Source organism: Mesorhizobium sp. C264A (genome assembly GCF_040324515.1).
Lineage (GTDB): Bacteria > Pseudomonadota > Alphaproteobacteria > Rhizobiales > Rhizobiaceae > Mesorhizobium.
The window spans coordinates 2,513,046-2,569,953 of the sequence record NZ_JAMYVY010000002.1 but is presented as its reverse complement, the minus strand read 5'-3'; the positions used below and the strand labels follow the sequence as shown (position 1 = coordinate 2,569,953).

The window sequence follows — 56,908 nt, the reverse complement described above, 5'->3', positions numbered from 1 at the left end:
TCGGACTTCACTGCATCGCCGATACCAGCGTTGCCACCGCCTGCAGCAGCGGTGTCGATTCCGGCCTGATAACGGCGCTGGCAAAGCGGTTCAGGCCGGAAGTCCACGGTTATGTCGTCGACCCGCAGCTCGGCAACAGCGAGGCCGAAGACGCCGAACGCACCGGCCGCCATGTCGGCGTGCCCTTGCGCCGGGTGCCGGTCGACAGGAACCGGTTTTTCGAACTTTGGCCAAGGGTAATCTGGCATCTTGAAAGCGATGGCTGGCACGCCAGCCATGTCGCACTGCTGGCGCTTGCCGAACGATGCCGGGCCGATGGCGTCAAGGTGCTGCTCACCGGCGAAGGCGCAGACGAATTGTTTGGCGGCTACCCCTTGCAGGCCTTGAGCATGAAGAAGTGGCGTTCCTGGTCGTGGCCCCGGCGCCTGGTCCATTCGAAGCGCTCGCTCGACCGGAGATTCGAGCAACAGCGTCATGCCCCCTACAAGGTCTCGGCTGGAAGCCACTCACAAATGGATCGCAGCATGGTCCTGCGTGCTTTGTCGCCGGAGCTGAATTTTCTGCAAACCGAGATCTTCGACCGCCTGGAGCCGGTTATGCCGCCCGCGGATCGCGCCTTTCTCGGTAGTTGCCTCTACGACCTCTATTCGCATCTGCAGGACATCCTGCACCGGCACGACCGGCTGAGCATGGCGGCGTCCGTGGAACTGCGGGTCCCGTTCCTGGAAAACCGCCTGATCGACTTCGCCATCCATTTGCCGAGGCGGCAGAAATACCGCGACAAAACAGGAAAATGGCTTTTGCGAAAGGTCGCTGAAAAGCATATTCCGCGCCAGAACGTCCAGGCGCGCAAGATCGGCTTCGAGATGTCGTCGCAATTTTCGGCCGGCACGGAGACTTTGCTACGCGGCGGTTTCCTGCGCGATGCCTTGAAATGGCCCGCCGCGAATTTGGAGGACATGGTCCAGTTGGCGCGGCGCGAGCAACCGTCCAGGCTGCGGCTTGTCGGCATGGAGCTTTTCCTGCGCCTTCACGCCGGCGGCGAGACGACAGGCACGCTGACCGAAGCCTTGCATACCGCTGCCCGGGACAGAAGCTGACTTCGCGCGCGGCCGACAGCCCCGCGCAGTGGACCAATGAGAACATCGCTCTGGGTAGCGGACCATTCCCGGCTGACGTATTTTCGCCTTGCTATCCTGTTGTTGGACCATGATCTTTTTCGAAGACGCGTTCGCCCTTTTGGATGTCGTGCTCTATTTCAAACGGATGCCATGATTGTCGTCCCCGCGGACGAAACCAGCACGTTAAGGTGGGACAGGTCTGATGATCGATGACGAGCCGGACAGCGAACGCGTTTCGGCGCTGGCGCCGTTCCGGCACGGCATCTTCCGCGCCGTCTGGTCGGCCAGCCTGGTGTCGAATTTCGGTGGCCTGATCCAGGGCGTCGGCGCCGCCTGGATGATGACCACCATCGCCACGTCGCCCTATCAGGTGGCGCTGGTCCAGGCCTCGGCCACTCTGCCGATCATGCTGTTTGCACTCGTCGCCGGCGCCATCGCCGACAGCTTCAACCGGCGCAAGGTGATGCTGATCGCCCAAATCTTCATGCTGGTCGTCTCTGCACTTCTAACGCTGTTCACCTGGAACGGCTGGATGACGCCGTGGACGCTGCTTGCCTTCACCTTCCTAATCGACAGCGGCACGGCGCTCAACAACCCGTCCTGGCAGGCATCGGTCGGCGACATGGTGCCGCGCAACAAGCTGCCGGCCGCGGTTGCACTCAATTCACTGGGCTTCAACCTGACACGCAGCGTCGGCCCGGCGATCGGCGGCATCATCGTTGCCGCCGCTGGTGCGGCTGCTGCGTTCGCCGCCAATGCGCTGAGCTATATAGGTCTCATCATCGTGCTCTTCCGCTGGAAGCCGGAGCTGCCGGTCTCGACGCTTCCGCGCGAGACGCTGGGCGCCGCCATGGGCGCCGGCCTGCGCTATGTCGCCATGTCGCCCAACATCGGCAAGGTGCTGGTCAGGGGCTCCGCCTTCGGCTTCAGCGCCGGCGCGGTTTTGGCGCTGCTGCCGCTGGTGGCGCGCGACGTCGTCAAGGGCGATGCCTTGACCTACGGCATCATGCTCGGCGCCTTCGGCATCGGCGCCGTCGGCGGCGCGCTGATAAGCGTGCGTCTCAGACAATTGCTGTCCAGCGAGACGATGGTGCGGATGGCCTTCGCCGGCTTTGCCGTCTGCGCCTTCAATGCCGCCATCAGCCTCAATGCCTGGCAGACTGCGGCGGGTTTGCTCATCGGCGGCGCCTGCTGGGTGATCGCGCTGTCGCATTTCAACGTCACGGTGCAGATGTCGACGCCGCGCTGGGTCGTCGGCCGGGTGCTGTCGGTCTACCAGACGGCGACCTTCGGCGGCATTGCGCTGGGCAGCTGGATCTGGGGCGTCGTTGCCGATGCGCATGGCGCCGAAACCGCGCTGATTGCGGCGGCCATCGCGATGCTTGTTGGCGGCGCCATCGGCCTGTTCCTGCCGCTGCCGCAGCAGACGACTCTCAACCTCGACCCGCTCAACCGCTTCAAGGAGCCGCATCTCGGCCTCGACCTGAAGCCGCGCAGCGGCCCCATCGCCATCATGATAGAGTACATTATCCGCGACGAAGATGTACCCGAATTCCTCGCCACCATGGCCGAGCGCGGGCGCATCCGCCGCCGCGACGGCGCCCGCAACTGGACGCTGGCTCGGGACCTAGAAAATCCCGCAGTCTGGATCGAACACTACCACACGCCGACCTGGCTGGAATACATCCGCCACAACCGGCGCGCCACCCATGCCGACGCCGTCGTCGGCGAGCGGGTGCGGGCGCTGCACAGCGGCGACGAACCGCCGCGCGTGCGCCGCCTGATCGAGCGCCCGACGACCGCCGGCACCGCGCTGGTCTCGCCGAAGGGGCCGATCGATCACTGAGCTCGCCATAGCCGTAGCGCCGGTCAGCCGGCGCTCTGGATCATGTAGAGCTTGCGCGTGGTCTCGCGTATCAGCCACTCGCCCTTCCAGCCCTGCGGCAGGACGAGGAGATCGCCCGGACCGAGTTCCCGCACCTCGCCATCGATGCGGCTCAGTTCCACGCGCCCCGAAATGATGTGGCAGATCTCCGACGAGTCCGAACGATCGGCGGTGAAGCGGCCGGGCGTGCATTCCCAGATGCCGACATCGACAGTCCCGTCAGGCGATTGAAAGAACGAGCGCACGGCCTCGACCTGATCGCCTTCAATCGAGCTTGGCTTAGGAGAGAACGCGCCGATCTCGGCCTTGGCGAGATCGTGGAAGGTCGAAAGATCGATCAAGTCTAGCTCCATGGATAAGAGCAATTCCAGGAAAGGGGTCTGCCCCGGAATTGCGTGAGAACAAATGGCTTTAGTGGCCGGTGATGCTGTCGGCCAACGCGGCCAGCTTCGAGGTGCGCGCAAGCCCTGCCGCCTCGCGGCCATCGGCAATGCGATAAAGCTGGTACATCGAATGCACGCCCAGCCAGCGGAAGGGCTCCGGTTCCCATGGCCTGACCTTGCGGTTGACCCAGGGCAGCTTCGTCAGCTCGGTGTTTGCCCCGAGAACAAGGTCAGCCAGCGTGCGCCCCGAAAGGTTGGAGCTGGACACGCCGAGGCCGACATAGCCGCCGGCCCAGCCGATGCGGGTCGCGGGATCGAGGCCGACCGTGGTGCACCAGTCGCGCGGCACGCCGAGCACGCCGCACCAGGCGTGATCGATGCGGCATCCCTTGGTCTGCGGCAAGAGCGTCGTCAGGATCGTGTGCAGCTGGTCGATCGTGGCCTGCTGCGTCTGGCCGTTGACGTCGGTGCGCGAGCCGTAGCGATAAGGCACGCCGCGTCCGCCCATCGTGATGCGTCCCTCACGCGTGCGCTGGGCATAGCAATAGGCATGCGCCGCATTGCCGAGCAGTTCGTGCCCTTCCCAACCGATGTCGCGCCACAGGTCGGGCGGCAGCGGCTCAGTCACGATCTGCGCGCTGTTGAGCGCCAGCCAGGTCCGCTCCTCGCCGGGGATGCCTGATGTAAAACCCTCGGTCGCGCGGATGATCGTCTCCGCCTGCACCGTACCGCGGTCTGTCGTCACGCTGCCCTTGGCGATGCTTGTCACCGTCGTCTTCTCATAGATCGGCACGCCCAGCCGCTCGACGGCATCGGCAAGCCCACGCACCAGCTTGGCCGGCTGCACCCGCGCCTGGCCATGGACGACGAAGCCGCCCATGACGTTACGGATGTTGATGCGCGTGCGCGTTGAGGCGGCGTCCAGCATCTCGACGCGGTTCGGGTCGACATCCCAGGAACGGATCGTCTCGCATTCTTCGCGCACGCGCTCCAACTGCGCTGCGTTGGTGGCCACCGTCAGATTGTCGACGCGGCGAATGTCGGCGTCGATGCCTTCCTCGGTCGCGACCCGGATCACTTCATCAACGCAGCCTGCCATCGCCGCCTGCATCGCCATCACGCCTTGGCGGCTCGATGTCTTGAGATATTTTTCGCGCGACCAGCTGAAGCCGCCCGACAGCCAGCCGCCATTGCGCCCCGAAGCGCCGAAGCCGGCAAATTCGCGCTCGACGATCACGACGCGCAGCGATGGCTTCGCCTTTTTCAGATAGTAGGCGGTCCACAGGCCGGTATAGCCGGCGCCGACAATGGCGACATCGGCCTCGATGTTTCCAGGCAAGGACGGGCGCGGAACGGGAACCGCCCCCAGATCCGCATACCAGAACGATATGTCGCCGTTGCGCTTGGCTTGCATGGAATGACTTTCAGATGAGATCAGGCCAGATGGGATCAGGCCAGATGGAATCAGGTGAGTGTGGTGTCGGCGCTTGCGTCGTCCGCCAGCAGCTTGGCGTCGCTGCCGTCGAAGCAGAGCTCGACCTTGTCGCCGAGGCCAAAACTCTCGCCGGTCAGCGGTGAGCGCACGATCGCGGCCGAGCCGTCGGCGAGCTTAACTTCGTATTTCGATTCCGAGCCGAGATAGATGGCTTCCGCGATCGTCCCCGACAGGCGGTTGGCGCCATTGGCAGCACTTTGGCCGGCTCTTCGGATCGCGAGCTTTTCGGGACGCAGCAGCATCACCGGGCTGGCTTCTCCCGACAGCTTACGCGGTACCGTCACCGTCTCGCCGGCGATGCTCAGCGCGGTGCTGTTGCCATCGCTGCGCGCCTCGCCGCGCAGCACGGTGGAATCGCCGATGAAGCGGCCGACGAACAGCGTTGCCGGCTCGTCATAGAGCTGGCGGCCGGTGCCGACCTGCTCGATGTGCCCGCGGTTGAACACGGCGACGCGGTCGGACAGCACCAGCGCCTCTTCCTGGTCGTGCGTGACATAGACGAAGGTGGTGCCGAGCTCGCGGTGGATGCGCTTGATCTCGAGCTGCAGCCATTCGCGCAGCTTCTTGTCGAGCGCGCCGAGCGGCTCGTCCATCAAGAGCAGCGGCGGGTCGAAGACGATGGCGCGTGCCAACGCCACGCGCTGCTGCTGGCCTCCCGACAATTCGCTGGGATAGCGATGCGCAAAATCGCCCATCTTGACCATGTCGAGCGCCCTTGCCACGCGTGTCTGCCGCGTCGCCTGGTCGACGCCGCGCAGCGTCAGCGGATAGGCGACGTTGCGGCCGACGCTCATATGCGGGAACAGCGCGTAGTGCTGGAAGACGACGCCGATGTTGCGCTTGTGCGCCGGCACGCCGACGACGCTCTTTTCCCCAACCAAAAGCTTGCCGCTGGTGACGTCGGTAAAACCGGCGATCACGTTGAGCGTCGTCGTCTTGCCCGAACCACTGGGGCCAAGCAGCGTCATGAACTCGCCGGGCTCGATGCGCAGCGACACGCCGTCCAGCGCCTTGAAGCCGCCATAGGCCTTGCTGATCGCTTCGAGATCGATCGAGGCGCCCTTGCTTGTCGGCTTCGGATTCATTGGCGTCCTTTCCGCTCGCGGCCAAGAAGGAGCATGCCGCCGGCGATCAGGATCGTGGTCGCGAAAAGCAGGATCGTGCCGACGGCCGCCACCGTCGGGTCGGCATCGCGCGTAATCGAGGCGAAGATCTGCACCGGCAATGTCTTGAGATAGGGGTTCGTGATGAACAGCGACACGACAATCTCGTCGAACGAGGTGGCGAAGGCGAACAGCAGGCCCGAGAGCACGCCCGGCGCGATCAGCGGCAGCGTCACCGTGCGAAACGTGGTCAGTGCGCCGGCGCCCAGGCTGGCTGCGGCTGTCTCCAGCCGGCGGTCGAACACTTCGAGACTGGCCGAGACCGCGATCAGCACGAAGGGCAGCGCAAGGATGGTGTGGGCCAGCACGAAGCCGAGCAGCGTCCCGACGAGCTGCGTGTCGAGATAGACGGCATAGATGCCGATCGCCAGCACCACGCCCGGCACCACCATCGGCGTCAGCATCAGCATACGCAAAAGGTTCGCCGGCCGCGCCTTCATGCGGTCGAGGCCGAAGGTGGCAAGCGTGCCGAGCACCGTCGCCAGCACCGCCACGATCGAGGCGACCTTCAGCGAATTCAGGAAGCTGTTCGACCAGTCCGGATTGGTGGCGAAATTCTGGTACCACTGCCAGGAAAAGCCTTGCGGCGGAAACGCCAGCGATTTGTTTTCGTTGAACGACATCGGCACCACGACCAGCGTCGGCGCCACCAGCCATATCGCCACCAGCAGGCAGACGAGCCCGAGAAGAACGCGGGTGAGCGGCTTCATCTCCATCAGCGCCGCCCCGCTTCCCGATGCCTGGACCGCATCACAAGTGCTGCCAGCGCCAGCAGCACGAAGGTGGTGACCAGCAGAACGACGCCCATGGCGCCGCCCCTGCCCCATTGCAGCAGGCTCAGCACCTGCGTCTGCACCAGCGTCGACAGCATGGTCGAGCGCGGGCCGCCGAGCAAAGCCGGCGTGATGTAGAAGCCGAGCGACAGGATGAAGACGATGACCGCGCCGGCATAGACGCCGGGCAGCGACAGCGGCAGATAGACGGTGAAGAACGCGCGCGACGGCCGCGCACCGAGGCTTTGCGCCGCACGCATCAGCCTGAGGTCGATGCCTTGCATCACGGAATAGAGCGGCAGGATCATGAACGGCAACAGCACCTGCGCCATGCCGATGACCACGCCGGTCTGGGTGCGGATCAGCTTGACCGCGCCGAACCCGACCGAGCGCAGCAACGAATTGATGACGCCCGAATCCTGCAGCAGGATCACCCATGACAGCGTTCGCACCACACCACTCACCCAGAACGGGATCAGCACGCAAAGCACAAGCACCAGCCGGACGCGCGGCCCGACCGCGGTCATCAGATAGGCATAGGGATAGGCCGCGATGACGCAGACCAGCGTCACCCAAGCCGAAATGACGAAAGTCCGCTGCAGCACTGTCAGGTTGACCGGCGCGCCGAAGAACCAGGCATAGTTCTGCAGCCCCCACTCAGGTTCCGACAGGCTGCGCAGCACGATGGTGAGCAGCGGATACCCGATCACCGCGACGAGCAGGATGAGCGCCGGCGCCGTGAGCGCGAACGGCCGCCATGCCCGACCCGACCGCGCATGGGCGGCGGGTTGGGCGATGGGTTCGGACGCGCTCACGGCCTGGCTCTCACTTGGCTGTTCAGTTGCCGGCCATCAGCGCCGACCACTTCTCCTGCGCCACCGGGAAGTTCTCGACCCAGAACTTGATGTTCTGCTTGTAACCCTGCTTCTGGCGCTCGGGCGTGTTGGTCAGGAAGGCGGCGACCGACGCATCGACCTTGGGCTGCGCGTCATTGTTGATCGGCGTATAGGAGGTCTGCTGCGCCAGGATCTCCTGCGCCCCCTTGCCGAGATAGGCATTGAGCAGCGCATAAGCCGCATCCGTATCCTTGACGCCGACCGGAATGGTCATCTGGTCCATCACCACCAGCCAGTCCTGCCAGGCCGGCGCATATTTGGCGCCGTTCTTCACCGCCGTCATGGCACGTCCGGTCCACATCATCAGCATGTCGGCTTCGCCAGATTCGGCAAGCTGCTGCGATTCAGCGCCGGTCTTCCAATAGATCGTGTCGGGACCGAGCTTGCGGATGACATCGATGGCCTTGTCGATGTCGGCCACCGTCATCGCCTTCGGGTCGCCGCCAGAGGCCTTCAACGCCTGCTCCAGCAGGCCGCCCGTCGGGTCGCCCGAACCGTCGAGCGCGCGCGTGCCGGGGAATTTTGCCGTGTCGAAGAAATCGGCCCAGTTCTTGGGCGGGTTATCCCCATACTTCTCCTTGTTGTACATCAGCACGACGCCGTAGTTCATGGCCGGCACCGAGCATTCGCCGACCTGGCCCTCGGGCACCTTGGAGACGTCGAGCTTGCTGAAATCAAGCTTCTGGAACAGCTTGCCGCAATAGACGTAAGGCGGCAGGTCGGCGGTGTCGACGACGTCCCAGGTGACGTTGCCGGATTCGACCTGCGCCTGCAGCTTGGCGATCTCTGTCGGCCCGTCATTGAGCAGCGTGGCGCCGGACTTTTCGACGAACTCCTTGAGCGCGGCGGCCTGGCCGTCCTGGTAGATGCCGCCATAAGAGACGAGCGTCAGCGTCTTGCCCTTGAGCGAGCCTTCCTTGACCTCACCCGCGACAGGCTTTTCCTGCGCGAACGCTGCGGTTGCCAGAACGCCGAGCGCCAGCACGGCGCCAAGGCCAAGATGTCTTGTTTTCAGCATGATTATTGTTCTCCCATTTGACCCGCATGGATTGAACCTACCTGGCTGCGAGCGGTTTCCAGGCCCTGTATTGATCGAGTTCGGCGCGCACCGAAGTCGGTGGCGCAATGATCCACATCACCTCGGCTCGGCCACTGCCGATGTTCTCTGAGCGATGTGCTGTCGATGTCGCGTATTCGATGCTGTCGCCCTCTTCCAGCACATGCCTGACATCGCCGAGCGAAACCTCGACGATGCCGCGCAGCACGACGAGCATCTCGTGCGCGTCGCCATGGGTGTAGAGCGCTGGGCCGGTCGAGCCGCCGATTTCGAACTCGCCGACATAGACTTCCATGTCGCTTAAAGGGGGACGCGAGAGCAGCATCTTGCGGCAGCCGTCGCTGGGCGGCAGGCTCGGCCGCTCGCTGCGCAGCAAGACCCCGCGCTGCCCGGCGGCACTATCCTCGAACAGCATCGCCACGCTTACACCCAGCGCCGAGGCCATCTGGTTGAGCGAGGCGGTGCTGGCGCCGGTCAGGCCGCGCTCGAGCTGGCTGATGAAGCTGGCGCTGGTCCCGGTCAGCTCGGCGAGTTCGCGCAGCGAAAGCCGCCGGCCGAGACGCAGGCTCTTCAGCCGCTGGCCCAGCATCTGATGGGCATGCGTCGCCGTCGAGGCGACGCCATTCTTGACCGGAGCCTGGTCGGTGCTCATCCCGTCTTTTTCTCCCACTGAACAATTTGTACAGTGACACTGTACACGTGGCAAGCGCCGAGTAGGGACATTTAAGATGCCGGCCGAGGCCTAGTCTTCGCCCGGTCGCGCCGCGCCTTGTCGAGTTCCTCCGCGTAGCGCCGCATCAGATGGCCCTCGGTCAAAAGCCCGACAACGGCCCGGTTGTCGAAATTCTCGACCACCGCCAGTTCCTCGGCGACGGCGCGCTGGATGGTTTCGGCGGTGGACCGGACGTTCATGGTCGGCACCAGCACCGCATGCCGGAATTTGGCCGGCGCCAGCACCGGCGTCTCACCATCGGACGGATCGCTGTGCAGTTCGGCGACGATCAGCACGCCGACATAATGCCGGCTGCTTGCGGCGCCATTCTGGCGCTGAGGCGCAGTCAGGCTTGCCGCCCCGCTTCAATTCCCCGCGAGCGTGTCGAGGTATATGAGCGATCGCTTACGCAATCGACGCAGCTGTGTTATTTTTGGCCGTCTCTATTTCCCTCAAGGAGGAGAAGATGAGTGCGCGGGGATTTTTTTCATTAGCTGTTGGCATGATTTTTTTGAGCTCGTCTGCGGCGAGCAATTCAAGCATGGATATGCCGGTTAGGTCTGTTGTGTCACACCCGATGTCTCTTTTTTGGCGGGAGGCAATCCGGAAAACCAAAGCCGGCCGGCAAAGGAATTTATCCAGACTGCACAACAAGATGTTTGCTGTCCCGGCGGCTACCCTTGGTATCGCAATTCGACGAACACCTGCTACGGCAGCTATGAAGACTGCCACGATACCGATGGCGGCGGATGGTCCTGCAGACAGGTCAACGCCTGCTAGATTTTCTTGGGCCCACGCCTTCTTGACTGTGCCCGGTCCTCAGATCGGCTTCGGCTCGCCGGCCTCATAGAGCATGAGGTTGCGCTCGCCTATGCCGAGCGATGCCCAGCTCGCCCGCCAATCGGCGATGTGAGGCGAGCGGAAATGCGCGTCGAGCGCGGCCCTGTCGCTCCACACCTCGGTTACATGGATGAGCCCGACGTCGAGCACGTCCTGCGCGTAGGAGTATTCGATGCAGCCGGGCTCCGCACGGCTGCCCAGTATCATGCGCCGCATGGCCGGCCTTGCCTCGTCGAGCAGTTGCGCAGGCAGGCGAATGGTGCCGATGATCACCAGCATGATCTCTCTCCTCAAGGCCTCTGTCGTCCTGGCAAGTAACCAGTCCTCCCACCCTCGCGCAAGCTTGACCGGTTAGGCTCGAAGGGCTGTCGCGTGCTCGGCAGGCTTGTGATTGGGGACGATATGGCCGTCAGCGAAAGCTTAGCGACAGGAACAGTGGCCAAGAACGGCCGCGATGTCTTCTTCGCCATCGGCATCGTCATCATCCTGGCCGTGCTGTTCCTCCCGATCCCGGCCTTCCTCATCGACATCGGCCTCGCCTTCTCGATCGCACTGTCGGTGCTGATCCTGATGGTGGCGCTGTGGATCCAGCGGCCGCTCGATTTCTCGTCCTTCCCGACCGTGCTGCTGATCGCCACCATGCTACGGCTATCGCTCAACATCGCCACCACGCGCATGATCCTGTCGCACGGCAATGAGGGCACGCACGCCGCCGGCTATGTCATCGCCGGCTTCTCCAAACTTGTGATGGCCAGCGATTTCGTCATCGGCCTGATCGTCTTCATGATCCTGATTGTGGTCAACTTCATCGTCATCACCAAAGGCGCCACCCGTATTGCCGAAGTCGGCGCCCGCTTCACCCTCGACGCGATCCCCGGCAAGCAGATGTCGATCGACGCCGACCTGTCCGCCGGCATGATCGACGACAAGACAGCGCAACTGCGCCGCCGCGAGCTGGAAGAGGAATCCTCCTTCTTCGGCTCGATGGACGGCGCCTCGAAATTCGTCCGCGGCGACGCCATTGCCGGCCTCATCATCACCGCCATCAACATCGTCGGCGGCATCGCCATCGGTTACATCAGGCACGGCATGGGCATGGGCGAAGCCGCCGATGTCTTCATCAAACTGTCGGTCGGCGACGGCCTCGTCACCCAGATCCCGGCGCTTATCGTTTCGCTCGCCGCCGGCCTGCTTGTGTCCAAGGGCGGCACGCGCGGCTCGACCAACCAGGCGGTGTTCGGCCAGCTCGGTGCGCATCCGCGCGCGCTCTATGTCGCGGCCTCGCTGCTCGTCCTGCTCGGCCTGATGCCCGGCCTGCCGTTCTTCCCGTTCTTCACGCTAGCCGCCGGCATGGCCGGCCTTGGCTACGTCATCCCGATGCGCGCCAACCGCGAGGCTGCCGCCGCCGAAGCGATCAAGGATCTGGAGAAGGCGAACAAGGTCGAGGAAGAGAAGAACTCGGTCAAGGCTTCGCTGACCACCGCCGAGATCGAGCTTCTGATCGGCAAACAGCTGTCGACGCGGCTGCTGGTGTCGCATCAGGAACTGGTGTTCCGCATGGCCAAGATGCGCAAGAAATTTGCCACGCAATATGGCTTCGTCGTGCCGGAAGTGCGCGTCGCCGACGATTTCGGCATCCCGCCGAAAAGCTACCAGATCAAGGTCCACGGCACCGTCGTCGCCGAATACCAGATGCGCGTCGGCGAGATCATGGTGCTGCTCGGCAACCGGGATTTGCCCGACGTTCCCGGCGAGGAAATCCGCGAGCCGGCCTTCGGCATGCGCGCCTTCTCGGTGCTCGAAACCTTCGCCGAGGATCTGAAGCGCGAGAACTACACCTTTGCCGACAACATGTCGGTGCTGCTCACCCATTTGTCCGAGGTGATCCGCAACAACCTGCCGCAGCTTCTGTCCTACAAGGACATGAAGGCGCTGCTCGAGCGCCAGGATCCGGAATACCGCAAGCTCGCCGACGAGATCTGCACCTCGCACATCTCCTATCCCGGCCTGCAGGCGGTGCTGAAATTGCTGCTGGCCGAACGCGTATCGATCCGCAACCTGCATTTGATCATCGAGGCCATCGCCGAGATCGCGCCGCATGTGCGCCGCACCGAGCAGATCGTCGAGCATGTCCGCATCCGCATGGCCCAACAGATCTGCGGCGATCTCTCCGAGGGCGGCATGCTCAAGGTGCTGCGCCTCGGCAACCGCTGGGACCTCGCCTTCCACCAGAGCCTCAAGCGCGACGCCAAGGGCGAGGTGCGCGAATTCGACATCGACCCGCGCCAGCTGGAGGAATTCGGCCAGGACGCGACCAAGGCGATCCGCAAGCATCTCGAGGCCGGCGAGCGTTTTGTCCTCGTCACCGCGCCCGATGCGCGGCCTTATGTGCGCATGATCATCGAGCGCCTGTTCACGACGCTTCCCGTTCTCTCCCATGTCGAAATCGCCAAGGGCGTCGAGATCAAGGTGCTCGGGACGATCTCGTGAACATACTGTCGCAAGGCGTCGTCATCGCCGCCTTCCTCGCCTTCTGTCGCATCGGCGCCTGCTTCATGCTGATGCCGGGCCTGTCCAGCGCCCGCGTGCCGATCCAGGTTCGGCTGTTCGCGTCGATCGCCGCAACCGGTGGCCTGCTCGCCTTCCTGTGGGACAAGATCTTTCCCTTCGTCGATGCGCGTCCGCAGGTGCTGGCGCCGATGATCATCTCCGAACTTTTGGTCGGCGGGCTGATCGGCGCGATGACCAGGCTTTACATGGAGGCGCTGCGCTTCATGGGTTCGGCCATCGCCATGCTGATCGGCTATGGCGGCACAGGCGGACCGGCGATCGAGGAGCCGGAACCGCAGGCGGCGCTCGCCGCCATCATCTCGTTTTCGGCGCTGCTGCTGCTCTTCGTTTTCGATTTCGACCACGAGATCATCCGCGCTCTGGTCGCCTCCTACACGGTGGCGCCGGTCAACGTCTTCTTCAATCCGCAGGCCGCCCTGGTCGATCTCACCGACACGGTGTCGGACGCCTTCTTCCTGGTCATCCGGCTCGGCAGCCCGTTCATCGCCTATGCCATCCTGGTCAATTTGACGATCGGCTTCGTCAACAAGCTGACGCCGCAAATCCCGGTCTACTTCATCTCGCTGCCTTTCGTCATCGCCGGCGGCATGATCATCTTCTATTTCGCCATCGGGACCATGCTGTCGCTGTTCGTCGACGGCTTTGTCGACCTGACGCTGGCGAGGTGAGATGAGCACGCGCAAGGAACGGCTGAAGAAACTGGTCAAGGTGCAGGAGCAGCTGAAGGCCCTGCACGAGACGCGCCATGCGGCCTTCCTGGCGGCAGCGGCAACCGCCGAAACCGAGGCCAAGGAACTAGTCCAGCATTTCGACGCCGACCAGTCGATGGCGGTGCTGTTCCCTGACCTCTACCATCGCCGCATCGCGAATGCGCTGGTCCGGCAGGAAGCGAGCTTGGAAAGCGCCAGGCAGGAGGTCACGCTCATCGCCACTGCGACGGCGCGCACCAACATGGTCGAGCGCGCCTACAAGGACGTGCGCCGACAGGACGAACGCGAACGCTCCGACCGCGACCGGCTCGATCTGATCGCGCAGAGGCGAGGGCAGGAATAATCGGAAGTTAGAGCCGGGTCACCTGCGGACGGCGTTCGGTTTCGTTCCGTGCGGCGGGCTGTGTTGGGTGTACGGCGCCGTGTTCGGCCTCTGCGCCTACGCCACCTACGATCTGACCATGGCGACGCCGGCAGCGCCCACCGCAAACGACCAGATCGCATCGACCCAGCCGGAGTTGCCGCTGCTGATAGCAATGCCTAGCATCCGGCGAAGGATTTCGAGCCGGCAAGCCTGCCACAAGCTTGCTGCGGCATGGTCGCTCAGGAAACCCGGCAAAGAGGCGGACTTTCTTGGCGATTTCTCCACCCAGCGACATCGTTCTCGATGTTGCCCGAGCCGTCGACCCGACGGATATCGAGGCTGCCCGTGCCGCGCTGGCCAAGCGGGCCAACGGCGTTGGCGGCGCCTTTTTGGTCGACATGGCGGCTTCGGTGGATACCGGCTCGATCTTGTCGCGTGCCACGGCCGACAAGGCCGCGGCAGGCGCCGATCCCGCGGGAAAATTCAAGAAGTTCGAGGCCATGGTCTTGCAGACCTTCATCCAGAACATGCTGCCCAAGGACACAGAGGGCGTCTACGGCAAGGGGCTGGCCGGCGACATGTGGAAATCGCAGCTTGCCGAGCGTGTCGCCGACGTCATGGCCGAGCGCGGAGGGATCGGCATTGCCAAATCGCTGCTCGCCGACCACTACAAGGACGGCAAGCGCACCGTGCCGATCGGCCCGGTGTCAACCGGGCCGCACAAGACCGAGATCGACCAGCAGGCGCGGCTGTCCACCTCGCTGGTCGAGGAATTGCAGCGCAAGGCCGCACGGTCGATGACCGGCGACGAGACGACCATCAAAACCGAAATCAAGATCTAGACCAGGATTTTCAATGGCCGATTTTTCAAAATACTCTTCCAACCTGCCGGCGCGTACGTCCGAAGCGCCGATCCCGTTTGCACGGCCGGGCAACCTTGCCGCCATCATCGGCCGCATCGAGGAAGCGGTCGAGGAAGAGACGGCCGGTTTGAAGAACGACACCAGCTATGACCTCAAGGCCTCCAACGCCCGCAAGAGCCGCTACCTCTATGAGCTGACCCGCGCCATGAAGGGCGCCAACGAGATCGAATTCCTGGAACAGCATCGCGACAGTCTGGCGCGGCTGCGCCAGAAGCTCGCGAAAAACGAGGCTGCAATCCTCGCCCACCTCAACGCGGTCAACGAAGTCGCCACGCTGTTGAAGAACGCCATTCAGCGCGCCGAAGCCGACGGCACCTATTCGGCCGGTGAATTCGGTTGGGCGAGCTGATGATCTCGGCAACAGGCGGGAACAACCGGTGATCAAATTCATCGCCGCCGCGATCTGGATCTGCGCCGCCACGCTTGGCGCGGTGTTCTATTCGTTCCAGGCGGCCGGTGAGCGCGGCGTCGGCGAGACGCCGAAACCGATGCTGGGTGGCCTCGACTACGTCAAGACCGACATCATCTCGGTGCCGCTGATCCGCGATTCCAAGATCGACGGCTATTTCCTCACCAAGCTCGTCTACACGGTCGAGCCGGCCGAGATAAAGAAGATGTCGATCCCGGCCGAAGCGCTGATGACCGATCAGGTCTATTCCTATCTCTACTCCAATCCTCAGATCGACTTCACCAAGAAGGAAACCATCGATCTCGATGCCTTCCGCAAGGCCATACGCGACACCGTCAACGCCCGCGTCGGCGCCGACCTGGTGCATGAAGTGCTGATAGACCAAGTCAACTTCCTGACCAAGGATGAAATCCGCGACAACGCCATGCGCCGCCGCAAGGATCCGGCCACGCCGACCGAACCGGCCCCGGCGGAATCGGCCCAGGCCGAGGCGGCGAAGCCCGCTGCTGAACACTAACCTTCGTCGCAGGGTGAATGTTCTCTGCCGCATTCCTTCCGACTGAAACGAGATGACGCATCGCGCGTTGACGTTTACGTCAACTCGAAGCTATATGCGCCAAGCGACCAGGATCGCGGCACGCGCGAGACAGCGACTTCGGCGGAGGCCGGTCACTGAAGCGCGGCAAAACGCAACGAGACCAGGAGAACAGTCATGAGCGTTCAGGACATTGCCGAGAAGATGAGGTCGCGCGTGGCGAGCGCCGGGTTCGAACATTCCGTGAAGTTCGATACCGGCAGTGACGGCGTCATCGTCATCGACGGTGCAACCGTCTCGACCACCGACGCGCCGACCGACTGCACCATAAAGCTGTCGCTCGACGATCTGGATTCGCTGATCGCCGGCGACCTCAACCCGACCATGGCGTTCATGTCCGGCAAGATAAAGGTCGAAGGCGATATGTCGGTCGCCATGGCGCTCAGCCAACTGATCGGCTGAGCCCTTCGCAAAAACAAAACGCCGCCCTCGCTGAAATGCAAACGACCGGCGGCGTTTGTTTTTGGACAATCAGGCGGCCAGCGACAGCCTCTGTGCCTTGAGCTTGCGACCTGCAGCCTTCAGCGTGCCATGCGCGCCGTCGAGCGCACCCTCGATCAGCTCCAACGCCAGCAAGCGGCGCCGCTCGTAAGGTCCAGGCATGGCGAGCGCGCCTGTCTTCTCCGCCGAAAAGCCGAAGCGGCCATAGTAAGGCGCATCGCCGACTAGCAGCATCGCGGCATGGCCGAGACGCGCGGCCTCGGCCAAAGCATGGCGCATCAGCGCCGAGCCGATGCCGGCGTTCTTCAGCGCCGGATCGACGGCGAGCGGCCCGAGCAGGAGCGCCGCCGGGCCGCCCTCGCCCAGCCTTACATCCCACAGCCGCACAGTGCCGATCACCGCGCCCGCCGCATCACGCGCCACGAAGGCGAGGCCTTCGGAAGGCCGGCGGCCACGCCGCAGCTTCTCCGACGATTTCTTGCGCCGCATCGGCCCCATGGCGCGATCGAGCAACGCTTCACGCGATGCAATGTCTGCCGCAGTTTCGGCGACGATGGGAATGGCGCCGGCAATCTCCCCCGTCGAGGGGGAGAATCCAATGCCATCAATGTAATTTACAATGTCCATTTCCGCGATCCTTCACGAGCGGAGCTTGTTCCACAGGCGAACCCGAGCGGACGCAAACGTCCACCTGAGGTGATCTGAAGGCCGAAGCCGTCAGATCACGTAGGATCGGAGAGGCTCGAAGCCGTTGAAGGCGACCGCCGAGTAGGTGGTCGTGTAGGCGCCGGTGCCTTCGATCAGCACATCGTCGCCGATGGTCAGCGACAGAGGCAGCGGATACGGCGTCTTCTCGTACATCACGTCGGCCGAATCGCAGGTCGGGCCGGCGAGCACGCAAGGTGCGGTCTCCGAACCGTCATGGCGGGTGACGATCGGATAGCGGATCGCCTCGTCCATCGTCTCGGCCAGACCGCCGAACTTGCCGATGTCGAGGAACACCCAGCGCACATTGTCGTTTTCGGCCTTCTTCGAGATCAGCACGACTTCCGACTTGATGACGCCGGCATTGCCGACCATGCCGCGACCCGGCTCGATGATGGTCTCAGGGATCGCATTGCCGAAATGCTTGCGCAGCGCCGAGAAGATCGCCTGGCCATAGGCCTGGGCCGCCGGCACGTCACGCAGATAGCGCGTCGGGAAACCGCCGCCCATATTGACCATCTTGAGGACGATGCCTTCGTCGGCGAGCGTGGCGAACACCTTCTTGGCGTCGGCCAGCGCACGGTCCCACGCCGTCAGGTCGGTCTGCTGCGAGCCGACATGGAACGACACGCCATAGGCGTCGAGGCCGAGCGTCCTGGCGTGGCGCAGCACATCGACGGCCATCGCCGGCACGCAGCCGAACTTGCGCGACAGCGGCCACTCGGCGCCTTCGCCATCGGTCAAAACGCGGCAAAACACGCGCGCGCCGGGAGCGACGCGGGCGATCTTGTCGACTTCCTCGACGCAGTCGACGGCAAACAGCCGAATGCCGAGCTGGTAGGCGCGTGCAATGTCACGCTCCTTCTTGATAGTGTTGCCGAAGGAGATACGGTCCGCCGGCGCACCGGCGTCCATCGCCATCTCGACCTCGGCAACGGAAGCGGTGTCGAAGGACGAGCCCATCGCAGCAAGCAGGCGCAGGATTTCCGGCGCCGGATTTGCTTTCACCGCATAGTAGATCCGGGAATCGGGCAGCGCCTTTTCGAAGGCGCGAAAATTGTCGCGCACGACATCGAGGTCGACGACGAGGCAGGGGCCGGACGGACGTCGGGTGGCGAGGAAGTCAAGGATGCGCTGGGTGGCCATGGGGTCTCTCCATATACGCCTTGCGGCGCGCAATAAGGCTGCGGACGCGGGGCTTTCGGCCTCGCGAACACGCGGTCAAACAAAGGCGGGACGGAAATCCATGGAACCAGCCGGTGGAGACCCCGGAACCATGAAACGCCATCTCGCGGCGGTGAACCTTGGCCTTGCCCGGCCTCGGTTCGCTTTGTCTGCCTTGGCTTGGATGGGAGACCCGTCCGCACTGCCGGCAATGAAGGTGTGCCTCTTCAGTAACCCCGGTCTTTGGACGACCGGCAGAACACCAGAAAGGCCCGCACCGTCGTTGCTTCAAGGTGTCCTCGGGCTGGCGGTTGGCCGCTAGACCGACTGGAGGGGTTAGCTCCAGTTACCTTACCGATTTCCCTCACCATTCGAGGATCGGCGGACACCCACAGGCACGTGCGACTTTGGGCAAGCGCGATATAAGATCGAAAGATTTCACAATCAATAAAAATCGTATCCCAGGTTGTAAAATTTCCGGCATCGAACAATGCTGGGCCTACTGTATACGGATATCGAACGATGCCAGGCACGCACGGCCCGCTCAACGCCTTTCTTGACCTGCGCCGCATGCCGGTCGCCAATGCGGAACTGGGGCCGCTGGCCGGGCTCAGGCTGGCGGTAAAGGACATTTGCGACGTCGCCGGCTACCGCACCGGTTGCGGCAATCCGGTGAAGTTCGACGAGGCGCATGCCGCGTCCAGCACGGCACCGGCCGTGCAGATGATTCTCGACGCCGGCGCGCGCTTCATCGGCAAGACGCAGACCGACGAGTTCGCTTTCTCGCTGATGGGCCAGAACGCGCATTTTCCGTTTCCGGTGAACCCGGCCGCTCCCGATCGCGTCACCGGCGGCTCGTCCTCCGGATCGGCGGCGGCGGTGGCCGGCAAGCTTGCCGATATCGCCACCGGCTCCGACACCGGCGGCTCGATCCGCGCCCCGGCGAGCTTTTGCGGGTTGATCGGGCTGCGCACCACGCATGGCCGCATTTCGCTCGAAGGCACGATGAAGCTGGCGCCGAGCTTCGACACATTCGGCTGGTTCGCCGACGACATCGAGACCTATGAGACGATCGGCAAGCTGTTGCTTGGCCGCGACCCGCATCAGCATCCGCTCAACCGGCCGCTTTCGATCCGCTGGCTGGACGCTTTCGTGGCCGGCCCCGCCGAGGCAGCCGAATATGCCAGGATGAGAGCGCTGGCCGCCAGTCTTGTCGGTGAGCCGGCGCCGGTAGAGTACAGCTTCGCCTCCTTCCCCGACGAGCTCTACTGGTGCTTTCGCCGCCTCCAGGCCGCCGAGGCCTGGCAGCAGCATGGCGCCTGGATCATTTCGGGCGAGCGCGATCTCGGGCCGGGCGTCGAGGAGCGCTTTGGTTTCGGCCGGACAATCGACGAAAAGACCGCGCGGGCCGAGGCGGTGCGCCGCTTGACGTTCCGCTCCGAGCTAGCCGCGCTGCTCGGCCAGGACGGGTTTCTTGTCCTGCCTACCGTTCCAGGCCCCGCACCTCTGGTCAAAAGCGAGCCGCAGCAGCTCCAGGCCTACCGCGAAAGGGCCTTGCATCTTTTGTGCCTTTCGGGTCTTTCAGGCTTTCCGCAAATCACCCTGCCGCTGGGCTCGGTTGACGGCGCCCCTTTCGGCCTCTCGCTGCTCGGTCCTCCCGGCAGCGACATTGCCCTGATACGGCTCGGCCGGCGAATTCTCGATGCGGCACGAAAGGCTTGATGATGGATACACTGACCCGCATGCGCGCCTTCATCGACGTCGTCGAGGCCGAAGGCTTTTCGGCGGCCGCGCGCAAGATCGGTCGCTCCAAGGCGCTGCTGTCGAAATATGTGCGCGAACTCGAGGACGAACTCGGCGCGCTGCTGCTCAACCGCACCACGCGGCAGTTCTCGTTGACCGAGGCCGGCCATACCTATTACAGCCGCGCTTCGGAAATCGTGCGCGAGGTCGACAGCCTGGCCGACGCCGTGCGCGAATCCTCCGGTGACGTGCGCGGCAGGATCAAGCTGTCGGCGGCGCGCACCTTTGCCGATGCACCGATCGGCCAGTCGCTGATCGACTTCGCCAAGCAGCATCCCGACATCGTGCTCGACATCCATCTCGACGACCGTTTTGTCGATCTGGTCGAGGAAGGTTTCGATCTTGCCGTGCGCATCTCGCGCCTGGAGAACTCATCGCTGATCGCCCGCCGCCTGGGGCCGTTTTCGATCAAGCTTTGCGCCTCGCCGGAGCTGATCGCCAAGCACGGCAAGCCGACGCGCCCGCAGGATCTCGCCAACTTGCCCTGCATCGTCGACACCAATGGCCGCTCGCTCGCCAACTGGCGCTTCAGGGGCGATGGCGAGGAGCCAGTCAGTGTCAACGTATCGGGTCCGATCGAGGTCAACAGCCCGATGGCCGCGCGAGCCGCCGCCGTGTCGGGTCTGGGCTTCACCATCCTGCCGGATTTCATCGCCGCACCCGACCTCGCATCCGGGCTGCTGGTGTCCTTGCTCGACGACCGCATCCAGTCGGGCAGCGGCATTTTCGCCGTCTACCCGCACCGTCGCTATCTTCCGGCCAAGGTCCGTGTCTTCGTCGATTTCCTGGTGCAATGGTTCAAGAACCGCGAGAGCGCTTGAGCCGGTCCTGCCGTGCCGCGGTCCCAATTTCGCCCCGTTTCTGGTAACCTCTCGAAATCTCTCCGAGGCCGATGGAACAGCGACCGAGAATGCATCTGAAACGGCACGCAATCATGCTGGCTTCGGCCCTGGCGACGACTTTTGCCTCCGTCGGAGCGGCTGGCGCGCATCCTCATGTATTCGCCGAGGCCCGCCTCGACGTGATCCTCTCGCCGGATCACCAAAGTGTGAAAGCGCTGCGTCACCTCTGGCGTTTCGATGATCTGTTTTCGAGTACGGTGATGATGGAGTTCGACAAGAACTCCGACCTGAAGCTTGACGACAAGGAGCTGAAGGATGTCGCCGACACAGTTCATGCCTCGCTGGCCGAATTCAACTATTTCCAGCTCGTCACCGTCGACGGCAAGGACGTGCCTATGACGCCGCCACCGCATCTGATGGCCAATTTCGACAACGACCAGTTGATCATCCTGTTCGAATCCGAACCCAAGGTGCCGATCAAGCTCGCCGGCAGGATCGATTTCGGCGTCTACGATCCAACCTTCTACACAGCGATCGACTTCACCGAGGATAGCAACATCACGGTGGAAGGCCTGCCCTCGAACTGCACCAAGAGCGTCATCCGGCCTGATCCAGACGAGGCGATCAAGGAAAACCAGAAGACCCTGACGGACGCGTTCTTCAACGACCCGACAGGCACCGACATGAGCAAGATCTTCGCCACCAAGCTCGAACTGAATTGCCCGCCAGAAGGATAGATCCGGTGATGAAACCGTCCCTGCGTTTGGCATTCGGCCTCGTGGTCGCTGCCCTGCTGATGACGCACTTTCTCGGGCAGGCCCATGCCCAGAGCTCACTCGGCATCGGTGTCAATGACGGCATGGCGCCCACCACCGGCCCGTTCGCCCACATCCTGATGTGGATCAATCTGCGCCAGCAGGAATTCTACCGCGCATTGGCTACGGCGATGAAAGCAATGCGCGAGGACGGCAGCAAGATGTGGCTGCTGATCGGCCTGTCCTTCGCCTACGGCATTTTCCACGCCGCCGGCCCCGGCCACGGCAAGGCGGTGATCTCGTCCTACATGGTGGCCAATGAAGTGGCGCTCAGGCGCGGTATCCTGCTGTCCTTCGTCTCGGCGCTGCTGCAGGGCCTGACCGCGATCCTGGTGATGCTGCTTGCCTATTTCGTCCTGCGCGGCACCGCCATCTCGATGACCGACGCAGCCTGGTTCATGGAGATCATGAGCTATGTCTTCGTCACTTTGTTCGGCGCCTGGCTGCTGTGGCGCAAGCTCGGGCCTACGGTCCTGCGCTGGTTCGGCAAGGCGCCCGCCTACAGCCTGTCGGCAGCCCACGCCGGTCATTCCCATGGCGGCCATTCGCATGCCGCTCACAGCCACGCGGCGCATGCGCATTCGCATGCCTTGCATGTGCATCACGACCATTCGCATGATCATCACGATCACGCTGCGCACGACCACGACACACACGATCGTTCCCATCACGACCACGCTCATCACGATCACGCCGCTCACGATCACCCAGCCGGCGAGGTCTGTGATACGTGCGGCCACTCACATGCGCCCGATCCGGCGCTGCTGTCGGGCGACCGCTTCGACTGGCGCACGGCCTGGTCGGCTGTAGCCGCCGTCGGCATCCGCCCCTGCTCCGGCGCGCTGATTGTGCTGAGCTTCGCTTTGCTCAACGGCCTGTGGCTCGGCGGCCTGCTGTCGGTGCTGGCGATGTCGATTGGAACCGCCATCACAGTCTCGGCGCTGGCAACGATCGCAGTCACCGCCAAGAACTGGGCGGTCTATTTCGCCGGCGACGGCCGCATGGGCAACCGCATCCACACAGTCGTCGAAATCGGCGGCGCCGCCTTCGTCTTCCTGTTCGGGCTGTTGCTGTTGTCGGCGAGCCTGTCCGGAGCTGTGTGACCTCGGCGGGTCAGGCCTGACCCGCGATCATTCCGCCCAGCTCATCCTCGATATGAGCGCGGATGATTTCATCGAAACTGTTTTCGGCGCTGAAGCCGAGGTCCCTTGCACGGCGCGCCTCGAAGCGCGTCGGCCAACCCTTGACGATCGCCCAGATCGTTTCGTCGAGCTCCTCACGGATCAGGCTCGCCACCTCGGCGCCTGCAGTGCGCTCCAGCGCCTCGATCTGCTCGCCGACGGTGACGGCAACGCCGGGCATGGTGAGGTTGCGGCGCGGCCCGACAGCGGCACCGTCGAGCCCGGCGGCATGGATCAGGAAACCGACCGCAGAGCGCGGGCTGGCATGGGTGTGCAGCACCGAGCGCGGCACCGGCAGGATCGCCTCGTGGCCGCTCAGCGGCTCGCGGATGATGCCGGAGAAGAAACCTGACGCCGCCTTGTTCGGCTTGCCGGGCCGCACGCAGATGGTCGGCAGCCTTATGCCGATGCCGTCGAAGAAGCCGCGCCTGGAATAGTCGGCCAGCAGCGCTTCGCTCATCTGCTTCTGCGTGCCGTAGGAGGTCAGCGGCGTCGGATGAAAGTCGTCCGGGATGACATCGGGGAACGGCGCGCCGAACACCGCGATCGACGAGGTGAAGACGAGGCGCGGCGCAAAGTCTGCCAGCCGCACGGCGTCGAACAGCGCCCGTGTGCCGTCGAGGTTGACGCGGTAGCCGAGATCGAAATTCGCCTCCGCCTCGCCCGACACGATGCCGGCGAGATGGAACATGACGTCGGGGCGTGAGGCGACCAGGCTCTCGGCAGCACCGGCGTCGGCAAGGTCGCCCGTATGCGTGGCGATGCTGACGCCATCCATCGCCGGCGCTTGCGGCGGCACGATGTCGTGCAGGTCGAGCCCGGTGATCTTGCGGCCGTTGAGCGTGCCGTCCTTGGCCAGCCGGTCGACAAGTTTGCGGCCGACCATGCCGGCGGCGCCAGTAATCAGGATGCGCATTTCGAAAGCCTCTTATTTGCCCTTGTTCTGGTTGCGGCCCCGCAACCAGAACACCAGAAAAAATGCCAGCACGAAGGCGATGCCGACGATGCCGGCAAGTACGGTCGAGACATTGCCGACGGCCAGCATCACGGTCGGCAAATAGAACGCCGCGATGCCGAACAGCAGCATGATCCAGGCTGCGGCAATCAGCGCGTTTCGCGTGTCGCGGTCCATCATGCCGTCCCACCACAGCGGGAACTCGTCAACTCGGATGCCAATGCCATGAAATTCCCTGTCAGTGATAATGGCCGTGATGCGGTGGCGCACCATGGTCGTGGTCATGATCGTGCTCGTCACGGCTGTCGGCGCACTGGCCGAATTCCGGTTCAACCGTGGCGTGGCTGATGCCGTGTTCGGCGGCGAGCCGCTTCTTGATGGCGCTGACCGCCTGGTGCGGATCGACGCCATCGTTGAGGCAGGCATGCAGCGTCGCCATGTTGCTGGACCCGTCGAGCGACCAGACATGCATGTGATGCACTTCGCGCACGCCGTTGACGGTGCCGGCAATGTCCTTGGCGATGAGGTCGCGGTCGAGGCTTGCCGGTACGCCTTCGAGAAGGACGTGGGCGGCTTCGCGCATCAACGACCATGCGGTGGACAGGATCAGCACCGAGACCAGCACCGACAGAATCGGGTCGATCGGCGTCCAGCCGGTGGCCAGGATGACCAGCGCCGCCACGATCGCCGCCGCCGAACCGAGCAGGTCGCCCAGCACATGCAGGATGGCGCCGCGCATGTTGAGGCTGTCGTGGTCGCCGCCATGCAGCACGAAGAACGAGGCGAAGTTTACCAGAAGGCCGGCGATCGCCACCACCAGCATCGGCCCGCCCAGCACCGGCGCCGGCGTCATCAGCCGGCCCCAGGCTTCGTAGACGATCCACAAAGCAATGGCGAAGATGGCGATGCCGTTGGTGTAGGCGACCAGCGTCTTGACCCGGCCGAAACCATAGGTCAGGCGCACTGTCGCCGGCCGTCCGCCAAGATGGAAGGCGTACCAGGCAAGGCCAAGCGCGATCGAGTCGGCGAGCATGTGGCCGGCGTCGGCCAGCAGCGCCAGTGATCCCGTCAAAAGGCCGCCAAGCACTTCGGCCACCATGAAGCCGGCGGTCAGGCAGGCTGCGATCAGCACACGCTTCTTGTCGGTCGAGCCATGCACGTGGCCGGCGCCATGCCCAGCATGCGAACCATGATCATGGCTGTCCGCCATCGGAAAAAACTCCTGTTACGCGCCGAACTCGGCGCGGAAATCCTCGAGCCGCCGCTTCTGCCGGCCTTCGCCATCGAAATTGGCGGGATCGAGCCATGCCTCATAGGCTTTGCGCAGCGCCGGCCATTCCTTGTCGATGATCGAGTACCATGCGGTATCGCGGTTTTCACCCTTGACCACAAGATGCTGGCGGAAAATGCCCTCGAACTTGAAGCCGAACCGTTCCGCCGCGCGCTTTGACGGCTCGTTGCGGTTGTTGCATTTCCACTCGTAGCGGCGATAGCCGAGCCCGTCGAAAATATACTTCATGAACAGGAACTGCGCCTCGGTCGCTGCCGGCTTGCGCGAGATCAGCGGCCCCCAATAGATGTTGCCGATCTCGATGACGCCATAGGTGGGATCGATGCGCATCAGCGTCTGTCGCCCGGCGACCTTGCCGCTGGCCTTGTCGATGACGGTGAAGAACAGCGGATCCTCGCTCGCCTCGACCTTGTCCAGCCATGGCTGGAAATCGGCGCGGGTTTGCGGCGGGTAGTCGGGCAGCCAGGCAAAGCGTCCATCGATGTCGGGCACGGACGACGCCTCGTACAACCCATCGCCGTGCTTTTCGGCGCTCAGCGGTTCGAGCCGGACATAGCGGCCGTCAATGGGCTTGCGCTCGGGCCGCGGACGCGCTTGCCAATCTTTGAGATTTTCCGACACGCAAAACTCCAATCCGTTTGACTTTTGTGAGCAGACGCTCACAAAAACGCGACCTAACAGCAAGAACCACACGGACGGGAAAAATGCTCCACACGATTTCGGCCTTCGACCGCCTCGGCGAGGAAAACGCCTTTGCCGTGCTGGCGCGCGCCACTGCACTGGCTCAACAGGGCCGCGACATCGTCAATCTCGGCATCGGCCAGCCCGACTTCAAAACGCCGCAGCACATTGTCGAGGCCGCGATCAAGGCGCTGCGCGACGGCCACCATGGCTACACCCCGGCCAATGGCCTGCTGGCGACGCGCGAAGCGGTGGTGCGGCGCACGCTGACCACTACCGGCGTCGAAGTCTCGCCCGAGAATGTAATGATCCTGCCCGGCGGCAAGCCGACCATGTTCGCGGCCATCTTGATGTTCGGCGAACCCGGCGCCGAGATCCTCTATCCAGACCCAGGCTTTCCGATCTACCGCTCGATGATCGAGTTCACCGGCGCCGCGCCCATTCCGGTGCCGATCCGCGAGGAGAACGGCTTTGCCTTCTCGGCAGAAGAGACGCTGGCGCTGATCACGTCGAAGACCAGACTGCTAATCCTCAACTCACCGGCCAACCCGACCGGCGGCGTCACGCCGCGCGCCGAGATCGAGAAGTTGGTGGAGGGGCTGCAAGCGCATCCGCAGGTCGCTATCCTCTCCGACGAAATCTACGACGTCATGACCTATGACGGCGAGACGCATTTTTCGCTGCTCAATTTTCCGGAAATTCGCGACCGGCTGATCGTGCTCAACGGCTGGTCGAAGACATGGGCGATGACCGGCTGGCGCATGGGCTGGTCGATCTGGCCGAATGGCGACAAGGGCGGGCATCTCTACGACAAGGTCCGCAAGCTGGCGGTCAATTGCTGGTCCTGCGTCAACGCGCCGAGCCAGTTCGCCGGCATCGCCGCCATCGACGGCCCGCAGGACGATGTCGACAAGATGATGCGCGCCTTCGACAACCGCAGGAAGATCGTGGTCGAGGGGCTGAACGCGCTGCCCGGCGTCTCCTGCATTACGCCGAAAGGCGCATTCTATGCCTTCCCGAATGTTTCGAAGACCGGCTGGAAGGCCAAGAAGCTCGCCTCGGCACTGCTCGAGGAGGCCGGCGTGGCGCTGATCGGCGGCCCCGATTTCGGCATTCTCGGCGAAGGCTACATCAGGCTTTCCTACGCCAATTCCGAAGAGAACATCTTGCACGCGCTGGAGCGGATCGAGGCGTTTTTGAAGAAGTAGGCCTTCGGCTGTTCACCCACGCCCCACGAACGGCATCTTGGTCGCCATCACCGTCATGAACAGCACGTTGGCGTCGAGCGGCAGGCTGGCCATGTGGACGACGGCGTCGGCGACGCGCTGGACGTCCATCACCGCTTCGGCGGCGATGGTGCCATTGGCTTGCGGCACGCCGACCGTCATGGCATGCGCCATATCGGTCAGCGCGTTGCCTATGTCGATCTGGCCGCAGGCGATATCATAGGGCCGGCCGTCGAGCGCCAGCGTCTTGGTCAGCCCCGATATGGCGTGCTTGGTCGCGGTGTAGGGCACCGAGCCCGGCCGTGGCGCATAGGCCGACACAGAGCCATTGTTGATGATGCGGCCGCCCATTGGCTTTTGCTTGCGCATGACGCCGAAGGCGGCGCGGGCGCATAGGAACGATCCGGTGAGATTGACGCCGACAATATCGTTCCAGACCTCGACCGGGATCTCGTCGATCGGCGTCGACTTGTAGCTCATGCCGGCATTGTTGAAGAGCAGGTCGACGCGGCCGAAGGCTGCGGCCACCGTCTCGAACAGGTCATCGACTTCGCCGGCCTTGCTGATGTCGCAGGCAACTGCCAGCGCCTTGGCGTCCGCTTTCCCGGCTTCGGTAATGGCGGCGTCGAGCACCGCTTTGCGGCGGCCGCAAAACACCGTGTTCCAGCCCGCCTTGAGCAGCGCCGTGGCGACGCTCTTGCCGATGCCGGTGCCGGCGCCGGTGACGATGGCGGTTTTCTCTGTGAGGGCTGTCATGGATTTTGCTCCTGCGCGCCGCGCATCCCCGGCACAGATCGGGGTGCATCCGAATGCACCGACCCATCGCAAATGAGGGCGATCATGGCAAGCCGGACACTAATGCATGTCGCTCAAAAGTGGCCCCGGTTCTGAGAGAACGACATGCATCAGGACAAAAACATGAAGCGCCACGCGCTTTATGTGATCGGTCCGACAAAAAGGGCGGTCATTGGCGACCGCCCCCTGATCTGAACCGGGCTTGGGAGGAGGAAAAGCCGATCCGACTAACTAAAATCATGCGCTTCCTCGGTTAACGAGACGTTAACGCATTTTTTCCGGCCTCGGCGCCCCTGCCCCAGGCGCGCGGCTGCGTTGTCTACCAGCGCGGGTTCGGCGCCGTGCCTGACGGAACCGGCACCTTGGCCGCCGACACCGTCGCCTCGACATGATCGACGAGCGCATCCGGCAGGCCGAGCCGGCCGGCGAGCAGGTCGAGATAGCCGCGTTCGGCGCGCGTATCGGGGTCGATCGTCAGTCGCGACGCCGTGTAGAGCTCGAGCCTCTGCTCATCGGTCTTGGCGCCGGCGACCAGCGTATCGAGGTCGAGCGGGCTGTCCAGCTCGGCCATCAGAAACTTTTCCGCTTCCGTGCCGATGCCGGCCAGACTGAGCTTGCCGGCGATCTTTTGGCGTTCCGCGTCATCGACATGGCCATCGGCCTTGGCCGCCGAGATCATCGCCCGCACCAGGGTCAGCGTGAACTCGTCCTCCCCCTGTGGCGCCTGTGAAGGATGAAAGCCGGTGTCGGCGGGCGGCGGCAGCAATTCCGGCTGGCCGGCCGCCGGCGCCTGCTCGGGTGCATTGCCGGCCTTGTAATTCTGGTAGGCCTTGTAGGCGAGACCGCCGATCGCAGCCAGTCCGCCGAGCTTCACGGCCGTGCCGGTGACCTGCCGTCCCGTGCCGGTTCCAAGCAGCACCGCGGCCAGCGCACCGGCGGCCAGCGGATTGTCCTTGGCCATCTGCACAGCCTGCCCGGCCTTGTCGCGAACGGTGCCGGTTGTGCCGGGAACTTGCGAGCCGAGCAGATCGTCGAGAAGCTTCTTGGGGTCGAACATGGTGCCTCCAGAAAAGGGCCCGCGCCAAACGTGAACGGGCAGGTTTTGGACGTTGCAGAGGTAGGTCCCGCACACTGACATTACAATGACGGAGACGCGCTTTACTATCGGCGCCGGCAATGCCGCAAATCGGTGATCGGTGTGTCGATACCGGCCTCGGCTTGCGCTAATGTCGCCGCCGCATTGCCGAGGGAGGAACCTTGCCGTGACCGATCAACCTGGCCGGGAACCGGCGCGCGATCCGCAGGATCTGGAACGTTTGTTGATCGACCGGCAGTGGGCCGGAGACATTGACGGCATGGTGGCGCTGTTCCAACCCGATGCCGTCATCGACACCGGAGCAGCCGAATTGACGCGTGGCCACGAGGCGATCCGCGCTTTGTTCGAAGCCTTTGCCGCGAGCGGACGAAAGTTCCAGCGGGGCGAGCAGCGCCCGGCGGCCATTAACGGCGACCTCGCGTTGACGTCGACCAGGCTTGCCGACGGCTCGATAACCTCAGAGGTCGCGCGCCGGCAGGCCGACGGCACATGGCTGTGGGTGATCGACCGCTATTCTGTCGTGTGGTGATCCAGTCAGGGCGTCGGCGGCACTTAACTGCCGATATGTCCCCTGCCCTGCGCCTGCGCAAGTTCGACCTGGCGCTGGCGCTCGGCATAGCGGGTGCGATCCTCATCCGAGCGTGCCTCGTAGCAATGCGGGCATGACACGCCGGTGGAAAAATGCGGCGACAGCCGGTCCTCCGGCGTCAGCGGATGCCGGCAGGCGCGGCAGAGTTCGGCCTCGCCTTCGGTCAACCCATGCGACACCGAGACCCGCTCGTCGAAGACGAAACACTCGCCCTGCCACAGGCTGTCTTCGGCCGGGACCTCTTCAAGATATCTGAGGATGCCGCCCTTGAGATGGAACACATCCTTGAAGCCGAGCGACTTCACATAGGCCGTCGCCTTTTCGCAGCGGATGCCGCCGGTGCAGAACATCGCGACCTTGCGGCCGTCGAGTTGGTCGCGGTGTTTTTCCACCCAGGCCGGGAATTCGCGAAAGCTTGACGTGCGCGGGTCCACCGCGCCCTCGAACGTGCCTATCGACACTTCGTACGCGTTGCGTGTGTCGATGACGATGGTGCCGGGGTCCGAGATCAGCGCGTTCCAGTCGGCCGGCGCGACATAGGTCCCCGCACCCGTCGCCGGGTCGAGGTCTTCGACGCCCATGGTGACGATCTCGCGCTTCAGCCGCACCTTCATGCGATGGAACGGCATTTCGGCGGCCGTGCTGTATTTGACCTCGAGATCGGCAAGACCCTCGATGGCCTCGAGATAAGCGATCAGGTCGGCTATGTCGGTTTCGCTGCCGGCGACCGTGCCGTTAATACCTTCCTGCGCCAGAAGCAATGAGCCCTTGATGCCGCGCCCGCAGCAGAAGGCGGCAAGTGGCGTGCGCAAGACCCGCAGCGCCTCGAAGTCGCCCAGCCTCGCAAATTTGTAGAGTGCGGCAACGCGCACGGGTTCACGGTTGGTCATCGCCAAGCCACTAAACCGTGGTCAAAGCGGATTCAAGGCAGAGCTAAAGACACTTCGTCGGTATTCGCCCGCAGGCTCGTTGGCCGACATGTGACATCGCGGCAGGCCGGGTTTCGTGGACTCGGAATCGGCCTTCTGCTAATCGGTTGAAATCACCTAGGGAGAGACAAGCCAATGCTCAGCAAGACCGAAACGCTCCTGTCGCTGCTCAATGGCCAGCCGGTCATTCCGGTGCTGAAGATCGCCAATGTCGCGGACGCCGTCCCGCTCGCCCGGGCGCTGGCCGCCGGCGGCCTGCCGGCAATCGAGATCACGTTGAGAACCGCCGATGCGCTGGAAGCGATCCGCCGCGTCGCCGGTGAGGTCGAGGGCGCCATTGTCGGCGCCGGCACAATTCTCGATGCCAAGCAGTTCGACGAAGCAGCGGCCGCTGGCTCGAAATTCATCGTCAGCCCCGGCATCACGCGAGAGTTGCTGGCGGCGGCCAAGGACAGCGACGTTCCCTTGCTGCCCGGCGCCATCACGCCCGGCGAGATCATGGCTGCCCGCGAGGCCGGCCTGCGGTTCCTGAAATTCTTCCCGGCCGAACAATCCGGCGGCATCGCCTCGCTGAAGGCCTTTGCCTCGCCGCTGGCCGACGTGAAATTCTGCCCGACCGGCGGCATCTCGGCCAAGAACGCGGCCGACTATCTCAGCCTGTCCAACGTTATCTGCGTCGGCGGCTCGTGGGTGGCGCCGGACGAGTTGGTCAAGGCCGGCAAGTGGGATGAGATCGAGGCGCTCGCACAGACCGCGAGCAAGCTCGGAAAATAACCTCCGCTACTTTGTCTTTGCGCAATTCCCAAGGGAAGCGCTCCGCGCTTTCCCGGGAAAATCACAGTGTTCCCGGAATTGCACTTGGCACAAAAACCCGCCAGCTGCGCCGACCGGGTTTGCTACGCGTTGAGATTTTGGTTCCCGCTCATGGGCTCGAACCACGATTCACGCCTTCAAAGGGCGCTGTCCTACCATTAGACGAAGCGGGAATGCAGCTTGGTGGTTAGCATTCTGTGGCGATGGAAGCCAGTGCTCGAGATCTCGCTAAAAACAAAAGCCGCACGGGTTGCCCAGCGCGGCTTCGAGTCGATAACGCCCCGGTCACGCCCTTACTTCGTCTGGAAGCGGGCGACCGAAAGGAATTTTACGGCATTGCCGGTGAAGCGGTTGGCATCGGCCATCTGGTTGTCCGCCTGGAAGCCTGCGGTGTAGACCTCGCTCGGCGGCGTATGCACGATGTTGTAGGCATAGCGCGGCGCAGTCGTCGGGCTGGAAATGGTGGCGATGTTGTCGCCGCTGCTCAGCGCCCAGCGCGCCGCCTGCGGTTCGGCCTCCACCACCACTGCCTTCGGTCCTGGCTTCAGGTCGCGAGCCGAAGCCCTTGCTTCCTTGCGTGTCGTCTTGACGCCGGCGCCGATCACCGAGGCTGGATCGGTACCGGCGGGACGGGCAGCAATAGCACCGCGCGGCGATGCGGCATCGACACCTGACGGATCGTTGAACGCCGAGCGAGGCTCGAGCGACGCAACCTGATAGTCGTCGGTAGCACCGGCTGTATCGGCGGCGCTGGCCTGTTCGAGAACCGCCTTGACCTCGTCCGGACGCTGCGACGGCAGCACCGAGAACGCGTCGGTTGCGGTCTGCTTGTGGGCAGCCGTATCGGCCAGCGCCAGCAGAACGCCCTTGTCCTGCGGCGCAAGCTCAGCCGGCGGCGAAGAGCGGTCGGGACGCCAGGTCGGCAACGGGACGTTGACCGCGACCTGCGCCGGAGCGGCAGCTTGATCGGCCCCCTGGTCGGCATTGCTCGCATCGGCGGTGCCGAACGGCACATTGGCCGGCGCCTGCGCCGTCGCCACCGTCTGTTCGGTGGTGGCATCGGCCACGCCGAACGGCACGGTCTCAGGTTGTTGCGCGCCGACATCGGCCTTCGGCCGCGGTGCGAAAGCGGGCAGCGGCACTTCCTTGGCGGGCAGCGCGGCGATGATCGTCTCCGGCGTGTCCTGCGGCTCCGAATCGTCAGCGCTGTCGTCGGCAAGCTGCGGAATGTTGGCGCGCTTGGCGTTCTGCGGCGACACGATCGCGATGCCAGGCAGATTGCTGTTGTTGTTGCTCGTGGCAGCCAGCACCGGCTTCACGCTTCTCGGCGGCGGCGCGGCGGTAGCGACATCGGCGCTGTCGTCGGCTTCGTCTTCACCGCCACCGCCAAAGAACGCGGACAGGAAGCCACCGGATTTCTTGGTGCTGCCGCCTGCGCTGGCCATCATGATGGCAGGAGAACCGGCGCCCTTGCGCGCCTTGTAGGAGGCGAGCGCTTGGTCATAACCCGGCAACGGCCTGCCGTCGCTCGGCACATGCAGCGTCTTGCCATTGGGGAACAGGCTGACCAGTTCCTGGCGGCTGATGCCTGGCCAATGCCGCACATTGCCGACGTCCATGTGGACGAAGGGCGAACCCGACGACGGATAGTAGCCGACGCCGCCGCCCTGCATCTTCAGACCGATGTTGCGCAGCTTTTTCAGCGGCACACCCGGAATGTAGAAGTCCATCGCCTTGCCCAGCATATGCTGGCTTTCCTTGGCGACACCGCGGCTGCGGCTGCGCAGCATCGAATTGGTCGACGGCGAGCGATAGCCGCAAACGACCTGGATGTAGTCGGTGGCGCCGGCCTGCCGGTAAGCTTCCCACACCAGATCGAGCAGGCGCGGATCCATCTTGGTCGGTTCGTTGCGACGCCAGTCGCGCAGGATGATGTTGATCTTCCTGAGGCCTGCCGGATCGTAGCGGCCATTGCGCTTGTAGACGATCTCGGCCTTTTCGTGCGTGTGGAGGTGATAGAGCTTGAGCGAGCGCGTTTCAGCGCTGGCGCCGGCAGCAGTTGCGGCGAGGAAAGCGAACGCAACGATCAACGCTGCCAGCCATCTCGGCCAGACGCCCATGTGATCGCGCCGCCCGTTTCTGTGTCGTTCGACTTTGTTCAAATCAAAAGGCCTTGCAGGCTGCCGTTTGTCCCCGGATTTGTCCAAACGGATGCGTGGTTCTCACATCCGAATATCGATCCTAATGGTTAATCATCGCTTATTGAAGCCGAAATGCGGTAACACCGTGGCGATATCCCGTCAAAAATAATACACAGGATTTCTTGGTAAACTGCTGGTTTAGATCAAGATTCAGCCTTTTCCCGCTACACGATCTGTTACCGTTGGCCTTAATGCGTGAACAACGCTGTCCGCATCAGCCATATTCCCGCCCCAACCCTTATGCAGCGCCGATGTGGCATGGCAAGCTGGTCCCGGCCTTGCGTTGGCAAGCTGTGGAATTCGGCGTTCAGGAGGCAAGGCGGTCGAGGCGGCCGGTTTCCGGGTCGATGCCGTATTCCTTGAGCTTGCGGTAGAGCGTCGAGCGGCCGATGCCGAGACGCCGTGCGACCTCGCTCATCTGGCCGTTGTAATGGTCGATGGCGAGCTTGATCATTTCGAGTTCGACATCGGCCAGCGCACGCACATTGCCACGCTCGTCCAGCGCCCTCAATGTGCCGAAACGCTGAAGCAACCTGGCCGGAGGGGCGAGCTCGGCAGCTGCAGTACCGGCATCATCAGTCTGCGCGCCATCGCCTTGCGATCCGGTGCTCAAGGCCATGCCGGGGTCCGACAAGGACGCATCGGCGTCGAGATTGACGGTGCCGTCGACCTGCGCCCGGATCTGCGGAAATTCGTCAGTCGTGAGCACATCGCCTTCGGCAAGCACCGAGGCCCTGAACACGGCGTTTTCCAGCTGCCTGATGTTTCCCGGCCAATCATAGGCCTGCAGCATGGCCAGTGCGGCATCCGAGATGCCGTGCAGGCGATTGCCCGCCGGCGCCACCTTGTCCATGAAATGCTTGACCAGATAGGGGATGTCGTCGCGGCGGTCGCGCAGCGGCGGCACGACGATCGGGTAAACGTTGAGCCGGTAGAACAGGTCCTCGCGAAACTTGCCGTCCTTGACCTGCTGCAGAAGGTTGCGGTGCGTGGCCGAGATCAGCCTGATGTCGACCCTGACGGTGGAACGGCCGCCGACCGGATCGACCTCGCCATCCTGCACGGCGCGCAACAGCTTGACCTGCACGTCGAGCGGCAGGTCGCCGATCTCATCCAGGAACAGGGTGCCCGAATGCGCCTCGACGAACTTGCCGGTGTGCTTTTCGGTGGCGCCGGTGAACGAACCTTTTTCGTGACCGAACAGGATCGATTCGACCAGATTGTCGGGGATGGCGCCGCAATTGACGGTGACGAACGGCTTTGTGCGGCGTTCGCCGCTGCCCTGGATGGCGCGCGCCACCAATTCCTTGCCGACGCCCGATTCGCCCTCGATCAGGATCGGGATGTTGGAGGCCGCAGCCTTCTGGCCGAGGCGGATCACCCGGTCCATCGCCGGGCTGTGCGTGATCATGTCCTTGAAGGTCAGGTGGCCGCCGCGACGCCGCGACGTGCGCTTGACCTCGTCCTCGACCGCCTCGACCTTGAGCGCGTTGCCGACCGCGGTCTGCAGCCGGTCGGGAGACGCCGGCTTGACGACAAAATCGAAAGCGCCGTGGCGCATCGCCGAAACCACCGTTTCGATGCCGCCCTGCGCAGTCTGCACGATGACGGGAACGGTGATGCCGCGCTCGCGCATCGCCTTCAGCACGCCGATGCCGTCGAGGCCCGGCATGACAAGGTCGAGGATGACTGCCGAAATATCCCTCGCATTGGGTCCGTCAAGCGCGCTCAGACCGGCCTCGCCGCCATCGGCAACGATGGCGCTGTGGCCAAATTTCGTCACCGCCGCCTCGAGCAGCCGGCGCTGCACGGGATCGTCATCGACTATAAGAATGGAACCTGTCATGACTGATTTGAGTTGCCCGCCTGGGAAATTCCCATGGATCATCTTGGCACAGGGTTCTAAACAAGGTTTCAAAAAACCCGGTGAACGAATTCCTTAGGATTTGACCGGCTTGTCCTTTCCCCTTGATTCCAGAAGGTAATTGTTGATGAGCAGGATTCTCGGTCGGCAGCTTGCGGCGGTAGCGTCCGGTCAGGGCGCGGCGGAACTCGGCGACCTGCCGGAATGGAATCTCGCCGATCTTTATTCCGGCATGGAGGCGCCCGAACTGAAGCGCGACCTTGCCAAGGCGGCGGCCGATGCCGTCGCCTTCGAGAACCGCTGGAAGGGCACGCTGGCTGCGGAGGCCGAGCGCGGCAGCGCCGGCAGGCTTGGCGAGGCGCTGACAGCCTATGAGGCGCTGGAGGAACTGATCGGCCGCATCGTCTCCTATGCCGGCCTGATCTATGCCGGCAACACCGCCGATCCGCAGCGCGCAAAGCTCTATGGCGACATCCAGGAGAAGATGACCGACGCCAGCGCGCATCTTTTGTTCTTCGCGCTGGAGCTGAACCTGATCGACGACAAGGCGCTCGAAGCAGCCCTCGCCGCCGACGCCGGCTTTGCCCATTACCGCCCTTGGGTGCTCGACCTCAGAATGGACAAGCCCTACCAGCTCGAGGACCGGGTCGAGCAGCTTTTCCATGAGAAGTCGATCACCGGACGCGGTGCCTGGAACCGGCTGTTCGACGAGACGATGACCGATCTGCGCTTCGACATAGACGGCGAGGAACTGACGCTGGAGCCGGCGCTGAACCGCCTCCAGGACGCCGATGGGGAGGTCCGCCGCCGCGCCTCCGAAGCGCTGGCCGCAACCTTCCGCAAGAGCCTGCGCACCTTCACGCTGATCACCAACACGCTGGCCAAGGACAAGGAGATTTCCGACCGGTGGCGCGGCTTCGAGGACATCGCCGATTCACGCCATCTCGCCAACCGTGTCGAGCGCAGCGTGATCGACGCGCTGGCATCGGCCGTGCGCGAGGCCTATCCGCGCCTGTCTCATCGCTACTACGCGATGAAGGCGCGCTGGCTGGGCATGGAGGTGATGAACCACTGGGACCGCAACGCGCCCTTGCCCGAAACGCCGCAAGCGGTGATTCCTTGGGATGATGCCAGGAACACTGTGCTATCGGCCTATCAGCGCTTTTCCCCCGACATGGCGCAGATCGCCCGCACCTTCTTCGACCGCAACTGGATCGACGCGCCGGTCAGGCCCGGCAAATCGCCCGGCGCCTTCGCCCATCCGACCGTGCCTTCGGCGCACCCTTACGTGCTGCTCAACTACATGGGCAAGCCGCGCGATGTGATGACACTGGCGCATGAACTCGGCCACGGCGTGCATCAGGTGCTGGCCGGCGGCCAGGGCGCGCTGATGGCTTCGACGCCGCTGACTTTGGCCGAGACGGCCTCGGTGTTCGGCGAGATGCTGACCTTCCGTTCTCTGCTCGACCAGATCACCGACAAGCGCGAGCGCAAGGCGATGCTCGCCCAGAAGGTCGAGGACATGATCAACACGGTCGTGCGCCAGATCGCCTTCTACGAGTTCGAACGCAAGGTGCATGCAGAGCGCAAGAACGGCGAACTGACCTCCGATAAGCTCGGCCAGTTCTGGCTCGAGGTGCAGGCCGAAAGCCTGGGGCCGGCGATCAAGCTGCGTGAGGGCTATGAGGTCTTCTGGACCTACATCCCGCACTTCGTCCACTCCCCCTTCTACGTGTACGCCTATGCCTTTGGCGACTGCCTGGTGAACTCGCTCTACGCGGTCTACCAGAACGCCGAGCACGGCTTCCAGGACAAGTATTTCGAGATGCTGCGCGCCGGCGGCACCAAGCATCACTCGGAGCTTCTCGCCCCCTTCGGCCTCGACGCCACCGACCCCGCCTTCTGGCAGATAGGGCTTGGCGTGATCGGCGGCCTGATCGACGAGCTGGAAGCGCTCGACAGTTAATGCGCGCACCCATTGGACCGATGGCGCAGAGTGACAGGTTCAGGAGCGGCCTCGACTTTGCGGAATCGCAGAACAGTTTAGCCGGAATGCATGTGACGGCAGCGCTGTTCTTGTTCTAAATACCTGTTCTTGAATAACTCTCCGGCGAAATTTTCCGTTAGCTTTCCCGAAGCCGTATGATAGCTTTCCGACCGAAGCTCAGCCGGGCGCGCGGCTTAAGGCCGGACAGCATCCCGGCCCATGGCAGCGGTCTGACGAATGCGACAGCGACGGTTGGCAATGGGCGGCAAAGCCGAACGCCGACACTCGACGACAGACCGGCTGTTCCCTGAGCCGCCGAACCACATTGGATGATCCGATCTGCCAAGGTCATGACTTGGGACGGCGGCGGACGGATCCGACTGGAGAGAGACGATGACCTTCTTTTACATTGTCCTGGCGTTCCTTGTAGGTGTGTTGGTTGGCTGGTTTATCTGGGGCCGGCTGCGCGGCGAACTTGACAGCCTGCGCGGCGATCTCGACCGCACCCGCAGCGAGCGGGACAGACTGCGCGCCGACGCCGATCGCCTGACTGGCGAACTCGACGCCTGCGGCAAGACCCGCGCCGATCTCGAACGGCGGCTGCGTGAAACATCAGCTCCATCCGCCAAGCCTTCAAGTTCGGCGCCGGCCGCCCTGGTATCGACAGCGGCAACGGCCAAGTCCGCCCCGGCCGCGAAACCGACCCCCGCCAAACCCGCCGCGGCCAAACCAGCTGCGGCCAAATCCGCGGCCGCAAAACCAGCGGCCAGCAAACCTGCCGCCGCCAAGGCCGCGCCCAAAGCCGCGGCTTCAAAGCCCGCCGCCGTCCCGAAGAAGGCCGCCCCGGCAGCTGGAAAGGCCGACAATCTGCGTCGCCTGATCGGTATCGGCCCGGTCAACGACAAACTGCTCAAGGGCCTTGGCGTCACGACCTACGCGCAGATCGCCGGCTGGACCGCGGCCGACGTCAAGCGCATCGAGGACACGCTGAATTTCGACGGCCGCATCGCCCGCGAAAAGTGGGTCGAGCAGGCCAAGCTGCTTGCCGCCGGCGACGAAAAGGAGTTCGCACGCCAATTCCCGAGCGCCGGGACCGCCAACAACAGCTGATCCGTCATCGGCAACATAACCAGAAGGCGGCGCTCTCGGGCGCCGTCTTTGTTTTTGCATTCGCCACTGTCTTTGCGCCCTGCGACGCCGCTCCTTCGATTGCACGCCGCCCGGCCCCCATATAGAGCGGTTCTGGCGTCATCGACCGCAGTACCCGAGCCCCATGCCCCTGCCCTCTGCCATTTTCCGCAACGATGAAAGCGGCCGTCAGTTGGTCTTCGACCACCAGGCCGACATCATCATTGCCTATGATGCCAAGGATTTTCTGCCGGCGCTGGTGGCCGCGCAGGCGGCGAGCGATGCCGGCAAATGGCTGGCCGGCTATTTCTCCTACGAAGCGGGCTATCTGCTCGAACCGAAACTGGTGCCGCTGCTGCCTGAAGGCCGGCGCGCGCCACTGGTTTGTCTGGGTGTGTTCGATGCTCCGGTCGAAGAGGCCGTGCCGCGCAACGATGCGCCGGCCACCAATGGCCCCATCTTCGACGCCAAGGCCAGTTGGTCCGCTCAGGACTACGCCAAACGCTTCGCGCGCCTTCACGACCACATCCGCAAGGGCGATTGCTACCAAGGCAACCTGACCTTTCCGGTCCGTGCCCAATGGTCGGGCGATCCGCTTGCTGCCTTCGACGCACTGACAGGACGCCAGCCGGTCAAGTATGGCGCGCTGATTTCGCTCGGCGATCCCATCGTCTTGTCGCGTTCGCCCGAGCTGTTCTTCGAGATCAATGCCGAAGGCATGATCGAAACCCATCCGATGAAGGGTACCGCACCGCGCGGCGCGACCAAGGCCGAGGACGCGCGGTTGAAGTCCTTCTTGCGCAGCGACGAAAAGAACCAGGCCGAGAACCGAATGATCGTCGATCTCCTGCGCAATGACATCTCGCTGATCAGCGAGGTCGGCACGCTGGAAGTGCCGGAACTGTTCCGCATCGAGAGCTACCCGACCGTCCATCAGATGGTGAGCCGTGTGCGGGCGAAGCTTCTGCCTGATCTCGGCATCCGCCAAATCTTTGGCGCGCTGTTTCCCTGTGGCTCGATCACCGGCGCACCGAAAATCCGCGCCATGGAAATCCTGCACGAGCTGGAAGAGACACCGCGCGACGTCTATTGCGGCGCCATCGGCTGGATCGCGCCTGCCGGCATGATGCGCTTTTCGGTGGCGATCCGCACCATATCGCTCTTTTCCAGTGGCGAGGCCGTTTACAATGTCGGCGGCGGCATCGTCTTCGATTCGACGGCGCAAGAGGAGTATCAGGAGTGTCTGCTGAAGGCGCGCTTCGCGACGGGGACACCGCCGATTTCGAGCTGATCGAGACGATGCGCTGGGAGCCCGGCCAGGGCTTTCTGCGCTTCGAACGCCATCTCGCGCGCCTTTATGGCTCGGCGGAAGAACTCGGCTTTGCCTGCGATCCGCAGCGGATCGGCGAGGTGCTGGCGAATACTATCGGGCCGCAGCAAAAGGCGCTGCGCACCCGGCTCGTCCTGCAGCGCGATGGCGAAGTGACCGCCTCGGTCCAGCCCTATGAGCCGTTCGCCGCCGACAAGGTCTGGCGGCTGCAGCTGGCACGGGTGCGGCTCTCCTCCACCGACACGCTGCTGCGCCACAAGACCGGCCGGCGGCAAGTCTACACTCACGCCCGCTCCGAATATCTGATCACCCAGGCCGACGAAGTGTTGCTCGCAAATGAGCGCAGTGAAATCTGCGAAGGCACCATCACCAACGTCTTCGCCGATTTCGGTGATGGCATGCTGATGACACCCAGGCTCGACTGCGGCCTGCTGCCTGGCGTATTGCGCGCCGAGCTGCTGGACGAAGGCCGCGCCCAGGAGGCGATCTACAGCTATGACGAGTTGAAATCCGCCAAAACACTGTTCGTCGGCAATTCTCTGCGCGGCTTGATCCCGGCAACATTGGCCTGATACGAAGCGGCTGCGAGAATAACCGCCGGCATTGGACACTTTCTAGCGAAGCATGAATTCTCGTCAGCCCACGCACACGCCCTATGATGGCTCCTCAAAGCTCTTCACCATCGGGCTGAAGCCGCTCGAACTCGACAAGTGGATCGAGGTCGACCGGTATCTCTTCGACCATCTCGCCGAAAAGCGCCGGCTGTATGCCGAAATCCCCGACAAGGTGTTTGTCGAGGAAGACGGCACGCGCGACGCCCAGCGCGAAGTGCGCGGCCTCATCGAAGCACATCTGCTGTCGACATTTCCCGGGATGTACCGGCGCACCAATGCCGGGGTTGAGGTCATTGGCGCCAAAGCCGACTCTGACGCCACCTTCCCCGATGCCCCGCTGGTCGCAGCGTCGCTGCTCGTCCAGGAAGACCTGATCCTGATGCGCCGTGACGACACCGGCTGGCGACTCGCCGCCGGCTCGCTGTGCTTCCCGTCATCCTGGTCGCTGGTCGAAAAATTCGGCCGGCCGCTGCAGCAGATCCACGCACCGGTGCCGGGCTTCGGTCCGGGCACCAGGCCGGCCGAGCTCATCAACCGCATGTTCGACGGCCTGCAGGGTCAGGCTGTCGAACGCTTCAACTGGTCGATCCAGGCCGACGACGCGCTCTATCATCCGCTCTCCAATGTCGAGCGCATCGACCGCGCCACCAGGCGCCCCTCGCGATTTCCCGACGGCGACGTCAACACCCACGCCTTCATCCGCGTCGAGCGCCAGACGCTGCGCAAACTGCCTCTGTCGCGCGACATCCTGTTCACCATCCGCATCCACCTCGACCCGCTGAAAGTGCTGGCGCGGCATCCCGACCGGGCAACGCTTGCCGCCTCTTTCGCGGCGCAATTGCAGGCGCTGGATGAGGCTCAACTCGACTATAAGGGGATGACGTCAGACCGTGACAGGCTGGTGCAACGCCTGCAAGCCATGACGCTGGAGTGACGATGATCCGAAAAATCCTGGAGCAAGCCGTATTGCTCGGTGCATTGCTGGCGTTGCCGGCAACGGCGCTCGCCGACCCCGTCACCTATGCCGGCAAGCTCGGCAACATCGACATCGTCGTCGAGTTTACCGGCGATCCGGCGACGGCTGGAGAGGCACTGGCGGCGCGCTATTTCTACCGCTCCAAGGGCATCGATATTCCTCTGCAGGCGAAGTCGAGCAAGGGCGCCACCTTTCAATTGGCCGAGGAAGAAGCCTGCGATGCCAAGAAGTGCGGCGACGGCCAGGCTCCACCCATCGGCGCCGTCTGGCGGTTGAGTCCCGCCGACAAGGGCAAGACGCTGGAAGGCACCTGGACGGCCAAAAAGACCCTGCCGCTGAAGCTGACAAGGATCGCCAGCCGTGCCCAGACAGAGACGCCGGCGACGACGCCACGCGATCTCTATGATTTCACCGACATGACATTCTCGGGTGACGATGCGCCGATCACCATGGCGGCATCGCCCTACGACTATCTCAAGCTGGATTTCGCGCCCGAGGCAGACGCCAAGGAAGGTTGGCCGGATGCAGCCTACAGCTATGTCACCGATCCGCGCACCAAATTCGCCAGGCCGCGCATCGTCGATCTCGCCGGCGGCGCGCCGATCGAAGCCGCCAATGCCTTGCTGCAGAACCGCCATTGGCATGACAGCCTCAGCGCCTTGACGTGCGCGGCGCTGCAATACGCCGGCTTCCACGATGGACCACCGATGGAGGGCATGGATGACGATTCGCTTGGCGGCTATGAAGACTCGACGTTCAAAGTTACGTCATTGACGCCGAAGCTGATGAGTTGGTCCGAATCCGGCAGCCTCTATTGCGGCGGTGCGCATCCGAACAACTATTCCGACGCCTATGTCATGGACGTGCGCCGTGGCGCCTTGCTTACCCTTCAGGACATGTTTTCCGATACGGTCGACGGCAAGCCAGGCCCCTCGCTGGCCACCTTCGTCAAAGAGAAGCGCAAGAAGCCCAGCGACCAGACCGAGGTGGATTACGAGGCCGAATGCGGCATCGACGATTTGATCGGCGACTATCTCGGCGCCAGCCTGAAGCGCGATGGCGACAGGCAGGTTCTGGTCTTCGGCCTGCAAGGTTTGCCCAACGTCATCCAGGCTTGCGGCGGCGATCTCGTTGAAATGCCGGTCTCCGAAGCACAAGCGCTGTTCACACCGGAATTCGCGAAACTGCTCGAACCGTAGGCGCATCTGCGCCGTCGGGAACTAACCTTATCCCTGCTTTTCGCTTTATTGTGACAATGATCTATGGTTTGTCGCGCGGCGGTCGAACGGCCGTTTGGCGCGTTGCTTGAAGGAGTGCTCGATAAAATGGCGAATGAAAACTGGCCCGTTTACGGTGAAATCACCGGCCCTGTCGTGATGATCGGCTTTGGTTCGATCGGACGGGGAACGCTGCCTCTGATCGAGCGCCATTTCAAATTCGACAAGTCGCGCATGACGGTCATCGACCCGCTCGACACCGACCGCAAGCTGCTCGACGAGCGCGGCATCGCCTTCGTCCAGGAGCACGTGACCGAGAAAAACTACAAGAAACTGTTGACGCCGCTTTTGACCAATGGCGGCGGCCAGGGCTTTTGCATCAATCTGTCGGTCGATACCGGCTCGGTCGACCTGATGCGGCTCTGCCGCAAGCTCGGCGTGCTCTACATCGACACCGTCGTCGAGCCGTGGCGCGGCTTCTATTTCGACGCCAAGGCCGACAATGCCAGCCGCACCAACTACGCGCTGCGCGAAGCCTTGATCAAGGAGAAGCACGACAAGCCCGGCGGCGCTACCGCGGTTTCGACCTGTGGCGCCAATCCGGGCATGGTCTCGTGGTTCGTCAAGCAGGCGCTGCTGAACCTTGCCGGCGACCTCGGCCTCGAGTTTTCCGAACCGGCGCAGGACGACCGTGACGGCTGGGCGAAGCTGATGAAGAAGGCCGGCGTCAAGGGCATCCACATCGCCGAGCGCGACACCCAGCGCACCAAGAAGCCGAAGCCGATGAACGTGTTCTGGAACACCTGGTCGGTCGAGGGTTTCATCTCGGAAGGGCTGCAGCCGGCCGAGCTCGGCTGGGGCACGCATGAGAGATGGATGCCGAAGAACGGCAAGGAGCACAAGCATGGCTCCAAGGCTGCGATCTATCTCGAACAGCCCGGCGCCAACACCCGCGTGCGCTCCTGGTGCCCGACGCCGGGCGCGCAATACGGTTTCCTGGTGACGCACAATGAGGCGATCTCGATCGCCGACTTCTTCACCGTGCGCGGTAAGAAGGGCAAGGTCCAATACCGCCCGACCTGCCATTATGCCTATCACCCCTGCAACGACGCCGTGCTGTCGCTGCACGAAATGTTCGGCGCCGCCGGCAAGGCGCAACCCGTGCACCATGTGCTGGACGAAAACGAGCTGGTCGACGGCGTCGACGAGCTTGGCGTGCTGCTCTACGGCCATGCCAAGAACGCCTACTGGTACGGTTCGCAGCTGTCGCTGGCCGAAGCCCGCAAGCTGGCGCCCTACCAGAACGCTACCGGCATGCAGGTCACCTCGGCCGTGCTCGCCGGCATGGTCTGGGCGCTGGAAAACCCGGAAGCCGGCATCGTCGAGGCCGACGAGATGGACTACAAGCGCTGCCTGGAAGTGCAGTCCCAGTATCTCGGACCGGTCAAGGGCTACTACACCGACTGGACGCCGCTCGATAACCGTCCGGGCCTGTTTCCCGAGGACCTCGACAAAAGCGACCCGTGGCAATTCCGCAACATCCTCGTTCGATAGCGGTTCCATACCCCTGCCCCACTGCCTTGCAATCGCCCGGAAATCGGGCGATTGAAGGGATGCGGACGAGAGCAGTGTGCATCCGTTTGGACGCACGAGGGACGGCTCTGGAAACTTGAGGCCACGCACATCGGTTCCCCAAACGTCGTTTGGCGATTGGGCCGATGCGCCAGGAGAGGATTTGATATGACGATTGCGCGCAAAATTCTTTCTGCGGGCGCGGCGGGCGTTCTTGCGACGATGCTTGCCGCCTGCACCACCGGCGGTTCCGACGGGCCACCGATCTCATCGCAGGCGCGAGGCGTCGAAGGCTCCTGGCTGAACGCCGAGGGCAAGGCGGTCTCGACATTGAACGGCGGCGTCTTCACCACCGTTTCGGCGGAGACCGGTGAGAAATTCGCTGACGGCAGCTACACCAAGACCGGCGCCACCTCGGTCGAGATCAACGGAACCTCGCTGATCCGGCAGCAGCCAATCGCTTTCAACTGCCTGCTGGTGTCCATAAACCAGCTGAATTGCACCAGCTCCGCCGGGCAGAACTTCGTGCTGACCAGGCGCGGCTGAACCTTTCCCATGCGGCTTTGCGGATGGCGGCGGCGCGATGCCGCCGCCTTTTTTATGCCGGCAAACCGATGCCGGTTATCCGCCCTGATTCTTCTTGCATCGCCACAACCGCGATGTGAACATACCCGAAATGCTGGCTGTTATCCTGCAGTCGGGCAAGAGCGTTAAACGCCTTTGATCATATCCGGGAGACGAAGATGAAGAAGCTCGCCGCCATTGCCGCCCTCTCTGCCTCGACACTCGGCCTGTCGGCCGCACCATCCTTTGCCGACTACACGTTGAACATCCTGCATTTCAACGATTGGCACAGCCGCATCGAAGGCAACAACAAATACGAGTCAACCTGCTCGGCCGAGGAAGAGACCAAGGGTGAGTGCATCGGCGGCGCCGGCCGGCTGGTCACCGCGATCGCACAGGAGCGCAAGAAGCTCGAAGGCCAGAACGTGCTGCTGCTCAATGCCGGCGACAGCTTTCAGGGATCGCTGTTCTACATCACCTACAAGGGCACGGCGGAGGAGGAATTCCTCAATCAGATCAAGCCCGACGCGGTGACGCTCGGCAACCACGAATTCGACGATGGCGAGAGCGCGCTGGTGCCTTATCTCGACAAGGCGAAGTTCCCGATCGTCAGCGCCAATGTCGTGCCCAACGACAAGTCCGGCGCCGCAGGCAAGATCAAGCCGTCGATTGTGCTTGAGGTCGGCGGCCAGAAGATCGGCATTGTCGGCGCCGTGACCAACGACACGCCGGAACTCGCCTCTCCCGGCCCCAACATCACCATCGCCGACGACGTCAAGTCGATCACCGCCGAGGTCGAGAAGCTGAAGGCGCAAGGCGTCAACAAGATCATTGCCGTCACCCATATCGGCTACAGGCGCGAGCGCGATGTCATCGCCAAGATCCCGGGCATCGATGTGGTGGTCGGCGGCCACAGCCATTCGCTTCTGTCCAACACCGACCCGAAGGCTGAAGGCCCCTACCCGACGATGGTCGACAACCCCGACGGCTCCAAGGTGCCTGTGGTGCAGGCCGCGTCCTATTCGAAATATCTCGGCGAATTCAAGGTCGTGTTCGACGACAATGGCAACGTCAAGGAAGCCAGCGGCGACCCGATCTTCCTCGACAAGTCGATCACTCCCGATCCGGCCGTTCTTGCCCGCATCAAGGAGCTTGGCGCGCCGATCGAGGCGCTGAAGAACAAGGAAGTGGCCGAGACCACCGAGGCCATCGACGGCAGCCGCGAAAGCTGCCGCACCAAGGAATGCGCGATGGGCAACCTCGTCTCCGACGCCATCCTCGACCGCGTCAAGGGACAGGGCGTCGAGATCGTCGTCTCGAATGGCGGCGGCCTGCGTGCTTCGATCGACAAGGGCACCGTCACCATGGGCGAGGTGCTGACCGTGCTGCCGTTCCAGAACACGCTGGCGACCTTCCAGATTTCCGGAAAGGATCTGGTTGCCGGGCTGGAAAACGGCGTCAGCCAGGTCGAGGACGGCGGCGGCCGCTTCCCGCAGGTGGCAGGTCTCAAATACTCCTTCGACAAGTCGGTCGCGCCCAATGCCGGCCGAGTCAAGTCGGTCGAGGTGATGCAGAACGGTGCCTGGGCGCCGATCAATCCGGACAAGGACTATCTGGTCGCCACCAACAATTACGTCCGCCAGGGCGGCGACGGCTACAAGGTCTTCGCCGAGAAGGCCAAGAACGCCTATGATTACGGCCCGGGCCTCGAACAGGTGGTCGCCGACTATCTCGCCGCGCACCGGCCCTATACGCCCAAGCTCGACGGCCGCATCACCGAGGTTACCGCAACCGTAGCGGCTGCCCCGGCCGCCGAGCCGGCAAAACCAGCCGAACCGGCACCTGCTCCAGCGGAACCGGCAAAACCGGCCGAGGCTGCACCGGCGGAGCCGGCGATGCCCGCATTGCCGGCAGGCTCCGGCGACATCACCACCACGCCGCCGACTGTCCCGGCGGAAACCGCCCCGGCAACGCCGGCTCCGGCCGAACCGGCAAAGCCGGCCGAAGCCGCACCTGCTCCGGCAAAGCCGGCTGACGCCGCCCCGGCCGAAGCCAGCCATGTCATCGTCGCCGGCGATACCTATTGGGATCTCGCCAAGAAGGCCTACGGCGACGGCGCCAAGTGGAAGGTGATCTCCGAGGCCAACAAAGGCTACGAACCACGCCGGCTTCCTGTCGGCGCGACCTTGACCATTCCGGCGAAGTAACCTCGCTTCGCACTTGCGACCAGCAAAACCCGTCCGGGTAACCGGCGGGGTTTTTGGCTTTCAAGGTAAGGTGCGGCCAGACGCAGCATTGAAAACTCGCGCCGCATCGCTAGTTTCGCCCGACATCGTCGGTTTTCGCGGTGTCGGGAGACCTTCATGACGCTTTCCACGCCTGTCGACCCCAAAGCCGCGAAAGCGCTCGACCCGCTACCGGCCGGACATCCGCCGGTAAAGGCAGGCAAGATCGGCGTCATGCTGGTCAATCTCGGCACGCCCGACGGTACCGATTTCAAGCCGATGTGGCGCTATCTCCGCGAATTCCTGTCCGATCCGCGCGTCATCGAACTCAACAAGGCGATCTGGTATCCGATCCTCTACGGCTTGGTACTGACCACCAGACCGAAGAAGTCCGGCGCCAATTACGCCAGGATATGGAACCGCGAGAGGAACGAGTCGCCGCTGCGCACCTACACCCGCGCGCAGGGCGAAAAGCTGGCCGCAGCGCTCATCGACCTACCCGATGTCGTGGTCGACTGGGCGATGCGCTACGGCAACCCCTCGACCGCGAGCGTCGCTCAAAGGCTGGTCGAGCAAGGCTGCGACCGCATCCTGTCGTTCCCACTCTACCCGCAATACTCCGCGACCACCACCGCGACCGCCAACGACCAGCTGTTTCGCGCCTTGATGAAGATGCGCCGCGCGCCTGCCGTGCGCAGTGTTCCGCCCTACTATGACGAGCCGGTCTACATCGAGGCGCTCGCCCATTCGATCGAACGGCATCTGGCAACGCTAGACTTCGAGCCCGAGGTGGTCATCACCTCCTATCACGGCATCCCGAAGCCCTATTTCGAGAAGGGCGATCCCTATCACTGCCACTGCCAGAAGACGACACGGCTGTTGCGTGAACGACTGGGGTGGGATGAAAAGAAGCTGATCATCACCTTCCAGTCGCGCTTCGGCGCCCAGGAATGGCTGCAGCCCTACACCGACAAGACGGTCGAGAAACTGGCGAAGGACGGCGTGAAATCGATCGCCATCGTCAACCCAGGCTTTTCCGTCGACTGCATCGAGACGCTGGACGAAATCGGCCGCGAGGCGGCCGAGACCTTCCATCACGCCGGCGGCGAGAAATTCGCCCACATCCCGTGCCTCAACGACAGTGCAGAAGGCATGGCGGTGATCGAGGCGATGGTGCGGCGCGAGCTGTCGGGCTGGGTCTGAGGCCGCCACGTTGCGGCGATCGATCGCCGCAGTTGCGCTATTCCATGCACCAATAATCAACGATCACCTGATTGTAACATTATTGAAACACACCTAAGTGTTTGGTGAAGTCGGTTGCATGGAATCAACGCCATGGCCGGCATCTGAGGGAGATTCAAATGGACTTCAGTGGTTTCGGTATTGCGATTGGTGCGCTTGCCTTTCTGGTATTGGTGCTTCTTATCAAAGGCATCCGGACAATCCCGCAAGGCTATAATTATACGGTGGAGCGCTTTGGCCGTTACACCAAAACACTAAGCCCCGGCCTCAACCTCATCGTGCCGTTCGTCGACCGCATCGGCGCCAAGATGAACATGATGGAGCAGGTGCTCGACGTTCCGAGCCAGGAAATCATCACGCGCGACAACGCCATTGTCGGCGTCGACGGCATCGCCTTCTACCAGATCCTCAATGCGGCGCAGGCCGCCTACCAGGTCGCCGGCCTGGAGAACGCCATTCTCAATTTGACGATGACCAACATCCGTACCGTCATGGGCTCGATGGACCTCGACGAATTGCTGTCGAACCGCGACGCCATCAACGAGCGCCTGCTGCGCGTCGTCGACGAAGCGGCGCATCCGTGGGGCATCAAGATCACCCGCGTCGAGATCAAGGATATCAATCCGCCGGCCAACCTCATCGAATCGATGGGTCGTCAGATGACGGCCGAACGTAACAAGCGTGCGCAGATCCTCGCCGCCGAAGGCCTCAAGCAGTCGCAGATCCTCGAGGCCGAAGGCCGCAAGGAAGCCGCCTTCCGCGACGCCGAGGCACGCGAACGCTCGGCCGAGGCCGAAGCGCGAGCCACCCAGGTTGTATCGGAAGCCATCTCCAAGGGCGACGTGCAGGCACTCAACTACTTCGTGGCGCTCAAATACACCGAAGCGATGGGCAAGATCGGTACCGCCAACAACAGCAAGGTCGTGCTGATGCCGATGGAAGCCTCGGCGCTGATCGGCACGCTCGGCGGCATAAGCGAGATCGCCAGGGAGGTGTTCCGCAGCGAAGGCACCGCCGGCGCCGCCAGGCAGGCAGGCCGCCCTCCGGTGGTTCGCCCGAATGAGAACTGAGACCTGACGAGAACTGAGGTCGCGAGCATGATCCCGAAAAGTGGGAACCGGTTTTCGGAAAAGATCATGCTCCACAGGAAGTAGGAGCGCACGCCCATGTTCGACCGCATCATTTCCGAACTTGGTCCGTGGAACTGGATGGTTCTGGGCTTCGTCCTCCTGGTGATGGAGGTCATCGCGCCAGGAATATTCATGCTGTGGATCGGCATCGCCGCATTGGTAATCGGTGTGATTTCCCTGCTCATCTGGGACGCAAGCTTCTGGGCCTGGGAAGTCCAGGTCCTCGCCTTCTTGGCGCTGTCGCTGGTCTCGGCCTTCGTCGGCAAGAAACTAGTCGGCGGGCGTAATGTCCCGAGTGATCAGCCGCTGCTCAACCGGCGCGGCGCGCAGTTGGTCGGCAGGATGGCAACGCTGGCCGAGCCGATCAAGGACGGTCGCGGCCGCATCAAGCTCGGCGACACGCTGTGGCGCGTCTCCGGTCCCGACCTGCCGGCCGGCACGCAGGTGCGCGTCGTCAGTTCGGCCGACACCGATCTGGAACTGACCGTCGAGGCTGTTTGACATTTCGAAAGCGCATGGCGCTTTCGATCCGGAAAATCAGGGCGCGTCGCGTAGGGCTTCCCGAACGCGACGCGTCCTTTGATTTTTTCAGGCGGCGCCGATGCGCAGCAGGTCGTGCAGATGAACCAGTCCCACGAGCCGCCTGCCTTCGACCACCATCAGGCTCGTAATGGCCGAATTGTTGATAATCTGCAGCGCCGTCGCCACCAGCGTGTCCGGTGTGGCCGTCTTCGGCTTTTTCGTCATCACCTGATCGACGCTCATTTCCATGAGATTGCTGCCGATGTGACGCCTGATGTCGCCATCGGTGATGATGCCCACCAACGCGCCATCCGCCGTCGCGATCGCCACGCAGCCGAAGCCCTTGTTCGACAATTCGAGGATCGCCTCGCGCATGCCCGTGCCGGAAGCCACCAGCGGCAGCCTTTCGCCGACATGCATGATCTCGTGGATCTGCGTGAGATTGGCGCCGAGCTGGCCGCCGGGGTGGAATGTGCGGAAATGGTCGGGCGTGAAGCCGCGCGCTTCGAGCAGCGCTATAGCCAGCGCATCGCCGACCACCAGTTGCAGCAGGGTCGATGTCGTCGGCGCCAGGCCGTGCGGGCAGGCTTCCGGCACGGACGGCAGGAGCAGCACCACGTCGGCCGCGCGCGCCAGCGCCGAGGCCGCGCCCGCGGTAATCGCAATCAGCGGGATCGAGAAGCGCCTGGAATAGGCGACGATGCCCATCAATTCTCTGCTCTCGCCGGACCATGACATGGCGATGATGGCATCGTCTCTGGCGATCATGCCAAGGTCGCCATGATTGGCCTCCGCCGGATGGACGAAGAAGGCAGGCGTGCCGGTCGAAGCCAGACTGGCCGCGATCTTAGTGCCGATATGGCCGCTTTTGCCGACGCCGGTGACTATGACGCGGCCATTGATGCGCGACACCATGTCGACGGCGCGGGCGAAAGGTTCGGCCAGTTCGTTCTCCAGCGCGGCGGCCAATGCCGCCACGCCGGCCTGTTCCGTGGCTACCGTTCTCAGCGCCGAGGCGATCGAAGCCTCCAAAGGCTTCTTTTCTTGGGATCCCGCATGCATGGCTGATGCGATTAGCGCTTTGCCGTTCGCCTGTCCAACAGAATTGCCGTCCAGCCATGTCCGACAGGCACCCCTTCAACCCTCCGTTAACCATCCCCGTTTACGGTTCGGTAAGTATGGCGCGCTTGCGCCGCGCAAGCAGTGGTGACGATGTCGCGGGCCCAGCCTCAAGAGAAAAAAGGTCGAACGGGCAGAGCCTTTTGCGCTCTGCTTCTGGCGACGAGCGTGCTCGCTTTGCTGCGGCCAACTGCGCTTCATGCCCAGGAGACCGAGCTGCGCGGCGAGGTTTCGGAATCGGCGATCCTGTCCGACCAGCAGCGCCGGGCCAGGCAATTGACCAAGGCCAACACGCAGGTCAAGCCCGCCCCTGCCGACACCGCCCCCACGGGAAACACGCCAACCGCTTATGTGCCGGCCAGCGATGGCGCCTTGCCTGACGACACCGACCCGCCCCAGGCCGGCGCAAACAGCATTTTCGACCCGCCGGCGACCATCGACGATTCGGGCGCCGACAAGCCGCCAACCGTCCAGCCACGCCGGCCATCGACGGCAAAACAAGGCGCCTCCGCGGATGCAGACAAGGCCAAGGACAAAACCAAGGCTGCCGACAAGAAGAAGCCTGGCAAAGCCACGGACCAGACCACCACCGGAACGACTCCGGACGGCACTGCGGCAGACGACGCCGATCAGGACACAGCCAACCGCCGTGTCCTCACCGTCGACAGCGTCGACCGGCAGAAGCTCGACCCTGGCGCCGAGCGCACCGACGCCATCGAGGGCCAGAAGAAGAAGCTCGAGGACGACCCGTACGCGGCAACCGGCATCAAGGTCGGCTCGTTCCTGCTGCGGCCGACGCTCGAGCAGGGCGTTGCCGTCACGTCGAACGCCGATTCCAGCGCTGGCGGCAAGTCGGCGGTGCTGTCCGAAACGGCGCTGCGTTTTTCCGCCGCCTCCGATTGGCGCGAGAATTCGGCGGTCATCGACGGCTACGGCAATTTCCGCAACACCATTTCGGGCCAGAAGATCAATGAGGCACGCGGCCGTATCCAAGGCACGTACAATGTCGACCTCGACAATGAACTGCGTGCCATCGCCAAGCTCGGCTACGAGATTGCGCCGGAATCGGCCTCCGCGCCCGACGCCATTGCCGGCGTCAAATCGCAGCCGATCCGCCAGACGGTCGACGGCAGCCTCGGCGTCGAGAAGGACGTCGGCAAGATGCGCTTTGCGCTGACCGGCGCTGTCTCCCACGACATCTATGGCGATGCCGAACTTACCGATGGCACCTCGCTGTCGCAGAAGGACCAGGACAACACGCTCTACACCGCAACGTTGCGGACCGGCTATGAAATTTCCCCGGCTCTGACGCCCTTTGCCGAGATTGAGCTCGGCCGCCGGGTATATGACCAACGGATCGACAACAAGGGCTTCGAGCGCTCTTCGACCCGGCTTGGCGCACGCGCCGGTATCGAAGTCGACATGGGCGAGAAGCTCAAGGGTGAGTTCTCGGCCGGCTGGCTGAGGGAGGCGATCGACGACAAGAACCTGGAGGCGATTTCGGGAGCCACCATCAATGCCGACCTCAAATGGTCGCCCGAGCGCGGTACCATCATCGGCCTCACCGGGCGAACCACGGTCGAAGGCACAACGAATGCCGGTGAGAGCGGCGACATCCTCTATTCCGGCCGCCTCACCGGCGAGCGGCAGATCCGCGCCGACCTGACCGGCAACGCAGCCCTTGGGCTCGACTGGCGCAATTACACCGGCTCCGACGGCCATGACATGACGCTGAGTGCAGAGGCCGGGCTGACCTGGTGGCTGAACCGCTATGTCGGCCTCACCAGCCGCGCCCGCACCGAAAAGCTGACCAGCAATCTGCCCGGGCGCAACTACACCGCCAACAGCATCTATTTGGGGCTGAAGCTGCAGCGGTAGCTAAAAAGCAGCGCCGCGACGCTCGGACGGCTTCATCTCATCGAGCAGCGTGCGGATGACGCCGGCCATGTTCTCGTTCATGTCGCTGCGCCACAGCGCGAAGGCGACATTGGCCTCGACGAAGCCTTCCGGCGAGCCGCAATCGAAGGTGCGGCCCTGAAAGTGGTAGCCAAAGAAGGGCTGCTGCTTTTCCAGCTTCAGCATCGCGTCGGTGAGCTGGATCTCGTTGCCGGCGCCCTTTTCCTGGCTTTCGAGGATCTTGAAAATCTCGGGCTGCAGGATGTAGCGGCCGTTGATGTAGAGATTGGACGGCGCGGTGCCGGTCTTCGGCTTTTCGACCATCTCGGTGATGCGGAAGCCGTGATGCGTGTCCTCGCCGCGGCCGACAATGCCATATTTGTGGGTCTCGGCCGGATCGCATTCCTGTACGGCGATGATGTTGTTGCCCGTCTCCTCGTAGAGCTCGACCATGGCCTTCGTGCAGCTCTTCTCCGACTGCATGATCATGTCGGGCAGCAACAGCGCGAAGGGTTCATCGCCGACCAGTTCGCGGGCGCACCAGACGGCGTGGCCGAGCCCCATCGGCACCTGCTGGCGGGTGAACGAGGTCTGCCCCGGCGCCGGCTGCAGCCGCTGCAAGCGGGCCAGCTGATCGTCCTTGCCGCGCTGTGCCAGCGTATCATAGAGCTCGAACTGGATATCGAAATGGTCTTCTATGACCGCCTTGTTGCGGCCGGTGACGAAGATGAAATGTTCGATGCCGGCCTCGCGCGCCTCATCGACGACATACTGGATGACCGGCCGGTCGACGACGGTCAGCATCTCCTTGGGAATGGCCTTGGTGGCCGGGAGAAACCGTGTGCCGAGACCGGCGACCGGGAAAACTGCCTTGCGAACTCGCTTCATGCGTCAATTATCCGTTTGAGGGCGTGCCCGGCCTCGCGACATTTTCGCGCCGGAATTGTGGATTATCGGGCCATTGAGGGAAACATCAACCGGTAAAGCATCCAGGTGTCTTTTCGTTCCAGGCGCCGCCTATGGTAAACCAATTGCTAACCCGGTTCGGCGATGAATGGTCTTTCCTGAGATAGAGAAAGGGGAAAATATGTCCGTTCGCAGTGCCGCAAAACTCTTTACCAGCGTGCTGACGGCGGCCAGCCTCTCGCTCGCCTTGCTGATGCCGGCCGGACCGGCCTTCGCCGATGCCGGTTTTCGGCAATGGGTCGCCGGCTTCCGCGCCACGGCCGTGGCGGGCGGCGTTTCCGGCGGGGTCTACGACCGAGCGTTCCGGGGCATCAATGAGCCCGACCCGGTGGTGCTGGAAAAGGCACGCACCCAGCCCGAATTCACCGCACCTGCCTGGGACTATTTCGACAACCGCGTCCACGACCAGTCCGTTGCCGTCGGCCAGCAGATGGCCAAAAAATGGAAGCCGTGGCTGGAACGGATCGAGGCGAGGTTCGGCGTCGACCGCTACATCCTGCTCGCCATCTGGTCGATGGAATCGAATTATGGCGAGATCCTCAAGCGCGACGACATCATGCGCAATGTCATCCGCTCGCTGGCAACCCTCGCCTATGGCGACCCGAAGCGTTCGAAATTCGCCCGCACCCAATTGGTCGCCGCGCTGAAAATCCTGCAGACCGGCGACATCGACGAAAGCCACCTGATGGGCTCCTGGGCCGGCGCCATGGGCCAGACCCAGTTCATCCCGACCAGCTACCAGCATTATGCCGTCGACATGGACGGCAACGGCAAGCGCGACATCTGGAATTCGATCCCCGATGCGTTGGCGACATCAGCCAATCTGCTGAAGAAGAATGGCTGGCAGGGCGGCAAGACCTGGGGCTACGAGGTCACCATTCCGGCGGGCAAACTGCCGGCCGGCTCGAAGACATTGGCGCAGTGGCAGGCGCTCGGCGTCGCCAGGGCCAATGGCAAGCCGTTCAAGAACGCAACCGACAAGGCGACGCTGAAAGTGCCGGACGGCCGCGGCGGACCGGCCTTCCTGATGATCAAGAACTTCTCCGTCATCAAGGCCTACAACAACGCCGACAAATATGCCCTGGCCGTCGGCCTTCTTGCCGACGAAATCGCCGGCTCTAATGGTCTGGTGCAGGACTGGAAGCGGCCTTTCACCAAACTGTCCTTCGAGGAAAGGCAGGAGTTGCAGAAGCGGCTTTCGCAGCACGGACTTTACGACGGCAAGTTCGACGGCAAGATCGGTGACGGCACAAAAACCGCCATCATGACCTATCAGGCAACGGTCGGCTTGACCCAGGACGGGTATCCGAGCATGGAAGTGCTCAAATGGCTCAGAAAGAAATAGAGCCGGCGACGGCAGCGCGCATCTGTGACGCGCAAGGGATGCCGTAGCATCGGTCTGTGCATGATCCCCTGCGAGGGCCATGCACCAAGGGATGGAGAGGGTGCTTGGTTTCGGCAACGCGTATCCGTGTGATCGTTTTCCGCTTGCCGATCCTCGTTCTGGCCATCGTTGCGCTGGCGACGGGACTCGCCGGCAGTTTCCACACACCGGCTTTGGCGCAGGAACAACCGCAGAACCGCGGCTGGTCGCTGCGCGACCTTCTGTTCCCGCGCCGCAGCGAACGCATCGAGCCGCCGCTCGACGTCCGCAAGGCAAAGCCGAAGGTCAAGAAGAAGCCCCGTGCACCCATTGAACCTTCCGCTCCGATTGTCGAGAAGACACCGGATGCCCGCGTCGTTCTGGTGATCGGCGATTTCATGGCCAACGGCCTGGCCGAGGGCCTCGAAACAGCCTTTGCCGACAATGCCAACGTCAGGATCGTCGAGCGCGCCAACGGTTCTTCGGGTTTCGTGCGCGATGATGTCTACAATTGGCCCGAACAGGTCAAATCGCTGGTCGAGACCGAAAAACCCTCCGTGGTCGTCGTCATGCTCGGCTCCAACGACCGCCAGCAGATGCGCGTCAACGATGTGCGCGAGCAGCCGCGCTCCGAGAACTGGACCAAGGAATACGAACGCCGGACCGAAGCCTTGGGAAAGGCACTGGCGGCGACCAAGGTGCCTTATCTGTGGGTCGGCATGCCAGCCTTCAAGACGCCGAAGATGACCTCCGACATGCTGGCATTCAACGACATCTACCACTCGGCAGCCGAGAAGAACGGCGGCGAATTCGTCGATGTCTGGGATGGGTTCGTCGACGAGAACGGCGCCTTTGTCTCGACCGGCCCCGACATTAACGGCCAGGCCGTGCGGCTGCGCTCCGACGACGGCATCAACGTCTCGAAAGCCGGCAAGCGAAAGCTCGCCTTCTACACCGAAAAGCCGCTGGCCAAGATCCTCGGCCTGGCAGCGCCGGGAAGCGTGGTGACGGCTGCCGCGCCGGCCGGCGCCCCGGTCGAGGCGCCGTCGCTGCCCGCCGCCCCGATCGTGGTCGACCGCACCGTTCCAATGCTGCTCAACGATCCGGCGCTCGACGGCGGGACCGAGCTTCTCGGTGCGGCGGCGGCGCCGAAAGCCAATCCGGATCTGCCCGGCGAAAAACTAATCCTCGAAGGCAAGGCGCCCGAGGCCTCGCCCGGCCGCGCCGACGACTTCTCCTGGCCGCCCAAGGCCGCTGCCGCGACGGATACGACGACGGCGATCAACCGTTAACGGGGGAGTACCGTCGACCCCATCAGCGCTTCATCGATCGAGCGCGCGGCCTGGCGGCCTTCGCGGATCGCCCACACAACCAGCGACTGGCCGCGGCGCACATCACCTGCGGCGTAGAGCTTGTCGACGCTGGTCTTGTAGTCGCGATCGTTGGCTTCGACATTGCGGGAACGGCGGCTGTCGGTGGTGATTTTCATCTCACCGTCCAGCTCTTTCGCGACGCCGGCGGCAGCCGGTCCGGCAAAGCCGATGGCGATGAAGGCGAGGTCTGCACGGATGACGAATTCGGTGCCGGCGATCGGCTTGCGCTTCTCGTCGACTTCGCAGCATTTGACGCCGGTCAGTTGGCCGTCCTCGCCGATGAATTCGAGCGTCGCCACCTGGAATTCGCGCTCCGCACCTTCGGCCTGTGAGGACGAGGTGCGCATCTTGGTCGCCCAGTAAGGCCAGACCGAAAGCTTGTCTTCCTTCTCCGGC

Annotated in this window: 54 protein-coding genes and 1 tRNA gene (2 of these 55 only partly in view); 31 read left to right on the top strand and 24 right to left on the bottom strand. The window is 63.4% G+C overall.

All coding sequences use genetic code 11. The features are described from left to right. Together asnB and NKL04_RS31620 are read left to right on the top strand one after the other, a co-directional pair. Positions 1-1,100 carry the 3' portion of an asparagine synthase (glutamine-hydrolyzing) gene (asnB, locus tag NKL04_RS31625; RefSeq protein WP_023691732.1) on the top strand. It extends 769 nt beyond the left edge of the window, so only the last 1,100 of its 1,869 coding nucleotides appear in the window; the start codon falls outside the window, past its left edge; it ends in the stop codon at positions 1,098-1,100. 223 nt (positions 1,101-1,323) lie between these two features. After that, a complete protein-coding gene (locus tag NKL04_RS31620) occupies positions 1,324-2,967 on the top strand; it encodes an MFS transporter (RefSeq protein ID WP_023671898.1) in 1,644 nt (547 codons plus the stop codon). A gap of 23 nt (positions 2,968-2,990) precedes the next feature. On the opposite strand, the gene NKL04_RS31615 is transcribed toward NKL04_RS31620, so the two are convergent. The 9 genes from NKL04_RS31615 to NKL04_RS31575 all read right to left on the bottom strand — a co-directional run bounded on the left by NKL04_RS31615 (position 2,991) and on the right by NKL04_RS31575 (position 10,604). Continuing rightward, complete coding sequence (locus tag NKL04_RS31615) at positions 2,991-3,359, bottom strand: cupin domain-containing protein (protein WP_081725355.1); 369 nt, start codon at positions 3,357-3,359, stop codon at positions 2,991-2,993. A gap of 58 nt (positions 3,360-3,417) precedes the next feature. After that, entirely contained in the window at positions 3,418-4,803 is a 1,386-nt protein-coding gene (locus tag NKL04_RS31610) for an NAD(P)/FAD-dependent oxidoreductase (protein ID WP_023701064.1), read from the bottom strand. Between the two features lie 50 nt (positions 4,804-4,853). After that, positions 4,854-5,969, bottom strand: a complete 1,116-nt coding sequence (locus tag NKL04_RS31605; RefSeq protein ID WP_023701063.1) for an ABC transporter ATP-binding protein — start codon at positions 5,967-5,969, stop codon at positions 4,854-4,856. Beyond that, complete coding sequence (locus tag NKL04_RS31600) at positions 5,966-6,763, bottom strand: ABC transporter permease (protein WP_023671902.1); 798 nt, start codon at positions 6,761-6,763, stop codon at positions 5,966-5,968. Before NKL04_RS31600 ends, NKL04_RS31605 begins: the two co-directional genes overlap by 4 nt. Then, on the bottom strand, positions 6,763-7,635 hold the full coding sequence (locus tag NKL04_RS31595; protein WP_023701062.1) for an ABC transporter permease: 873 nt from the start codon (positions 7,633-7,635) through the stop codon (positions 6,763-6,765). Before NKL04_RS31595 ends, NKL04_RS31600 begins: the two co-directional genes overlap by 1 nt. A 22-nt stretch (positions 7,636-7,657) precedes the next feature. Then, positions 7,658-8,734 carry an extracellular solute-binding protein gene (locus NKL04_RS31590; protein ID WP_023686368.1) on the bottom strand — a complete coding sequence of 359 codons (1,077 nt, stop codon included), beginning with the start codon at positions 8,732-8,734 and terminating at the stop codon, positions 7,658-7,660. A gap of 37 nt (positions 8,735-8,771) precedes the next feature. Then, entirely contained in the window at positions 8,772-9,425 is a 654-nt protein-coding gene (locus NKL04_RS31585) for a helix-turn-helix domain-containing protein (protein WP_027049833.1), read from the bottom strand. A gap of 71 nt (positions 9,426-9,496) precedes the next feature. Beyond that, positions 9,497-9,781 (bottom strand): hypothetical protein, encoded by a 285-nt coding sequence (locus NKL04_RS31580; RefSeq protein ID WP_023671906.1) that lies wholly within the window; start codon positions 9,779-9,781, stop codon positions 9,497-9,499. A gap of 523 nt (positions 9,782-10,304) precedes the next feature. Next, positions 10,305-10,604 carry a putative quinol monooxygenase gene (locus NKL04_RS31575; protein WP_023671907.1) on the bottom strand — a complete coding sequence of 100 codons (300 nt, stop codon included), beginning with the start codon at positions 10,602-10,604 and terminating at the stop codon, positions 10,305-10,307. A gap of 123 nt (positions 10,605-10,727) precedes the next feature. Here NKL04_RS31575 and flhA point away from each other — a divergent pair, with 123 nt between their 5' ends. The 7 genes from flhA (at position 10,728) to NKL04_RS31540 (ending at position 16,299) form a co-directional block, all read left to right on the top strand. Next, positions 10,728-12,815, top strand: a complete 2,088-nt coding sequence (gene flhA / locus NKL04_RS31570; RefSeq protein ID WP_023671908.1) for a flagellar biosynthesis protein FlhA — start codon at positions 10,728-10,730, stop codon at positions 12,813-12,815. Further along, entirely contained in the window at positions 12,812-13,564 is a 753-nt protein-coding gene (gene fliR / locus NKL04_RS31565; protein WP_023686374.1) for a flagellar biosynthetic protein FliR, read from the top strand. Before flhA ends, fliR begins: the two co-directional genes overlap by 4 nt. A 1-nt stretch (position 13,565) precedes the next feature. Further along, the gene (locus NKL04_RS31560; RefSeq protein WP_023701060.1) at positions 13,566-13,949 is read left to right on the top strand and encodes a hypothetical protein; all 384 of its coding nucleotides are present in this window, start codon (positions 13,566-13,568) and stop codon (positions 13,947-13,949) included. Positions 13,950-14,239: 290 nt separating this feature from the next. Then, a complete protein-coding gene (locus NKL04_RS31555) occupies positions 14,240-14,812 on the top strand; it encodes a rod-binding protein (protein WP_023701058.1) in 573 nt (190 codons plus the stop codon). Between the two features lie 13 nt (positions 14,813-14,825). Continuing rightward, entirely contained in the window at positions 14,826-15,242 is a 417-nt protein-coding gene (locus NKL04_RS31550; RefSeq protein ID WP_023671919.1) for a hypothetical protein, read from the top strand. Positions 15,243-15,270: 28 nt separating this feature from the next. Then, positions 15,271-15,819, top strand: coding sequence for a hypothetical protein (locus NKL04_RS31545; RefSeq protein WP_023683275.1), 549 nt, complete (start codon positions 15,271-15,273; stop codon positions 15,817-15,819). Between the two features lie 195 nt (positions 15,820-16,014). Continuing rightward, positions 16,015-16,299, top strand: coding sequence for an SCP2 sterol-binding domain-containing protein (locus NKL04_RS31540; protein WP_023671921.1), 285 nt, complete (start codon positions 16,015-16,017; stop codon positions 16,297-16,299). Between the two features lie 69 nt (positions 16,300-16,368). Here NKL04_RS31540 and NKL04_RS31535 read toward each other — a convergent pair whose 3' ends face one another. Together NKL04_RS31535 and odc2 are read right to left on the bottom strand one after the other, a co-directional pair. Next, on the bottom strand, positions 16,369-16,965 hold the full coding sequence (locus NKL04_RS31535; protein WP_023701057.1) for a GNAT family N-acetyltransferase: 597 nt from the start codon (positions 16,963-16,965) through the stop codon (positions 16,369-16,371). Between the two features lie 90 nt (positions 16,966-17,055). Beyond that, entirely contained in the window at positions 17,056-18,189 is a 1,134-nt protein-coding gene (gene odc2 / locus NKL04_RS31530; RefSeq protein ID WP_023671923.1) for an ornithine/lysine decarboxylase, read from the bottom strand. A 540-nt stretch (positions 18,190-18,729) separates the two neighbouring features. On the opposite strand from odc2, the gene NKL04_RS31525 reads away from it, so the two are divergent. The 4 genes from NKL04_RS31525 to NKL04_RS31510 all read left to right on the top strand — a co-directional run bounded on the left by NKL04_RS31525 (position 18,730) and on the right by NKL04_RS31510 (position 22,770). Further along, positions 18,730-19,929, top strand: a complete 1,200-nt coding sequence (locus NKL04_RS31525) for an amidase (RefSeq protein WP_023701056.1) — start codon at positions 18,730-18,732, stop codon at positions 19,927-19,929. A 2-nt stretch (positions 19,930-19,931) separates the two neighbouring features. Continuing rightward, the gene (locus tag NKL04_RS31520; RefSeq protein ID WP_023701055.1) at positions 19,932-20,831 is read left to right on the top strand and encodes a LysR family transcriptional regulator; all 900 of its coding nucleotides are present in this window, start codon (positions 19,932-19,934) and stop codon (positions 20,829-20,831) included. Between the two features lie 89 nt (positions 20,832-20,920). Beyond that, complete coding sequence (locus NKL04_RS31515) at positions 20,921-21,589, top strand: DUF1007 family protein (protein ID WP_023701054.1); 669 nt, start codon at positions 20,921-20,923, stop codon at positions 21,587-21,589. 8 nt (positions 21,590-21,597) lie between these two features. Next, positions 21,598-22,770, top strand: a complete 1,173-nt coding sequence (locus NKL04_RS31510; RefSeq protein ID WP_488377161.1) for a nickel/cobalt transporter — start codon at positions 21,598-21,600, stop codon at positions 22,768-22,770. A gap of 10 nt (positions 22,771-22,780) precedes the next feature. On the opposite strand, the gene denD is transcribed toward NKL04_RS31510, so the two are convergent. From denD to NKL04_RS31490, 4 genes are read right to left on the bottom strand one after another with little or no spacing between them, the layout of a single operon-like run. Continuing rightward, positions 22,781-23,764, bottom strand: a complete 984-nt coding sequence (gene denD / locus NKL04_RS31505; RefSeq protein WP_023701052.1) for a D-erythronate dehydrogenase — start codon at positions 23,762-23,764, stop codon at positions 22,781-22,783. 12 nt (positions 23,765-23,776) lie between these two features. Further along, positions 23,777-23,983, bottom strand: a complete 207-nt coding sequence (locus tag NKL04_RS31500; RefSeq protein ID WP_023701051.1) for a hypothetical protein — start codon at positions 23,981-23,983, stop codon at positions 23,777-23,779. Positions 23,984-24,041: 58 nt separating this feature from the next. Next, positions 24,042-25,013: a cation diffusion facilitator family transporter gene (locus NKL04_RS31495; protein ID WP_023701050.1), complete on the bottom strand. Its 972-nt coding sequence runs from the start codon at positions 25,011-25,013 to the stop codon at positions 24,042-24,044. A 15-nt stretch (positions 25,014-25,028) separates the two neighbouring features. After that, positions 25,029-25,715: a GNAT family N-acetyltransferase gene (locus tag NKL04_RS31490; RefSeq protein WP_023701049.1), complete on the bottom strand. Its 687-nt coding sequence runs from the start codon at positions 25,713-25,715 to the stop codon at positions 25,029-25,031. Positions 25,716-25,798: 83 nt separating this feature from the next. Here NKL04_RS31490 and NKL04_RS31485 point away from each other — a divergent pair, with 83 nt between their 5' ends. Continuing rightward, the gene (locus tag NKL04_RS31485) at positions 25,799-26,983 is read left to right on the top strand and encodes a pyridoxal phosphate-dependent aminotransferase (protein WP_023701048.1); all 1,185 of its coding nucleotides are present in this window, start codon (positions 25,799-25,801) and stop codon (positions 26,981-26,983) included. 12 nt (positions 26,984-26,995) lie between these two features. Here NKL04_RS31485 and NKL04_RS31480 read toward each other — a convergent pair whose 3' ends face one another. Both NKL04_RS31480 and NKL04_RS31475 read right to left on the bottom strand, forming a co-directional pair. Then, positions 26,996-27,757: an SDR family oxidoreductase gene (locus tag NKL04_RS31480; RefSeq protein ID WP_023671933.1), complete on the bottom strand. Its 762-nt coding sequence runs from the start codon at positions 27,755-27,757 to the stop codon at positions 26,996-26,998. Between the two features lie 358 nt (positions 27,758-28,115). Beyond that, positions 28,116-28,853, bottom strand: coding sequence for a tellurite resistance TerB family protein (locus NKL04_RS31475; protein WP_023671935.1), 738 nt, complete (start codon positions 28,851-28,853; stop codon positions 28,116-28,118). A 205-nt stretch (positions 28,854-29,058) separates the two neighbouring features. On the opposite strand from NKL04_RS31475, the gene NKL04_RS31470 reads away from it, so the two are divergent. Beyond that, the gene (locus NKL04_RS31470; RefSeq protein WP_023701047.1) at positions 29,059-29,421 is read left to right on the top strand and encodes a YybH family protein; all 363 of its coding nucleotides are present in this window, start codon (positions 29,059-29,061) and stop codon (positions 29,419-29,421) included. Between the two features lie 23 nt (positions 29,422-29,444). Here the strand turns inward: NKL04_RS31470 and trhO are convergent, their stop codons facing one another. After that, on the bottom strand, positions 29,445-30,371 hold the full coding sequence (gene trhO, locus NKL04_RS31465) for an oxygen-dependent tRNA uridine(34) hydroxylase TrhO (protein WP_023701046.1): 927 nt from the start codon (positions 30,369-30,371) through the stop codon (positions 29,445-29,447). A gap of 174 nt (positions 30,372-30,545) precedes the next feature. Between trhO and NKL04_RS31460 the strand changes: the two genes are divergently transcribed. After that, complete coding sequence (locus NKL04_RS31460) at positions 30,546-31,184, top strand: 2-dehydro-3-deoxy-phosphogluconate aldolase (RefSeq protein ID WP_023701045.1); 639 nt, start codon at positions 30,546-30,548, stop codon at positions 31,182-31,184. A gap of 138 nt (positions 31,185-31,322) precedes the next feature. Here NKL04_RS31460 and NKL04_RS31455 read toward each other — a convergent pair. The 3 genes from NKL04_RS31455 to NKL04_RS31445 form a co-directional block, all read right to left on the bottom strand. Further along, positions 31,323-31,396: transfer RNA gene (locus NKL04_RS31455), tRNA-Gln, on the bottom strand. A gap of 120 nt (positions 31,397-31,516) precedes the next feature. After that, on the bottom strand, positions 31,517-33,343 hold the full coding sequence (gene mepK, locus NKL04_RS31450) for a peptidoglycan L,D-endopeptidase MepK (protein ID WP_023701044.1): 1,827 nt from the start codon (positions 33,341-33,343) through the stop codon (positions 31,517-31,519). Between the two features lie 388 nt (positions 33,344-33,731). Next, on the bottom strand, positions 33,732-35,270 hold the full coding sequence (locus NKL04_RS31445) for a sigma-54-dependent transcriptional regulator (protein WP_023671940.1): 1,539 nt from the start codon (positions 35,268-35,270) through the stop codon (positions 33,732-33,734). A gap of 145 nt (positions 35,271-35,415) precedes the next feature. Between NKL04_RS31445 and NKL04_RS31440 the strand changes: the two genes are divergently transcribed. The 12 genes from NKL04_RS31440 (at position 35,416) to NKL04_RS31385 (ending at position 49,774) form a co-directional block, all read left to right on the top strand. Continuing rightward, a complete protein-coding gene (locus tag NKL04_RS31440; RefSeq protein ID WP_023701043.1) occupies positions 35,416-37,254 on the top strand; it encodes a M3 family oligoendopeptidase in 1,839 nt (612 codons plus the stop codon). Positions 37,255-37,668: 414 nt separating this feature from the next. Then, entirely contained in the window at positions 37,669-38,385 is a 717-nt protein-coding gene (locus NKL04_RS31435) for a helix-hairpin-helix domain-containing protein (RefSeq protein WP_023671943.1), read from the top strand. Between the two features lie 163 nt (positions 38,386-38,548). Beyond that, entirely contained in the window at positions 38,549-39,694 is a 1,146-nt protein-coding gene (locus tag NKL04_RS31430) for an aminodeoxychorismate synthase component I (protein ID WP_023701042.1), read from the top strand. After that, positions 39,643-40,305, top strand: coding sequence for an aminotransferase class IV family protein (locus NKL04_RS31425; RefSeq protein ID WP_031209375.1), 663 nt, complete (start codon positions 39,643-39,645; stop codon positions 40,303-40,305). Before NKL04_RS31430 ends, NKL04_RS31425 begins: the two co-directional genes overlap by 52 nt. Positions 40,306-40,357: 52 nt before the next feature. Continuing rightward, positions 40,358-41,281 (top strand): heme-dependent oxidative N-demethylase family protein, encoded by a 924-nt coding sequence (locus tag NKL04_RS31420; protein WP_023701040.1) that lies wholly within the window; start codon positions 40,358-40,360, stop codon positions 41,279-41,281. Between the two features lie 2 nt (positions 41,282-41,283). Next, a complete protein-coding gene (locus tag NKL04_RS31415; RefSeq protein WP_023701039.1) occupies positions 41,284-42,522 on the top strand; it encodes a hypothetical protein in 1,239 nt (412 codons plus the stop codon). Positions 42,523-42,648: 126 nt separating this feature from the next. Further along, the gene (locus NKL04_RS31410) at positions 42,649-44,094 is read left to right on the top strand and encodes a homospermidine synthase (protein ID WP_023833567.1); all 1,446 of its coding nucleotides are present in this window, start codon (positions 42,649-42,651) and stop codon (positions 44,092-44,094) included. Between the two features lie 186 nt (positions 44,095-44,280). Continuing rightward, a complete protein-coding gene (locus tag NKL04_RS31405) occupies positions 44,281-44,658 on the top strand; it encodes an Omp10 family outer membrane lipoprotein (RefSeq protein ID WP_023671949.1) in 378 nt (125 codons plus the stop codon). Positions 44,659-44,855: 197 nt separating this feature from the next. After that, positions 44,856-46,883 carry a bifunctional metallophosphatase/5'-nucleotidase gene (locus NKL04_RS31400; RefSeq protein WP_023701038.1) on the top strand — a complete coding sequence of 676 codons (2,028 nt, stop codon included), beginning with the start codon at positions 44,856-44,858 and terminating at the stop codon, positions 46,881-46,883. A gap of 156 nt (positions 46,884-47,039) precedes the next feature. Next, entirely contained in the window at positions 47,040-48,104 is a 1,065-nt protein-coding gene (gene hemH, locus NKL04_RS31395; RefSeq protein WP_023686407.1) for a ferrochelatase, read from the top strand. A 158-nt stretch (positions 48,105-48,262) separates the two neighbouring features. Beyond that, complete coding sequence (locus NKL04_RS31390; protein WP_023701037.1) at positions 48,263-49,213, top strand: SPFH domain-containing protein; 951 nt, start codon at positions 48,263-48,265, stop codon at positions 49,211-49,213. 96 nt (positions 49,214-49,309) lie between these two features. After that, positions 49,310-49,774 carry an NfeD family protein gene (locus NKL04_RS31385; RefSeq protein ID WP_023701036.1) on the top strand — a complete coding sequence of 155 codons (465 nt, stop codon included), beginning with the start codon at positions 49,310-49,312 and terminating at the stop codon, positions 49,772-49,774. Between the two features lie 87 nt (positions 49,775-49,861). On the opposite strand, the gene NKL04_RS31380 is transcribed toward NKL04_RS31385, so the two are convergent. Then, the gene (locus tag NKL04_RS31380) at positions 49,862-50,857 is read right to left on the bottom strand and encodes a KpsF/GutQ family sugar-phosphate isomerase (RefSeq protein WP_023671954.1); all 996 of its coding nucleotides are present in this window, start codon (positions 50,855-50,857) and stop codon (positions 49,862-49,864) included. Between the two features lie 150 nt (positions 50,858-51,007). On the opposite strand from NKL04_RS31380, the gene NKL04_RS31375 reads away from it, so the two are divergent. Next, positions 51,008-52,792, top strand: a complete 1,785-nt coding sequence (locus NKL04_RS31375) for an outer membrane beta-barrel protein (protein WP_031205110.1) — start codon at positions 51,008-51,010, stop codon at positions 52,790-52,792. On the opposite strand, the gene galU is transcribed toward NKL04_RS31375, so the two are convergent. Next, on the bottom strand, positions 52,793-53,698 hold the full coding sequence (gene galU / locus NKL04_RS31370) for a UTP--glucose-1-phosphate uridylyltransferase GalU (protein WP_023671956.1): 906 nt from the start codon (positions 53,696-53,698) through the stop codon (positions 52,793-52,795). Between the two features lie 199 nt (positions 53,699-53,897). On the opposite strand from galU, the gene NKL04_RS31365 reads away from it, so the two are divergent. Further along, complete coding sequence (locus tag NKL04_RS31365) at positions 53,898-55,121, top strand: lytic murein transglycosylase (protein ID WP_023691763.1); 1,224 nt, start codon at positions 53,898-53,900, stop codon at positions 55,119-55,121. Between the two features lie 104 nt (positions 55,122-55,225). Next, complete coding sequence (locus tag NKL04_RS31360) at positions 55,226-56,431, top strand: SGNH/GDSL hydrolase family protein (RefSeq protein WP_023701033.1); 1,206 nt, start codon at positions 55,226-55,228, stop codon at positions 56,429-56,431. Here the strand turns inward: NKL04_RS31360 and NKL04_RS31355 are convergent. Further along, positions 56,428-56,908: the 3' portion of a glutamate synthase subunit beta gene (locus NKL04_RS31355; protein ID WP_023671207.1), read on the bottom strand. The gene runs 974 nt beyond the window's last position; 481 of the gene's 1,455 nt are visible here — the last part of the coding sequence; the start codon falls outside the window, past its right edge; it ends in the stop codon at positions 56,428-56,430. The two genes, NKL04_RS31360 and NKL04_RS31355, sit on opposite strands and share 4 nt — an antisense overlap.

What these genes read in the sequence shown, in the direction of transcription:
- NKL04_RS31520 (WP_023701055.1), top strand. Translation starts at nt 19,932, where the DNA reads ATGGATACACTGACCCGCATGCGCGCCTTCATCGACGTCGTCGAGGCC.
- NKL04_RS31620 (WP_023671898.1), top strand. Translation starts at nt 1,324, where the DNA reads ATGATCGATGACGAGCCGGACAGCGAACGCGTTTCGGCGCTGGCGCCG.
- denD (WP_023701052.1), bottom strand. Translation starts at nt 23,764, where the DNA reads ATGCGCATCCTGATTACTGGCGCCGCCGGCATGGTCGGCCGCAAACTT.
- flhA (WP_023671908.1), top strand. Translation starts at nt 10,728, where the DNA reads ATGGCCGTCAGCGAAAGCTTAGCGACAGGAACAGTGGCCAAGAACGGC.
- NKL04_RS31500 (WP_023701051.1), bottom strand. Translation starts at nt 23,983, where the DNA reads ATGATGGACCGCGACACGCGAAACGCGCTGATTGCCGCAGCCTGGATC.
- NKL04_RS31575 (WP_023671907.1), bottom strand. Translation starts at nt 10,604, where the DNA reads ATGCTGGTGATCATCGGCACCATTCGCCTGCCTGCGCAACTGCTCGAC.
- NKL04_RS31445 (WP_023671940.1), bottom strand. Translation starts at nt 35,270, where the DNA reads ATGACAGGTTCCATTCTTATAGTCGATGACGATCCCGTGCAGCGCCGG.
- NKL04_RS31480 (WP_023671933.1), bottom strand. Translation starts at nt 27,757, where the DNA reads ATGACAGCCCTCACAGAGAAAACCGCCATCGTCACCGGCGCCGGCACC.
- NKL04_RS31510 (WP_488377161.1), top strand. Translation starts at nt 21,598, where the DNA reads ATGAAACCGTCCCTGCGTTTGGCATTCGGCCTCGTGGTCGCTGCCCTG.
- NKL04_RS31415 (WP_023701039.1), top strand. Translation starts at nt 41,284, where the DNA reads ATGATCCGAAAAATCCTGGAGCAAGCCGTATTGCTCGGTGCATTGCTG.
- NKL04_RS31435 (WP_023671943.1), top strand. Translation starts at nt 37,669, where the DNA reads ATGACCTTCTTTTACATTGTCCTGGCGTTCCTTGTAGGTGTGTTGGTT.
- NKL04_RS31375 (WP_031205110.1), top strand. Translation starts at nt 51,008, where the DNA reads ATGTCGCGGGCCCAGCCTCAAGAGAAAAAAGGTCGAACGGGCAGAGCC.
- NKL04_RS31550 (WP_023671919.1), top strand. Translation starts at nt 14,826, where the DNA reads ATGGCCGATTTTTCAAAATACTCTTCCAACCTGCCGGCGCGTACGTCC.
- NKL04_RS31615 (WP_081725355.1), bottom strand. Translation starts at nt 3,359, where the DNA reads ATGGAGCTAGACTTGATCGATCTTTCGACCTTCCACGATCTCGCCAAG.
- NKL04_RS31540 (WP_023671921.1), top strand. Translation starts at nt 16,015, where the DNA reads ATGAGCGTTCAGGACATTGCCGAGAAGATGAGGTCGCGCGTGGCGAGC.
- NKL04_RS31390 (WP_023701037.1), top strand. Translation starts at nt 48,263, where the DNA reads ATGGACTTCAGTGGTTTCGGTATTGCGATTGGTGCGCTTGCCTTTCTG.
- NKL04_RS31560 (WP_023701060.1), top strand. Translation starts at nt 13,566, where the DNA reads ATGAGCACGCGCAAGGAACGGCTGAAGAAACTGGTCAAGGTGCAGGAG.
- NKL04_RS31485 (WP_023701048.1), top strand. Translation starts at nt 25,799, where the DNA reads ATGCTCCACACGATTTCGGCCTTCGACCGCCTCGGCGAGGAAAACGCC.
- NKL04_RS31600 (WP_023671902.1), bottom strand. Translation starts at nt 6,763, where the DNA reads ATGGAGATGAAGCCGCTCACCCGCGTTCTTCTCGGGCTCGTCTGCCTG.
- trhO (WP_023701046.1), bottom strand. Translation starts at nt 30,371, where the DNA reads ATGACCAACCGTGAACCCGTGCGCGTTGCCGCACTCTACAAATTTGCG.
- NKL04_RS31525 (WP_023701056.1), top strand. Translation starts at nt 18,730, where the DNA reads ATGCCAGGCACGCACGGCCCGCTCAACGCCTTTCTTGACCTGCGCCGC.
- NKL04_RS31460 (WP_023701045.1), top strand. Translation starts at nt 30,546, where the DNA reads ATGCTCAGCAAGACCGAAACGCTCCTGTCGCTGCTCAATGGCCAGCCG.
- hemH (WP_023686407.1), top strand. Translation starts at nt 47,040, where the DNA reads ATGACGCTTTCCACGCCTGTCGACCCCAAAGCCGCGAAAGCGCTCGAC.
- NKL04_RS31410 (WP_023833567.1), top strand. Translation starts at nt 42,649, where the DNA reads ATGGCGAATGAAAACTGGCCCGTTTACGGTGAAATCACCGGCCCTGTC.
- NKL04_RS31605 (WP_023701063.1), bottom strand. Translation starts at nt 5,969, where the DNA reads ATGAATCCGAAGCCGACAAGCAAGGGCGCCTCGATCGATCTCGAAGCG.
- NKL04_RS31385 (WP_023701036.1), top strand. Translation starts at nt 49,310, where the DNA reads ATGTTCGACCGCATCATTTCCGAACTTGGTCCGTGGAACTGGATGGTT.
- NKL04_RS31380 (WP_023671954.1), bottom strand. Translation starts at nt 50,857, where the DNA reads ATGCATGCGGGATCCCAAGAAAAGAAGCCTTTGGAGGCTTCGATCGCC.
- NKL04_RS31535 (WP_023701057.1), bottom strand. Translation starts at nt 16,965, where the DNA reads ATGGACATTGTAAATTACATTGATGGCATTGGATTCTCCCCCTCGACG.
- NKL04_RS31585 (WP_027049833.1), bottom strand. Translation starts at nt 9,425, where the DNA reads ATGAGCACCGACCAGGCTCCGGTCAAGAATGGCGTCGCCTCGACGGCG.
- NKL04_RS31610 (WP_023701064.1), bottom strand. Translation starts at nt 4,803, where the DNA reads ATGCAAGCCAAGCGCAACGGCGACATATCGTTCTGGTATGCGGATCTG.
- NKL04_RS31400 (WP_023701038.1), top strand. Translation starts at nt 44,856, where the DNA reads ATGAAGAAGCTCGCCGCCATTGCCGCCCTCTCTGCCTCGACACTCGGC.
- NKL04_RS31475 (WP_023671935.1), bottom strand. Translation starts at nt 28,853, where the DNA reads ATGTTCGACCCCAAGAAGCTTCTCGACGATCTGCTCGGCTCGCAAGTT.
- NKL04_RS31420 (WP_023701040.1), top strand. Translation starts at nt 40,358, where the DNA reads ATGAATTCTCGTCAGCCCACGCACACGCCCTATGATGGCTCCTCAAAG.
- NKL04_RS31440 (WP_023701043.1), top strand. Translation starts at nt 35,416, where the DNA reads ATGAGCAGGATTCTCGGTCGGCAGCTTGCGGCGGTAGCGTCCGGTCAG.
- galU (WP_023671956.1), bottom strand. Translation starts at nt 53,698, where the DNA reads ATGAAGCGAGTTCGCAAGGCAGTTTTCCCGGTCGCCGGTCTCGGCACA.
- NKL04_RS31515 (WP_023701054.1), top strand. Translation starts at nt 20,921, where the DNA reads ATGCATCTGAAACGGCACGCAATCATGCTGGCTTCGGCCCTGGCGACG.
- NKL04_RS31430 (WP_023701042.1), top strand. Translation starts at nt 38,549, where the DNA reads ATGCCCCTGCCCTCTGCCATTTTCCGCAACGATGAAAGCGGCCGTCAG.
- NKL04_RS31405 (WP_023671949.1), top strand. Translation starts at nt 44,281, where the DNA reads ATGACGATTGCGCGCAAAATTCTTTCTGCGGGCGCGGCGGGCGTTCTT.
- NKL04_RS31495 (WP_023701050.1), bottom strand. Translation starts at nt 25,013, where the DNA reads ATGGCGGACAGCCATGATCATGGTTCGCATGCTGGGCATGGCGCCGGC.
- NKL04_RS31365 (WP_023691763.1), top strand. Translation starts at nt 53,898, where the DNA reads ATGTCCGTTCGCAGTGCCGCAAAACTCTTTACCAGCGTGCTGACGGCG.
- odc2 (WP_023671923.1), bottom strand. Translation starts at nt 18,189, where the DNA reads ATGGCCACCCAGCGCATCCTTGACTTCCTCGCCACCCGACGTCCGTCC.
- NKL04_RS31590 (WP_023686368.1), bottom strand. Translation starts at nt 8,734, where the DNA reads ATGCTGAAAACAAGACATCTTGGCCTTGGCGCCGTGCTGGCGCTCGGC.
- mepK (WP_023701044.1), bottom strand. Translation starts at nt 33,343, where the DNA reads ATGGGCGTCTGGCCGAGATGGCTGGCAGCGTTGATCGTTGCGTTCGCT.